Source organism: Flavobacterium sp., from assembly GCF_040379285.1.
Taxonomy (GTDB): Bacteria; Bacteroidota; Bacteroidia; order Flavobacteriales; family Flavobacteriaceae; genus Flavobacterium.
This window is the reverse complement of record NZ_JBEILJ010000012.1, coordinates 1-56,543: the sequence shown is the minus strand read 5'-3', so window position 1 is coordinate 56,543 and position 56,543 is coordinate 1. Positions and strand designations below refer to the sequence as shown.

At 40.6% G+C, this 56,543-nt stretch carries 52 protein-coding genes, 2 tRNA genes and 1 pseudogene; 25 read left to right on the top strand and 30 right to left on the bottom strand.

Annotated features, from left to right (window positions below; translation table 11 throughout):
* Window positions 1-122: 122 nt before the first annotated feature.
* The 4 genes and pseudogenes from ABWO12_RS04370 to ABWO12_RS04355 form a co-directional block, all read right to left on the bottom strand.
* Window positions 123-566 carry a sterol desaturase family protein gene (locus tag ABWO12_RS04370; RefSeq protein ID WP_353087550.1) on the bottom strand — a complete coding sequence of 148 codons (444 nt, stop codon included), beginning with the start codon at window positions 564-566 and terminating at the stop codon, window positions 123-125.
* 13 nt (window positions 567-579) lie between these two features.
* Window positions 580-1,419, bottom strand: coding sequence for a phytoene/squalene synthase family protein (locus ABWO12_RS04365; RefSeq protein ID WP_353087548.1), 840 nt, complete (start codon window positions 1,417-1,419; stop codon window positions 580-582).
* A 21-nt stretch (window positions 1,420-1,440) separates the two neighbouring features.
* A pseudogene (gene crtID, locus ABWO12_RS04360) lies at window positions 1,441-2,901 on the bottom strand (bifunctional phytoene desaturase/3,4-desaturase).
* 42 nt (window positions 2,902-2,943) lie between these two features.
* Complete coding sequence (locus ABWO12_RS04355) at window positions 2,944-3,840, bottom strand: MerR family transcriptional regulator (protein WP_353087546.1); 897 nt, start codon at window positions 3,838-3,840, stop codon at window positions 2,944-2,946.
* Window positions 3,841-3,988: 148 nt separating this feature from the next.
* Between ABWO12_RS04355 and ABWO12_RS04350 the strand changes: the two genes are divergently transcribed.
* The 3 genes from ABWO12_RS04350 to ABWO12_RS04340 all read left to right on the top strand — a co-directional run bounded on the left by ABWO12_RS04350 (window position 3,989) and on the right by ABWO12_RS04340 (window position 6,284).
* Window positions 3,989-4,687 carry a hypothetical protein gene (locus ABWO12_RS04350; RefSeq protein WP_353087544.1) on the top strand — a complete coding sequence of 233 codons (699 nt, stop codon included), beginning with the start codon at window positions 3,989-3,991 and terminating at the stop codon, window positions 4,685-4,687.
* A 177-nt stretch (window positions 4,688-4,864) separates the two neighbouring features.
* On the top strand, window positions 4,865-5,308 hold the full coding sequence (gene msrB / locus ABWO12_RS04345) for a peptide-methionine (R)-S-oxide reductase MsrB (RefSeq protein WP_353087542.1): 444 nt from the start codon (window positions 4,865-4,867) through the stop codon (window positions 5,306-5,308).
* Between the two features lie 121 nt (window positions 5,309-5,429).
* The gene (locus tag ABWO12_RS04340) at window positions 5,430-6,284 is read left to right on the top strand and encodes a hypothetical protein (protein ID WP_353087540.1); all 855 of its coding nucleotides are present in this window, start codon (window positions 5,430-5,432) and stop codon (window positions 6,282-6,284) included.
* A gap of 92 nt (window positions 6,285-6,376) precedes the next feature.
* Here ABWO12_RS04340 and ABWO12_RS04335 read toward each other — a convergent pair.
* Window positions 6,377-6,458: transfer RNA gene (locus tag ABWO12_RS04335), tRNA-Leu, on the bottom strand.
* Between the two features lie 49 nt (window positions 6,459-6,507).
* Window positions 6,508-6,580, bottom strand: a tRNA-Lys gene (locus tag ABWO12_RS04330).
* Window positions 6,581-6,706: 126 nt separating this feature from the next.
* On the opposite strand from ABWO12_RS04330, the gene ABWO12_RS04325 reads away from it, so the two are divergent.
* Window positions 6,707-7,237 carry a shikimate kinase gene (locus tag ABWO12_RS04325; protein ID WP_353087538.1) on the top strand — a complete coding sequence of 177 codons (531 nt, stop codon included), beginning with the start codon at window positions 6,707-6,709 and terminating at the stop codon, window positions 7,235-7,237.
* Here the strand turns inward: ABWO12_RS04325 and ABWO12_RS04320 are convergent.
* The 3 genes from ABWO12_RS04320 to ABWO12_RS04310 are packed head-to-tail and all read right to left on the bottom strand — an operon-like array spanning window position 7,217 to window position 8,681.
* Window positions 7,217-7,711, bottom strand: a complete 495-nt coding sequence (locus tag ABWO12_RS04320; RefSeq protein WP_353087536.1) for a phosphoribosyltransferase family protein — start codon at window positions 7,709-7,711, stop codon at window positions 7,217-7,219. The genes ABWO12_RS04325 and ABWO12_RS04320 overlap by 21 nt on opposite strands.
* Window positions 7,712-7,723: 12 nt before the next feature.
* The gene (locus ABWO12_RS04315) at window positions 7,724-8,311 is read right to left on the bottom strand and encodes a methyltransferase (protein WP_353087534.1); all 588 of its coding nucleotides are present in this window, start codon (window positions 8,309-8,311) and stop codon (window positions 7,724-7,726) included.
* A complete protein-coding gene (locus tag ABWO12_RS04310; RefSeq protein WP_353087532.1) occupies window positions 8,289-8,681 on the bottom strand; it encodes an RNA-binding S4 domain-containing protein in 393 nt (130 codons plus the stop codon). The genes ABWO12_RS04315 and ABWO12_RS04310 overlap by 23 nt, the downstream gene beginning before the upstream one ends.
* Window positions 8,682-8,762: 81 nt before the next feature.
* Here ABWO12_RS04310 and bamM point away from each other — a divergent pair, with 81 nt between their 5' ends.
* Complete coding sequence (gene bamM / locus ABWO12_RS04305; RefSeq protein WP_353087531.1) at window positions 8,763-9,776, top strand: BamM family beta-barrel-assembly machinery protein; 1,014 nt, start codon at window positions 8,763-8,765, stop codon at window positions 9,774-9,776.
* A 31-nt stretch (window positions 9,777-9,807) separates the two neighbouring features.
* On the opposite strand, the gene ABWO12_RS04300 is transcribed toward bamM, so the two are convergent.
* The 10 genes from ABWO12_RS04300 to ABWO12_RS04255 form a co-directional block, all read right to left on the bottom strand.
* Window positions 9,808-10,527 carry a DUF4369 domain-containing protein gene (locus ABWO12_RS04300; protein ID WP_353087529.1) on the bottom strand — a complete coding sequence of 240 codons (720 nt, stop codon included), beginning with the start codon at window positions 10,525-10,527 and terminating at the stop codon, window positions 9,808-9,810.
* A gap of 81 nt (window positions 10,528-10,608) precedes the next feature.
* A complete protein-coding gene (locus ABWO12_RS04295; RefSeq protein ID WP_353087527.1) occupies window positions 10,609-12,459 on the bottom strand; it encodes a M61 family metallopeptidase in 1,851 nt (616 codons plus the stop codon).
* Window positions 12,460-12,501: 42 nt separating this feature from the next.
* Window positions 12,502-13,437 (bottom strand): alpha/beta hydrolase, encoded by a 936-nt coding sequence (locus tag ABWO12_RS04290; protein WP_353087525.1) that lies wholly within the window; start codon window positions 13,435-13,437, stop codon window positions 12,502-12,504.
* Between the two features lie 44 nt (window positions 13,438-13,481).
* Window positions 13,482-13,763 carry a TIGR03643 family protein gene (locus ABWO12_RS04285; protein WP_353087552.1) on the bottom strand — a complete coding sequence of 94 codons (282 nt, stop codon included), beginning with the start codon at window positions 13,761-13,763 and terminating at the stop codon, window positions 13,482-13,484.
* 98 nt (window positions 13,764-13,861) lie between these two features.
* Complete coding sequence (locus ABWO12_RS04280) at window positions 13,862-14,695, bottom strand: sterol desaturase family protein (RefSeq protein WP_353087523.1); 834 nt, start codon at window positions 14,693-14,695, stop codon at window positions 13,862-13,864.
* A 5-nt stretch (window positions 14,696-14,700) separates the two neighbouring features.
* Window positions 14,701-15,303 (bottom strand): alpha-ketoglutarate-dependent dioxygenase AlkB family protein, encoded by a 603-nt coding sequence (locus ABWO12_RS04275; RefSeq protein WP_353087522.1) that lies wholly within the window; start codon window positions 15,301-15,303, stop codon window positions 14,701-14,703.
* 24 nt (window positions 15,304-15,327) lie between these two features.
* Window positions 15,328-15,702 (bottom strand): DoxX family protein, encoded by a 375-nt coding sequence (locus tag ABWO12_RS04270; protein WP_353087520.1) that lies wholly within the window; start codon window positions 15,700-15,702, stop codon window positions 15,328-15,330.
* Between the two features lie 85 nt (window positions 15,703-15,787).
* On the bottom strand, window positions 15,788-16,684 hold the full coding sequence (locus tag ABWO12_RS04265; RefSeq protein WP_353087518.1) for a DMT family transporter: 897 nt from the start codon (window positions 16,682-16,684) through the stop codon (window positions 15,788-15,790).
* A 64-nt stretch (window positions 16,685-16,748) separates the two neighbouring features.
* Window positions 16,749-17,915 (bottom strand): DUF1501 domain-containing protein, encoded by a 1,167-nt coding sequence (locus tag ABWO12_RS04260; protein ID WP_353087517.1) that lies wholly within the window; start codon window positions 17,913-17,915, stop codon window positions 16,749-16,751.
* A gap of 1 nt (window position 17,916) precedes the next feature.
* Window positions 17,917-19,311 carry a DUF1800 domain-containing protein gene (locus ABWO12_RS04255; RefSeq protein ID WP_353087515.1) on the bottom strand — a complete coding sequence of 465 codons (1,395 nt, stop codon included), beginning with the start codon at window positions 19,309-19,311 and terminating at the stop codon, window positions 17,917-17,919.
* Window positions 19,312-19,400: 89 nt separating this feature from the next.
* Here ABWO12_RS04255 and ABWO12_RS04250 point away from each other — a divergent pair, with 89 nt between their 5' ends.
* The 7 genes from ABWO12_RS04250 to ABWO12_RS04220 all read left to right on the top strand — a co-directional run bounded on the left by ABWO12_RS04250 (window position 19,401) and on the right by ABWO12_RS04220 (window position 24,957).
* Complete coding sequence (locus ABWO12_RS04250) at window positions 19,401-20,006, top strand: murein L,D-transpeptidase catalytic domain-containing protein (RefSeq protein ID WP_353087513.1); 606 nt, start codon at window positions 19,401-19,403, stop codon at window positions 20,004-20,006.
* A gap of 91 nt (window positions 20,007-20,097) precedes the next feature.
* Window positions 20,098-21,534 carry an NADP-dependent isocitrate dehydrogenase gene (locus tag ABWO12_RS04245; protein ID WP_353087511.1) on the top strand — a complete coding sequence of 479 codons (1,437 nt, stop codon included), beginning with the start codon at window positions 20,098-20,100 and terminating at the stop codon, window positions 21,532-21,534.
* Window positions 21,535-21,539: 5 nt separating this feature from the next.
* Window positions 21,540-21,785, top strand: a complete 246-nt coding sequence (locus tag ABWO12_RS04240) for a hypothetical protein (protein WP_353087509.1) — start codon at window positions 21,540-21,542, stop codon at window positions 21,783-21,785.
* Between the two features lie 131 nt (window positions 21,786-21,916).
* A complete protein-coding gene (locus tag ABWO12_RS04235) occupies window positions 21,917-22,189 on the top strand; it encodes a hypothetical protein (protein WP_353087507.1) in 273 nt (90 codons plus the stop codon).
* Window positions 22,189-23,031, top strand: a complete 843-nt coding sequence (locus tag ABWO12_RS04230; protein ID WP_353087505.1) for a DUF6671 family protein — start codon at window positions 22,189-22,191, stop codon at window positions 23,029-23,031. The genes ABWO12_RS04235 and ABWO12_RS04230 overlap by 1 nt, the downstream gene beginning before the upstream one ends.
* Before the next feature lie 3 nt (window positions 23,032-23,034).
* Window positions 23,035-23,994 carry an L-threonylcarbamoyladenylate synthase gene (locus ABWO12_RS04225; protein ID WP_353087503.1) on the top strand — a complete coding sequence of 320 codons (960 nt, stop codon included), beginning with the start codon at window positions 23,035-23,037 and terminating at the stop codon, window positions 23,992-23,994.
* Between the two features lie 3 nt (window positions 23,995-23,997).
* Window positions 23,998-24,957, top strand: coding sequence for a sodium-dependent bicarbonate transport family permease (locus ABWO12_RS04220; protein WP_353087502.1), 960 nt, complete (start codon window positions 23,998-24,000; stop codon window positions 24,955-24,957).
* 83 nt (window positions 24,958-25,040) lie between these two features.
* Here ABWO12_RS04220 and ABWO12_RS04215 read toward each other — a convergent pair whose 3' ends face one another.
* From ABWO12_RS04215 to htpG, 5 genes are all read right to left on the bottom strand, one after another.
* Complete coding sequence (locus ABWO12_RS04215; RefSeq protein WP_353087500.1) at window positions 25,041-25,850, bottom strand: hypothetical protein; 810 nt, start codon at window positions 25,848-25,850, stop codon at window positions 25,041-25,043.
* Between the two features lie 42 nt (window positions 25,851-25,892).
* Window positions 25,893-26,360, bottom strand: a complete 468-nt coding sequence (locus ABWO12_RS04210) for a hypothetical protein (protein ID WP_353087499.1) — start codon at window positions 26,358-26,360, stop codon at window positions 25,893-25,895.
* The gene (locus ABWO12_RS04205) at window positions 26,360-26,767 is read right to left on the bottom strand and encodes a DUF2721 domain-containing protein (protein ID WP_353087497.1); all 408 of its coding nucleotides are present in this window, start codon (window positions 26,765-26,767) and stop codon (window positions 26,360-26,362) included. The genes ABWO12_RS04210 and ABWO12_RS04205 overlap by 1 nt, the downstream gene beginning before the upstream one ends.
* A gap of 63 nt (window positions 26,768-26,830) precedes the next feature.
* Window positions 26,831-28,903 (bottom strand): prolyl oligopeptidase family serine peptidase, encoded by a 2,073-nt coding sequence (locus tag ABWO12_RS04200; RefSeq protein WP_353087495.1) that lies wholly within the window; start codon window positions 28,901-28,903, stop codon window positions 26,831-26,833.
* A 98-nt stretch (window positions 28,904-29,001) separates the two neighbouring features.
* Window positions 29,002-30,882 carry a molecular chaperone HtpG gene (gene htpG, locus ABWO12_RS04195; protein ID WP_353087494.1) on the bottom strand — a complete coding sequence of 627 codons (1,881 nt, stop codon included), beginning with the start codon at window positions 30,880-30,882 and terminating at the stop codon, window positions 29,002-29,004.
* A gap of 179 nt (window positions 30,883-31,061) precedes the next feature.
* On the opposite strand from htpG, the gene ABWO12_RS04190 reads away from it, so the two are divergent.
* The 5 genes from ABWO12_RS04190 to ABWO12_RS04170 all read left to right on the top strand — a co-directional run bounded on the left by ABWO12_RS04190 (window position 31,062) and on the right by ABWO12_RS04170 (window position 35,649).
* Window positions 31,062-31,532 (top strand): lipocalin family protein, encoded by a 471-nt coding sequence (locus ABWO12_RS04190; RefSeq protein ID WP_353087492.1) that lies wholly within the window; start codon window positions 31,062-31,064, stop codon window positions 31,530-31,532.
* A gap of 12 nt (window positions 31,533-31,544) precedes the next feature.
* Window positions 31,545-32,237: a YiaD family glycine zipper/OmpA-like lipoprotein gene (locus ABWO12_RS04185; RefSeq protein ID WP_353087490.1), complete on the top strand. Its 693-nt coding sequence runs from the start codon at window positions 31,545-31,547 to the stop codon at window positions 32,235-32,237.
* A gap of 119 nt (window positions 32,238-32,356) precedes the next feature.
* Entirely contained in the window at window positions 32,357-33,031 is a 675-nt protein-coding gene (locus ABWO12_RS04180) for a TetR/AcrR family transcriptional regulator (RefSeq protein ID WP_353087488.1), read from the top strand.
* A 3-nt stretch (window positions 33,032-33,034) separates the two neighbouring features.
* Window positions 33,035-34,345, top strand: a complete 1,311-nt coding sequence (locus ABWO12_RS04175) for an ABC1 kinase family protein (RefSeq protein WP_353087486.1) — start codon at window positions 33,035-33,037, stop codon at window positions 34,343-34,345.
* A gap of 383 nt (window positions 34,346-34,728) precedes the next feature.
* Complete coding sequence (locus tag ABWO12_RS04170; RefSeq protein ID WP_353087484.1) at window positions 34,729-35,649, top strand: ABC transporter ATP-binding protein; 921 nt, start codon at window positions 34,729-34,731, stop codon at window positions 35,647-35,649.
* Between the two features lie 7 nt (window positions 35,650-35,656).
* Here the strand turns inward: ABWO12_RS04170 and ABWO12_RS04165 are convergent, their stop codons facing one another.
* From ABWO12_RS04165 to ABWO12_RS04155, 3 genes are all read right to left on the bottom strand, one after another.
* Window positions 35,657-35,875 carry a helix-turn-helix domain-containing protein gene (locus tag ABWO12_RS04165; RefSeq protein WP_073363669.1) on the bottom strand — a complete coding sequence of 73 codons (219 nt, stop codon included), beginning with the start codon at window positions 35,873-35,875 and terminating at the stop codon, window positions 35,657-35,659.
* A 2-nt stretch (window positions 35,876-35,877) separates the two neighbouring features.
* On the bottom strand, window positions 35,878-36,420 hold the full coding sequence (locus tag ABWO12_RS04160) for a DUF2975 domain-containing protein (protein ID WP_353087482.1): 543 nt from the start codon (window positions 36,418-36,420) through the stop codon (window positions 35,878-35,880).
* Window positions 36,421-36,545: 125 nt separating this feature from the next.
* The gene (locus tag ABWO12_RS04155) at window positions 36,546-38,951 is read right to left on the bottom strand and encodes a S9 family peptidase (protein ID WP_353087480.1); all 2,406 of its coding nucleotides are present in this window, start codon (window positions 38,949-38,951) and stop codon (window positions 36,546-36,548) included.
* A 125-nt stretch (window positions 38,952-39,076) separates the two neighbouring features.
* On the opposite strand from ABWO12_RS04155, the gene ABWO12_RS04150 reads away from it, so the two are divergent.
* Window positions 39,077-40,336, top strand: a complete 1,260-nt coding sequence (locus ABWO12_RS04150) for a T9SS type A sorting domain-containing protein (RefSeq protein WP_353087478.1) — start codon at window positions 39,077-39,079, stop codon at window positions 40,334-40,336.
* Window positions 40,337-40,451: 115 nt separating this feature from the next.
* Window positions 40,452-41,459 (top strand): 3-oxoacyl-ACP synthase III family protein, encoded by a 1,008-nt coding sequence (locus ABWO12_RS04145; protein ID WP_353087477.1) that lies wholly within the window; start codon window positions 40,452-40,454, stop codon window positions 41,457-41,459.
* Between the two features lie 98 nt (window positions 41,460-41,557).
* On the opposite strand, the gene ABWO12_RS04140 is transcribed toward ABWO12_RS04145, so the two are convergent.
* On the bottom strand, window positions 41,558-46,132 hold the full coding sequence (locus tag ABWO12_RS04140) for an FIDD domain-containing protein (RefSeq protein ID WP_353087475.1): 4,575 nt from the start codon (window positions 46,130-46,132) through the stop codon (window positions 41,558-41,560).
* A 197-nt stretch (window positions 46,133-46,329) separates the two neighbouring features.
* On the opposite strand from ABWO12_RS04140, the gene argS reads away from it, so the two are divergent.
* The 6 genes from argS (at window position 46,330) to ABWO12_RS04110 (ending at window position 52,680) form a co-directional block, all read left to right on the top strand.
* A complete protein-coding gene (argS, locus tag ABWO12_RS04135) occupies window positions 46,330-48,102 on the top strand; it encodes an arginine--tRNA ligase (RefSeq protein WP_353087473.1) in 1,773 nt (590 codons plus the stop codon).
* 422 nt (window positions 48,103-48,524) lie between these two features.
* Window positions 48,525-49,226, top strand: coding sequence for a hypothetical protein (locus tag ABWO12_RS04130; protein ID WP_353087471.1), 702 nt, complete (start codon window positions 48,525-48,527; stop codon window positions 49,224-49,226).
* 40 nt (window positions 49,227-49,266) lie between these two features.
* A complete protein-coding gene (locus tag ABWO12_RS04125; protein WP_353087470.1) occupies window positions 49,267-49,725 on the top strand; it encodes a hypothetical protein in 459 nt (152 codons plus the stop codon).
* Between the two features lie 131 nt (window positions 49,726-49,856).
* Window positions 49,857-51,218 (top strand): signal recognition particle protein, encoded by a 1,362-nt coding sequence (ffh, locus tag ABWO12_RS04120; protein WP_353087468.1) that lies wholly within the window; start codon window positions 49,857-49,859, stop codon window positions 51,216-51,218.
* Window positions 51,219-51,304: 86 nt separating this feature from the next.
* The gene (gene folD / locus ABWO12_RS04115; RefSeq protein WP_353087467.1) at window positions 51,305-52,192 is read left to right on the top strand and encodes a bifunctional methylenetetrahydrofolate dehydrogenase/methenyltetrahydrofolate cyclohydrolase FolD; all 888 of its coding nucleotides are present in this window, start codon (window positions 51,305-51,307) and stop codon (window positions 52,190-52,192) included.
* Window positions 52,192-52,680, top strand: coding sequence for a GNAT family N-acetyltransferase (locus tag ABWO12_RS04110; RefSeq protein ID WP_353087466.1), 489 nt, complete (start codon window positions 52,192-52,194; stop codon window positions 52,678-52,680). Before folD ends, ABWO12_RS04110 begins: the two co-directional genes overlap by 1 nt.
* A 66-nt stretch (window positions 52,681-52,746) precedes the next feature.
* Here ABWO12_RS04110 and ABWO12_RS04105 read toward each other — a convergent pair whose 3' ends face one another.
* Entirely contained in the window at window positions 52,747-54,630 is a 1,884-nt protein-coding gene (locus ABWO12_RS04105) for a leucine-rich repeat domain-containing protein (protein WP_353087465.1), read from the bottom strand.
* Between the two features lie 4 nt (window positions 54,631-54,634).
* Window positions 54,635-54,898, bottom strand: a complete 264-nt coding sequence (locus ABWO12_RS04100; protein WP_353087464.1) for a hypothetical protein — start codon at window positions 54,896-54,898, stop codon at window positions 54,635-54,637.
* Window positions 54,899-56,543 lie beyond the last annotated feature (1,645 nt).

The following is a 56,543-nucleotide window of genomic DNA, read 5'->3' as shown; positions in this document are numbered from 1 at the left end:
TAAATTTGTTTATATTTCTTGTTTTTTAGAATTCAAAAAAAAAATTTTTTTGATAAATTATATCCATATTTAAAGGTGTTTCAAAAAAAAAAAACGCCTCAATGAAAGAGGCGTTTTGTGATTTAAGCTTTAAAATATTTCCATGGAACAACCAGCATTCCAAAACATTCTCCTTTTTCTTTTCCAATGTGTTTGTGATGCATTTTGTGCGCACGACGAACGGCTTTCGCATATCTGCCATTGGCATTTCTTAAAAGTTTAAATCTTTGATGAATAAAAATATCATGAACAAAGAAATAGGCAATTCCATAAGCTAAAATGCCGCCTCCGATGGCCAACCCAAAATCGAAAAAACCCTCGGACCAAGTAACGAAACAAGTAATACTAATGACAGCGTAAAAGATGAAAAATAAATCGTTGCGTTCGAACCAAGAATCATGGTCTTTTTTGTGGTGGTCTTTGTGGATAGACCATAAAAATCCGTGCATTACGTATTTGTGGGTAAACCACGCCATGAATTCCATCGTGAGAAATGTTGCAATAAAAAGTAAAATATATAACCACATGATGTTGAATCGTTTAAATAATATTTAATCTGTAATTAACGTAACACTTTGCCAAAAGTCCTGCTTTTTGATAATCAGGCACTCTGATTCTCGTCGTTTTGATTGCGACAGAGGGAGTCTTCTTTAATTTCGACAATAATTTTTTGTAATAGACGTAAGCGGTATAAACTCCAAATTTAGCTTCAATCGGTAGATTTCTAATGCCTTCAAATCCAGCTTCAAAATCGGCTTCAATTTCTTTGATGATTACTTCTTTTGACGCTTCGTCTAATTTGTTTAAATCGGTGTTAGGAAAATACGTCCGCTCCAATCCATCAAAATCTGCTTTCAGGTCACGGAGAAAATTCACTTTTTGAAAAGCAGATCCTAATCTCATAGCCGCATTTTTCAGAGACTCATATTGTGCAATATCGCCATTCACAAAAACTTTTAAGCACATGAGCCCAACCACATCGGCTGATCCATAGATATATTCTTCGTATTCTTTTTTGGAATGATACACTTTTTTCTCTAAATCTAATCGCATACTTTTCATAAAAGCACCAATCAATTCGTAAGGAATATTGTATTTATGAACAGTGTTTTGAAACGCGTTTAAAATCGGGTTCAGACTGATTTTGTGGTCTAACGATCGGTTTAAATCGGCTTCAAATAAATCAAAAAGCTCTTTTTTGTTGTAATCATGAAACGTATCTACAATTTCGTCAGCAAGTCTAACGAAACCATAAATGTTATAAATATCTTGGCGGATGGATGGTGAAAGCATTTTTACGGCACTTGAAAATGAAGTGGAATAGGATTTTGTTACAATCTTGCTGCTTTCGAATGAAATGAAGTCAAAAATAGATTTCATGGCCATAATTTTTTTAAACTATTAATTATATTTTTTGATGAGGTCGGCAACTAGTTTTCCCGAAATTAAAGAGGGAGGCACACCAGGTCCAGGCACGGTAAGCTGTCCGGTGAAGTATAAATTCTTCACTTTTTTGCTTTTTAGTTTGGGTCTTAAAGCCGCTGTCTGCAAGAGTGTGTTTGCCATCCCGTAAGCATTACCTTTGTAGGAATTGTATTCTTTCACAAAATCATTTACGCAAAAAGATGCCTTAAAAATAATACTTTTTTTCACACTTTGGTCTGTTAATTGCTCAAATCGTGAAATAATTTTTTCAAAGTAAGTTTCGCGAAGTTTTTCTGTGTCTTCGAGTCCCGGTGCAATAGGAATCAAGAAAAATCCGTTTTCGCATCCTTCTGGGGCAGTTCTTTGACTAGTGATTGAAGTAAAATTGGCATAAAAAAGTGGGTCTTTTGGCCATTTTGGCTGGTCGTAGATTTCTACTGCGTGCTCATCGAAACTTGTATCAAAAAACAAATTGTGATGCGCAACATTTTTTAATTTTTTATCAAAACCTACAAAAAAGAGTAGGGAAGAAGGAGCAAATGTTTTTTGTTTCCAATATTCTTCTGAATGTTGACGGAATTTTGTTGGCAACAAAGTTTCCGTATGGTGATAGTCTGCACCACTCAAAACCAAATCTGCTTCAATGTTCATACCATTGACAACCAATCCTTTGGCTTCGCCATTGGCAACGATAATTTCAGAAACTTCTTGGTTTGTTTTGATGGTAACCCCTAGCTCTATTGCAAGTTTTTCCATACCCAACACCACATCATACATGCCGTTTTCTGGCTGCCAAGTGCCTAATCCAAAGTCGGCATAATTCATAAAATTATAGAAAGACGGTGTGTCTGAAGGCTTTGCACCCAAAAACAACACAGGGAATTCTAAGATTTGCACTAACTTAGGGTTTTTAAATTCTTTACGCACATCTCTGCTGATGTTTGATAAAAATTCTCCAACTTTTAATGCAGTTTGAGGTGTTACAATTTCTAAAAGCTACTCGCCAGGACGATAAACTAAGTTCTTAATGGCAATATCATAGTTGCTTTTCGCTCTGTCCATGAATTTTTTCAACTTTACTCCGCTGCCTTTTTCAATGGATTCGAAAGTGGTGAGGATTTCGTCTAAATTATCGGCAATTCGCACAAAATCTTTGACACCAAAATAAACCAAATATGCTGGGGAAAGTTTCTTTATCTTATAATAATCGCTAGTATTTTTACCAAAGTCATTGAAAAAACGGTCAAAAACGTCGGGCATCCAATACCATGATGGACCAATATCAAAAGTGAATCCTTCTTTTACGAGTTGACGACATCGACCTCCAATGGTGCTGTTTTTTTCAAATATTGTAACGTCGTGTCCAGCTTTCGCTAGATAACAAGAAGCAGACAGTGCTGCAAAGCCTGAGCCTATAATTTTAATGTTTTTTTTCATAAAGTGAAAAACTGTTGTTCGTTGAAATGCTATTATTTTGGTTTAAAGATAGTTCACAACTTCTGGAATTGATTTAAAAATCTTGATATTTTTATGCATTTTTTCGTCGATATGCTCGGTCATTTTTCCTAACACCCAAAATTCGCTATTGTGCGTCATGATGACTTCTTCGTTGACCTTTTTTAGATAATCGTTAATCGCTTCTTTGTCAGGTTCAATAGTCATATACGTAACGAAAACTAAATTATCAAAATAGGTATGGATGTCTTTCAAACTGTCGATGGGCACACTTTCGCCCAAGAAAATCGTTTTATAACCATTAGAAATAATTTCATAATTTAAATACATCAGCCCTAGTTCATGAATTTCATTCATGGGCAGATATAAAATAAAAATCTTATCGGTTTTGGTAGGTTCCAATATTTGGACTTTTTCGGTATTGATGAGCAACTTTTGTTTGATCAAATAGGTGATAAAGTGTTCGTGTGCGGGCGTAATGGTGTCAGTTTGCCATAAAAAGCCAAGTTCTTGCATCAAGGGTATAAAGACTTCATAGAAAATCGATTTGAAAGATTTTTCAGAAAGTAAACTGTTATAGGTATTGAAGAATAAAGTTTGATCAAAGTTCATCATTGCCATTTTAAATGCATTAATGGCATGATTTTTCACACTTTTCTCAGAAATTATTTCTCTTACCATTTGAGGAATCCTTTCTGTTGGAAGTTTTGATATTTTCGAAATTTTATATCCGTAATTATGTAGTAAAGTAATATTGAGCAATTTTTGCAAACTGCTTAAATCATAGACTCTAATATTAGTGTCGGTTCTCATGGGTTCAAGCACATTATATCTTTTTTCCCATATTCGAATCGTATGTGCTTTTATCCCCGATAAATTCTCTAAGTCTTTGATACTAAATACACTTTTGATATTGTTCATCTTTTTTTGATTTTCTTTAAACAAAATTAGACATATTTTTGTATTATCGCATTTAAATTGGAAAAAAATAACTTTTTAGAAGCATTTTTTTTTCAGAATGTTAAAGATTTCAAAAAAGCAGATAAGCGTTTAATTTTATACTGTAAACATGTCACAAGTAACGGTGCTTCATTTTTTTAAGTTTTCTGGGTTTAAAAATTCATTTTGGGCTTTCAAAATGATGCAACAAGGACATTTTTCGTTGCGCAATGTCGAAGGTTTGGTTTTTTACAAACTCTTGGGCACGGGCGGTGGCGATGGTTATCAATGGCAACCTGATTTTTCAACCTATGCGTTGTTGACTGTTTTTTCAGATGATACCAATGCCAAGAAGTTTAATGATGCTTCTGGTGTTTTGCAAGATTATAAAAAGAGAGCCAAACAGTTTGCCACAATTTGGCTATCGCCGTTTGAAGTGCATGGGCAATGGTCTAAAAAGCAACCCTTCGAATTGCAAAATTTTGACGAAAATCGTCCTATTGCCATCATTACACGTGCACGGATAAAATGGCAATATTTATACAGATTTTGGAAATTAGTTCCTTCCGTGAGTCATTCTATCAACGACAAAGCCGGGCCTCTTTTTGGCAAAGGCATTGGCGAATGGCCTTTAATACAGCAAGCCACTTTTAGTATTTGGAAAGATAAACAAACGATGGTCGATTTTGCCTATCGAAGCAAATTGCATCAAAAGGCGATTCAAAACACCAGAAAATTAAACTGGTATAGCGAAGAAATGTTTGTGCGCTTCCATCCGATCAAAATAGAAGGCAATTTGTTAAGCCATCTTCCTGACTTTTCTTTTTAGCTAAATTTTTTTCATTTTGTTAAGAATAGTCTATTTTTGTAATAATTTATTGAAAACAAGTCCGTTATTAATTCGTTAAAATCATTTATCATGTTCAAAAAGTCAAAATTTGTGTTTGTATTTTTTTTGTTTTTAACCTTTTTCTTTTTTGGATTCAACAGTAAATTCAAGGACGAATTGCCTGTCCAAGAACCTAAAAAGACTTATTCGTTGAAAGTGGGTTCAATTGAAAAAGTTACAAAATCTGATGCACAATGGAAATCCACGCTATCAGCAAGCCAATATGATGTTTTGAGAAAAAAAGGCACTGAACGCGCTTTTTCAAATCCATTGTATAAAAACCATACTGCGGGCAACTATTTTTGTGCAGGATGCCAATTGCCACTCTTTACATCGACAGCTAAATTTGATTCAGGCACGGGGTGGCCAAGTTTTTTCAAACCCATCGAAAAGAATCGGGTAAAAGAAATTTCCGATCAAAGTCATGGGGTGAAAAGAACGGAAGTGGTTTGTGCAAGATGTGACGGACATTTAGGACATGTTTTCGACGATGGACCTGCGCCAAGCGGCTTGCGATATTGTATCAATGGCGATGCACTAATTTTTATTGCTTACCAGTAATTTAAGTTTTTTTTTACTTTTTAATTATTACAAAGCAACCTTTTTTGATGAATAGAATCTCACAAATAATAAACAAAACAAAAAAAATATAAAAAATCAATCCTTAAAACGAAATCACTTTATGAAAAAAATCAAATTGCTCTTGTTAGTAGTGTTTTCTTCAACACTTTCTTTTATTGCTTGTACTGACGATTCAAACAATGTTGCCGCACCTCAAACCACCGTAAGTCCGTCGTTGAGAATTGCGCTCAATAGCATGGTTAGTAGATTTATACCCGCTGCGAAGTTTGCACTCGCCACAAATGACGAAGTTAGTGATGATAATGTTGCTGAACTTTGTTTTGACTTTGTATATCCTATCACTTTGTCCTACAATGATGGCACGACAGTTACTGTCAATGCGTTGGATGAAATCATGGAGTTATTACAAAACGAAACAAATGATAGCTACCTGAATGGAATTGCATTTCCGTTTCAAATAGATTATTTTGCAGAAGGTGTGATCATCATCGTGGAAAGCGAAGCCGATTTTGAAGCATTGAATTTAAGTTGTGGCGACAGCTACTACGAAGATGGTGATATGATCGAAAATGAATGTTTTGAATTTCAATTTCCTTTTTCATTGTTGACTGCTAATAACGATGTAATCGAAATTACGAGTTTAGACGCGCTTTATAACTTATTTGATAATCAAGATCCAGAGGTAATCGACTTCGTTTATCCTTTGAATATTTTAGTCAACAATGAAGTTGTAGTAATCAACAATATGTTCGAATTTTCAGAAGTTTTGAATAATTGTTATGGTTCAAGCGAGCCAAGTCCAGGCGATGGTAACGACGATTTTGATTGTACTTGCACAACGGACTACAATCCTGTTTGCGTTGTTTTAGAAAATGGACAAATGATTACATTTACAAATGCATGTTTAGCAAATTGTGCCGGTTTTGACGATTCAACATTTGTGCCATGCGAATAGGATTTTTAGCTCAATGAGGCTAAAAATTTAAAAATTATACAAACAAAAAAAACGCAATTACTTAAAAATAAAGTAGTTGCGTTTTTATTTTGTGACCTCGATGGGATTCGAACCCATACGCCTTTCAGCACCACCCCCTCAAGATGGCAAGTCTACCAATTTCTCCACGAGGCCTTATCATCTAAAACAGTAAAGACGTTGCATCGCAACGTCTCTGAATTTGTGACCCGACTGGGGCTCGAACCCAGGACCCCAACATTAAAAGTGTTGTGCTCTACCAACTGAGCTATCGAGTCGTTCACATTTCATGAATGCGGGTGCAAATATAAGGCGATTTAATTAATTTTTCAAACCAATTTTATTATAAATTTACCTTTTTTTCAGTTCGTAACTTAAGGCCTTAATTGCTAAGGATTTAGTCTATGTTTAAAGTCATTTTAACAGGGTATATGGGGTCGGGTAAGTCCACCATTGGGGCGTTGTTGGCCCAACAATTGGGTTGTGCTTTTGTGGAGCTTGACTACGAAATTGAAGCAGCAGCAGGAATTTCAATACCTACTCTGTTTGCCGAAAAAGGGGAATTGGCTTTTCGAAAGTTAGAACATCACTCTTTTTCGCAATGGATGCAGTCCCCTGATTCTTTTGTCATGAGCACAGGGGGAGGAACACCTTGTTATTACAATCATCACGAGTGGTTGCAACGCGAGCAAGTTTACTCGGTATACCTTAAAGGCAGTGTTGCTACCTTAGCCCAGCGCTTACAATCGCAAAAAGCACAACGACCTCTTATTCAAAACCTACCTGAGGCCGAACTCGAAGAGTACATTGCCAAGCATTTGTTTGACCGCAATTACTATTATCTACAGTCGCGTTTCATTGTTACTATCGATGGTAAAACCCCCGAGGAAATCGTGATGGAGATTCGCCAGTGGTTAGCTCAAGAAGGCGTATGATTCTTTTTCCAAAACGACGGTCACATGTTCCTGTAAGGAAGTCGACAGAGAAATCCCCTTAAAGTCTACTTTTATCGGATAGTTTTTGTGATTACGATCAACAAGTACAACCGTTTTACATTTTTTTACAGGCACATTTAAAAAGTGTTTTACGCCATACATCAGCGTACTCCCCGAGTTTAAAACATCATCAACAACCACAATTCCTTTGTGTGCATACTGCTCAGGTGCCAAAGAAGTAGTGATGGGTTCTAAAGGGGCTTGTTTATTCATGTTCACCGCACACAATTCTACTTTCAATGGCGAAATCGACTCAAGAATGGCTCCCAATCGTTCGGCAAGGATATACCCGTTGGAGGCTATTCCCGCAAGTACGATATGTTCTTCTGCAACAAAGGTTTCATAAATTTGATAGGCAATACGCTTTAATGTATGCTCAATTTGTTGGTGGTCCAAAATGCGGTGCTCGTTCATGAGGCAGTTGTGTTATTTTTTGTTAAAGATAAAAAAGAGTTCGTTTCCCTGGCGGGGTGGAATCGAATTGTAGCACGTTTCCAGGGTTTGAATTGAAAACAAAGGTTCAAATCGTTCCAAATATTCTGTAATCGATCCCCCAAAAGGCGGTCCCGACTCAGTAAGCGGGAATTGAAATAAAAGTCCGACCAATTTGCCCCCCGATTTCAACAACCGATGTATGTGCGTCACATAATCACTGCGTAAGGAAGGCGAAAGCGCACAAAAAAAGGTTTGTTCTAAAATCAAATCATAGGAATCTTGATGCTCGAAAAAATCGGATTGCACCAGGCGAAAGCGCTCATTTTCAGCAAGGCGATTTCGAATAGCTTGCAACGGAGCTTCCGCATAATCCAATACGGTGATGTTCGTAAATCCGAGGGATAACGCATACTCTAATTCATACCCATGACCGGCTCCGGGAATGAGTAGTGCTTTATTTTTGTCTTCCACTTGTTCCAAATACGCTTTCAAGGGCGGTGAGGGAGCACCCATGTCCCAACCCGTATCGCCTTTTTCATAGCGTTCTTGCCAGTATTTATTCGTCATTATCTTCATCATCCCAAGAATCATTCGTCAGTTCATCCAAGTCGCGGCGGTCTTTTTTGGTAGGGCGACCTACTCCTGTTTTTCGGTAGTGTTCTTTGGAGAGTTTGAGCATTTCCAAATGGGCAAAAGCTTCAGCCGGTGTATCGTCTTTGCGATAAATGTCGGTAAGTTTGGCGCCTACACGATTTGGGGGTAGATCCAATACGCTGATTTGGTACTGAATTTGGTCTTTGCGAAACTGAATTCGGTCGCCGGGATACACTTCACGGGAGGCTTTGGCAACCTGCCCATTGACCTGAACTTGATTTTTTTTGCAAGCTTCCGTAGCTAAGTTGCGCGATTTATAGTAGCGCACACACCACAAGTATTTGTCAACTCTCATAAACAGGGTAAAAACTACGTTAAATAGTTTACAAAAATAAATCAATATTGTATCTTGCACGCCACAAATACAGTAATTTCTATGCGTTTTAAAATTTTTACGTTGTGGGCTTTTGCCTTGGTCATTATAAGCTCTTCATGTTCAAAAGAGAGTACGCCTACAATTCCAGTTCGCGATCGGGCCGAACAATATGCCACCGACATTGCAGCCATCGATGATTTTTTGGATACGCATTATATGGAAGTGAATCCGTCTACTTTTGACGTAGAGTTTTATGAGATCCCCGAAAATGGGACGCAAACTTCTATTCGAAATCAAACCCAATATCCCTTACGCGATACCTTGATTGCTCAAGATAATATCAGCTACAAATTGTATTTCATCAAGTTTCGTGAAGGAACACAGAAAAGGCCAACTCAAGTTGATTCAGTTCATGTGGCTTACAAAGGAATCGAGTTGAATTTAGACGTCTTTGATCAAGCGGTGACGCCCAATTGGTTTGCTTTAGAGTCATTAATTCCAGGATGGGGACATGTGTTTCCAAATTTCAAATCAGGGACTTATTCGGCTGTTCCTGGGCAACCCATTCAGTTTAATAATTATGGGGCTGGAGTGATGTTCCTGCCTTCTGGTTTAGGGTATTATAATAATGCAACTACCAACATTCCAGCGTATTCTCCCATTATTTTCTCTTTTAAATTGATTGAAGTACGTTATCGAGATCACGACCGCGATGGAATCTTGTCTCGTGATGAACGTGCTTTTCCATTAACCAATTGGAGCGACAATCCTAGAAATTATGATTCTGATGGTGATGGTCGAGCCAACATGGTTGATATTGATGATGATAATGATGCATATCTAACTAAGTTCGAAAGAAGTTATGTAGTCAATGGAGTTACCTACTATTATCCTTTTAATGGAGCTGCAGTAGATGACCCTATGACACCCAATGTAGACGAACGCCGTGGCATCCCTCGAAAATTTACAGGGCCTGTGGTTAATGGCGTGGCTACCCCCGTGGAAGAAGATTTTACTGCGCCCAATCGTTTGCGGCGACACTTAGATAATACAGTGACAAACGTCAACCCATAGATACAAAAAAAACGGCCATCGACCGTTTATTTTATTCTCCTAATTTTCGACGTTCCTCGGCATAGGTTCTCAGTTTTTTACCGTATTTCGTTTTACTGATTTTGGAACTCATCGATTTATCAATCGTATCCAAATACTTAAGCGAAACATCCGGAATTTCAGCCAAGGCAATATAAGGTGCTATTTCGTAATTACTATTGTTGACAATAAAGTTGGTCGTTATCAAATAGCGTCTTTTCAAGTTTTCATCCTGTTCCTTTTGAATACTGTCCAAACGGGGTAAATTATTGTCTTTCTTGGCGATTAACCCTAATTGAATTAATTCTAAATTCTTATCAATCAATCGCGACATCATAACCTTGTATTGGTCGTACAACTCCTGATTTTTCGAACCTTTTATCACAGCGTCTGCCGTAAAATAATCCAAAGTTGTTTCCACCGTCATCGCACCGGGTTCGGCGAAAAAAGGAAGGTTGTTGTCCACCGAATTGCTCACCCCTCGGTCAATGAATAAATAGAGCATTTCAGGATGTTTGAGGTCAATATGGGTCTTGAATTCAGAAGTTCCTTCAAACTTGATCGAATCTATGGGTACTAAGATTGAATCGTCTTTTATGCGCTGAATATACAGGGTTCCTTTTTTAAAACCTTTGATGGTTCCCGATAATTCCAATCCATCGATTGGTTTTTTTTCCTTGGTACAACTAATGAAAAGGGCTGATGCAAGTAAACAAATACTGATTTTTCGCATGATTTTATTTTTCGCAAAGATGAAAAAAAATCCTCAATTCGATAATCAAATTGAGGACTTTCGCAAAGGGTCTATTCAAGTTTATCCTTTTAGCCAGGATGTTTTTAATTGATTTTTGGAAGGATCAAGGGTCATATATCCTTCATTTTCGACATATGAAAATACTACTTTTCCATTTAATGTCAATGGTTTACCGCCGCGCGTTACGGTTAGGGTAACGGAATCATTTTCTTTCCATTTTTGAACGGCATCCATCAAAGGACCGATCGCATCCATCGTATACGATTTACCATCAATTCCCGTGATGATATCGTCGGCTTTCAATCCAATTTCCTGCATAAACGGCGATAAATCGGTATCATTACGCACAACGATTTCTTTGTTGCTATTGGCTGTAATACAAGGCGTGCGTTTTAAAAATAACACATTTTCAGGTTTTTTAATCTTTCCTTTACCAACGCCCATTTTGGCAAAATAGCTAGCATAATCAATTGGCGTGCTTCCCGATACATGGGTGCGAAGAAAAGTGCCTACTTCAGGATAGGTCATCGCCGTTACTTCGTCAAATAATTCGGCATCCAAAAACGGACGAGAAGGACCGTATTTTTCGGTTAGTTTTTGCATTAAGTCCAAAACACCTCGTGTCCCATTACTCTTTTCACGAATGATAATGTCGATACACATCCCGATCAACGCTCCTTTGCTGTATACATTTAAGTATTGGGATTTGTAGGGTTCGGTGAGCACATTCTGACTCATTTCGGTGAAGGGCATCGTATCATTCATTCGTTTGGCTTCGCTTATTTTATTGGCCATTCGTTTGTAAAAATCTTCTTCCGAGATAAGTCCTTGGTTGACTTGAAACAGGTTGGCAAAATATTCGGTAACCCCCTCATACATCCATAAGTGTTGTGACATTTTGGGGTTGTTGAAATCAAAATAGTGAATCTCATGCGAATGCACACCGAGTGGCGTTACGATATGAAAAAACTCATGCGAAACCACATCAATCAATTGTTTTCCAAGGGCCTCAGCGGGCATCATTTCGGGAAATACTACGGTGGTTGAGGTGTTGTGTTCTAAAGCTCCAAATCCACGCGCATCGGGTTTGTCGGTTTCCGATAAGTAGAGGAGAATGGTGTATTTTTTATTGTTGTTAACCGGACCCAAAAATTTCTTTTGTGCGCGAATCATCTTTTCGATAGCGGGTGATAAAACGGCAGCACTATGTTTGGCATTGGGGGAATATACGCTGAATAAAATGTCCATGCCATCTACCTGAAAAGAGGTGAAGTCTGGTTTTCCATACATAATGGGGTTGTCTACCAATTCGTTGTAGCGCTCGGCAAGGAATACATCAGATGTTGCCGAAGCATCGGTGTCAAGTAACGATGTAGCACCAAACATGCTGTCGGGATGGGTAATTTTTAACTCGTAGTTAATATCCTTTTTTTCCTCAAAATAACCCACAAAACCATGCTGGTTAATCATAAAATTTTTGCCTGCATTGATATTGGTTCCTGCTGGAGAAAAAATACCACCACCAAAACCACCACCGCGTTCGTTATCAAAGGTGTCATTTACGAGATAGGTTACTTTGGCCAATTTTTGCGACTCTTTGATTTGCCATGAATTGGTACTTAACGCCTGAACAGGAAGTTCTTTTCCTTGTGCGTCGTAGGCTTTAAACTGTTCAACCATTTTTCCATAATCATCTACCGAATAGGTTCCAGGGATAATTTTGGGCAGATGGTATACAATTTCGGTCTCGGTTAAGGTAGGCGGCGTCACACTGACTGCAACTTTATCCTCGGTAATGTTAACCAAATCAAGATGTACCACCACATTGTTTTTCTTGGCTACCGTAGGAGTCGAGGAGCCACAGCCAGCTAGCATCAGAGCGGCTACTAAGGAAAATAAAAATTGTTTCATCGAATACTATTTATGCCATTGGTAGGCTAAATCCTCGTTTTGTTACAATTTTTTTATAAAACCCATGATAACTTCCGTCAGTTGCGGTTCGATGGGCAACTTTCCGTCGGCATACGATTGCCGATTGGCTTTTTCATCGGGCGTATTTTTAAGCACATGATTCATGTTGGGAATGATGGCGTAGACTGCTTCTGGTTTGGCGGCTTTTAACAATGCTGCATCTTCCACGGGAACTTGTAAATCTTTATCGCCATTGATAATCAAAATTGGCATCCGCAGCTCACTGATAATGTTGGCTGGATTGTGAACAAACCACGAGCGCAAATAGGGAAGCACGTTAGGACGAAAAACGCTTTCCATACCCGGAATAGCGACATCACAAGACCATTTCCCCGTGTCTTTTAGCGCATCGAGACATTGACGCAATCCTTCTTTTTGTTCGGGATTGTTTCGGGTTAGTTGTTCAATCAAAATAGCATCAGCGGCACGACCGGCTCCAGCTAGTGAAACAAAGGCATCGGCTCCATAGGGCGCGGCCAACATACCTACCAATGAACCTTCACTATGCCCGATAAGTACGATTTTTGAGTATTTTTTTTGATTCAAAAAATACTGAAGTATGGCTTTTGCATCGGTGACTATATCATCAAATCGGAGTGCTTTTTCATCCATTGTTTTTTGAATGACTTGTGCGATGATACGTTTGTCATAACTAAAAAAAGAAATTCCTTTCTCGGCGAGACTTTGTCCTAAAAATTTATAACAATTGGTTAGCATCCCCGGCTGATTCCCATTGCGATTCGTCGGTCCCGATCCAGCGATCAAAATGACTAAGGTATTCGATGCGTCAGGAGTTGCAGGGACGATTAAAGTTCCTTTAAGTAAGGTGTTAATTTCAATTTCTTGCGCACTAAAGGTGCTTTGGGCTTGTATTAAAAAAGTGAACAAGCAGCATGCGAGGATAAACCGTGTTTTCATAGGATAAAATTACCTAACGAATGTAAAAAAAATATCCTGTTGGTTTAGCGTTTGGAGATTTTATTTCCGGTTATCTGCCGCTGTAGCGTGCATTTAAAACGATCAATTCCTTTCACACGACGTTGGGCATGTTTGGTGGCACGACCTTGTACACGCGCACGCCACATACGAAAGCTAGAGGGTTTCATTTCACGGCGCATGAGTGTGATTGTCTCCTGTTCAGACAACCCAAACTGATACGTAATGGCTTCAAAAGGTGTGCGGTCTTCCCAAGCCATTTCAATAATGCGGTCAATTTGCGCTTCGGTGAGTTCCTTGTATTGCATAGTCAAAATTCGCAATACCGTTCCACATGATGCTATGAACAAGCGTTAATTTTTAGGTAAAACGATGGCGTGGGTCGCTTTTTCAAGCAAAAAAAAGTCTATTCGGGTTTGTGGGTTGGTTTTCTGAGCGGTTGAAAAGGGATTTGCAGCAAATTAGAAAGCCTGTTGTGCTCATTCGGGTCTTGATGGGTATCAATCCCATAGACGATTTGCTCTCGATCGAGATGACGATAGGTGCCCAAAATTCGGTCCCATACAGAAAAAATATTGCCATAATTGCTATCGGTGTAGGGAAGCTGGTAATGGTGGTGAACTTTATGCATGTCGGGGGAGACCAAAAAGTAACTCATCCAACGGTCTAATTTTTTGGGGAAGCCAATGTTGGCATGGTTAAATTGGGTCATAACTACCGATAAGGATTGGTACAAAAAGACCAACCACATCGGGCAACCCACAATCAATACCCCTAGACAGGTAAAGGCAAAGCGAATCACACTTTCTCCAGGGTGGTGCCGGTTACCTGAAGTGGTATCCAAATACGTGTCGGTATGGTGTATTAGGTGAAAACGCCAAAGCGGATACCAACGGTGCTCGACAAAATGGGCTAAATAGGCCCCAAAAAAATCAAGCCCTAGTAAGCCCACAAGTAAAAACAGCCATGAAGGCATTTCGGGCAAAAGGTTGAGCAATCCAATTTCATGTTGAACGCTATAATCCGCTGAGCGAAGCAATACAAAGGCCAACGCAAAATTCACCACAATGGTTGTTCCCGTGAAAAAAAAGTTTATACTCGCATGCTGCCATTTGGAATAAGTAAAACGAATAAATGGTGTAGCACTTTCAAAGAGCCAAAAGAAGGCAATTCCACCGGCTAACAATGCGGCGCGGTGTGACGAAGGAATAGTGCTAAAATACGCTATAAAATTTTCCATAATCATTACTTCAAGGCACGAAAAGTGAGGTTAATCCTCGGACCAACGGGTCGTGCTGTTTTCGGAATTTGGTGTTTCCAATAATGTTGCGTTGTTCCTTGCATCAAGAGTAAACTACCTGCAGTTAGGGGGATTTTCAATTTTTCCTCCCGCAAGGTATTGTGTTGCAAATGAAAAGCGCGTTCGGCTCCAAAACTTACTGAGGCGATCACGGGATTTCGACCCAATTCTTTTTCATTATCGGCATGCCATCCGTTGCTGTCTTGTCCGTGGCGGTACAAATTGAGTAACACGGTGGTAAACTGGGTGTGGGCAATTAGCTCTACTTCTTCTTTTAAAAAAGTAAGTAAAGGCGTCCATGGATGGGGTTGCATGACCACATTAGCGTACGCATAGGGTTTTCCCTCATGTCCGTATAATGCCGTTAATCGCGGTTGTGGATGGGTTTTTCCAAAAACTGTAATGGGATCATTGCGCCAAGGCGTTTGGGTATACAATAAGTCAAAATATTCTTGCGCATTATCGCTAGCTATGAAGTTCGGATACAAACAGATGTCTGCATCGGGGACTGAAAAGTAAATTGGTTCGTGTAAATCAAATAGGGCCATAGCTATCCTTTGGTGCCCTCAAATTTACAAAAAGAGTTGTTCAAAATCGATATAACTAAATGCCCAATACATTAATACAAATTGCAACGGTAAACGAATATAAAGCAACCAAAGCGGTAGTCCCAAGCGCCCTTCAGAATAGGTGACCATATAGATATTGGCTGGAAAGATCAAAATCAATAGAAGGATAATAAAAGCTGCTGCGAGACTTGTAAATCCTGGAATGCACAAGGCAATACCCAACATAATTTCTAGGAAGCCCGTCATCTCATTGATGAATTTTTTATTGGTAAAAAAAGGGGGAATGATTTTGTAATACAAATTTGGTTTTCTAAAATGATTGATTCCAGCCACAATATACAATAGGGCCATAACATATAAATGCCAAGGTTGGGTCATGTTGGTTTTTTTTAGATTTGTCAAAATAATAAAATTTTAACAATTTTAGCAACTAATTTACCTAGAAAATTATGGTAGTAGTCTGTTAAGACTTCTTTTTAAATGAAATATTCATAAAAATGATGGCTAGAAGGATGAGTAGTATCCCCAGCCATTGCCGTCCTACCACATTTTCATCGAGAATAAAGAAGGCCATCAATACGGATACAGGTAATTCTAATGCCGAGACAATACTCCCGAGACCAATTCCGGTGATAGGAAATCCAGCATTCATCAATAATGGAGGAATGATGGTTCCAAAAAAGGCCAAAACGATACCCCATTTGAGAAAGATACCCCACTGAAAGGGTGTGTTTTGGGTAGCTAAAGCAAATCCAATTACAATCAAAGAGCCCCCAAGAAGCATAAACAAACTGCGTTGCGCCGATGAAATGGCCAACGCCACTCGATTGGCGGTAAACATAGTGGTAGTAAAAGAAGCAGCAGCCAACATTCCAAATAACACCCCGCGCCAATCCAAGGTAAATTCACTATTTATTATATTGGTCGCCCAAAGTGTTCCCAACAGTACCATCCCCACTGAAAGGGTTTTTTGTAGCGAAGGTTTCCGTTTTTCTAAAATCCATTCCAAAAGCACACCCATCCAAACAGTTTGCATTAATAATACAATGGCAATAGAAACATTGATGTATTTGACACAGAGATAATAAAAAACGCTGGTCATCCCCAACGAAGTTCCTGCCAGCATGAGGTGAAAAATGTTTTTTGGAGAGGCTTTTTCAACGGGTTTTTGGGATTTGTATTTTTGAAAGGCGTTGATGAGCACCATCCCTAAGATGCCATACCCAAATTGCGAAAGGGTAACTTCGGCCGTAGTATAGTGTTCTCGGTACGCTAATTTTACAAAAGTGGCCAGCATACCATAACTGGAGGCCCCTAAGCCTACCAAAAAAACACCTTTAAGTATCGATTTTCCTGTCATTTTTTAATTAAAAAAGCCGACAAAGATACTCGAATATATGGTATACCTACAAAAACATTTTTTCCTAGCGAAAGATTCCCGAGAGTGGGGCTTGGGTGATACCAATCGATGTGGGATGGTGCTGTAATTTTTGTTGCAATAAAGTCGCATACACCGATCGGAAGTCCGTTTCAAATTTTAAATCCCCTTGATCTAAGTCGTCAAGATTGGGATTGGTCCCTACAATTTTCCCTGTGGTGTGTCCCCCAATCACAAAAACGGGCGCTGCAGTACCATGGTCAGTCCCGTTGCCGTTGTCGCGCACCCGCCGACCAAACTCAGAAAATACCACCAAAGTCACTTGCGATAGCAATCCCGCCCGCTTGATTTCGGTATAAAAAGCAAACACCGCGTCATCCAATTCTTTGAGTTTATTTTGGTGAATAGTCTTTTGATTGTCGTGGGTATCATACCCATTTTGGGACGTGTAGTAGACATGGGTGTGTAAATTTCCTTTGATCAATCGCGCAATCCATTCCAGATTTTTTCCCAAAGCCGTCGTTGGATAACTTACCTCAGTTTGCGAAGCCGCTATGGCTCGCCGGATATCATCGGCACCTTCAACAACTGAGGAAGCAATTTTTCGCACAAAATCGAGTTGCGGATTGGTGGAGAGTTGAGTCGCTTCTCCAATAGCATTGCTTCGAAAACGAGCAGGATCCTTCACGGTAATACTGTTGGGTTCTTTACCGCGGAGGACTAAATTATCAATGCTATCAATATTGACTCCTCCTGTGGGTTGGGTTATAGTACATTGCAAATCCAAATACCGACCCAACCAACCTTCTGTGAGGTATTCTTGAGCTCCAGAAGCGGTTTGCCAAATTTCTTGACTGCGAAAATGGGATCGGTTGGGCGAAGGATAGCCCACATTTTGAATAACCGTTAAGTCGCCATTTTGCTGAATGGTATTCCAATTTTTCAACGCCGGATGCCATCCCATTCCGTTACTTTTCCCAATAATATCATTTTTGGCAATAGCGATATGGGGGCGTAAGTCATAATAGCCAGGATGGTCAAAAGGAATGTAGGTATTTAATCCATCGTTCCCTCCATTGAGTTGGATAAACACTACACATGAATCTTTTTGATTTTGAAGAGGTTGTGTTCCTAATGCGTGGAGAAAATCAGGAAGGACCAATATTCCTCCCGTAAAGGTTCCCGTAAGACTTAAAAAGTTTCTTCTATTCATCTTAAATGAGTTGAAATTCAGGGGATTTGACAAGCGTTAAAAACAATCGAATTACGGCTTCTTGAGCGTTGGGGTCTTTGGCGTTAAAATCATATTTGAGCACCGCGTCAACTTGTTTTTGAAGGTCTTCATCTACTTGAAACACCAAGCGTTGGGTCATTTTTTGTTTTATTTCACTGGCTGAGTCGTTGGGATTGAAGGCCACTTTTGGAGTGTATTCTTGTGCTGTTTTCGTTTTTGAAAGGGTTTCAGGTAGTTCTTTCAATACCCTGCGGTTCAGTTCTTTTCCACGGCAAAGCAAGTCGCAAGCATGTTGACGTTGTAAATAAATTTGAGACGTGAGCCAACTTTTTCCGCCTATCCATCCTTTTACATTGGGTTGATTGCATAAGTCCATACCCTGTTGTCGCAAGAAAAAAACAAGCAGGTTTTCATTGGGATTTGAAATGTGTAATTCGTCATGAAGTTGTAATATAAACTCCAACGGATTTTTAATCTTACTTCCCGCTGTGGGTTTGGCATATTCTTCCACCAATATCTTTTGAAGCAGCGGTTGTATTTCAAATTGAACACTTCGAAAATAATCGCCATAATACGTGACCAGCTCCTCAGGGGGAGAATCGTATATAAACCATTGCAATAGTTTTCGGGTAATTAAATAAGGAACGGCGGGTTGTTCAAAAATACGATCGACTAGATCTTCTACTTTGAACTGTCCCGTTTTTCCCAAATAAGTAATTGTATCGGGGTCTTCCAAGCGTTTACGGTACTGGGCTTTGTGTTCACCCAAATGTAAACCGGCGAGTGCTTTGGCTCCCATTTTTACATCATTTTCCGTGTAATGACCAATGCCTAACGTAAAAAGTTCGAGGAGTTCGCGACTAAGATTTTCATTGAGTGCGCCCCTTTGGTTATCTACATTGTCCAAATACCGCACCATGGCATTTGTTTGCAGCACGGCTTTAGTCAACGTTTTAAAATTCCCAAAAGCCATTTCCCGCAAAAGTTGATTGTGTTGGTAAATCCACCAATTCACCTTTACTTTTTGTTGGGTAGCTACAAAATGATTGTGCCAAAACAGCACCATTTTTTCCCGCAACGGAAAGGACGAGTTTTGTATTTCATTGATCCACCACGATTTTAAGGCGATACCATTTTGTATTTGTTTTTTGAGCATAGCTTTGGTATCGGGATCTTCGGTGTTTTTAATTTGTTGCCGAATTTGACGCAATTCAGCCAAAGACTTGGGTTCGGTGGCCAAAAAATCAGGTTGCTGTTGGGTAAAAGGCGCCTTAACTGATTTTTGGAGAAAATCGGCAATTCCAATTTTTTGGATGATTTCAGCCTGACGCGCGCTAAATCCCAAACGTAACGACCAAAGAATGGCGGGTTCCATAGTTAAGTTTTAAATGTTAGACTTTATTTAACAGTCAAGGTTTAAATAAAATGGGAAAAATGGTGTTATGAGATAAATAAACCAACCGTATGAAAGGCATCGTAATTTTTGTCGCCATTTTTTTGATGCAATGTGTAAAAAAAGAGGAAAATGAACCCATTCAGGCGAAGACTTCTTACGCTTCGTATCATCAAGAAGCCCTTTCGTTTTGTCAAAAGAAGGGTATGAGTACCCAATTCTATTATCTTTTAGACTTGCGAATTCCTTCGGGTAAGAATCGATTTTTTGTGTATGATTTTACCAAAGATACCATTACGCACGCCCAATTGGTCACCCACGGGAGTTGTGATGTATTTACACCCAATCCACAGCAATGGGAAAAAGCACAATTTGATACACGGGTCAACAGCCATTGCAGTATGGTAGGGAAATACAAAATAGGTCGTCGGGATACCAGTGCATGGGGGATCAAAATTAAATATTGGCTACACGGTCTCGAGTCCTCCAATGCTTCGGCTGTCGAGCGGGTGGTCGTATTGCATTCGTGGAATGCCGTTTCCGATACCGAAATCCATCCCGAGGTGAGTCCCTTGAGTTGGGGCTGTCCAGCAGTATCTAATTCTTTTATGCGAATTTTGGACGCCCAATTACAGGCCGGACCCAAACCAGTCTTGTTGTGGATTATCGGGAATTAAACATATAAAACAATTTATACATATTATTTAAAACATAAATAAAAATATATAAACTTTCTTTTTCACCTTTGCCACGTTAAACAAACTTATTATGACACGAATTACGATTGCAAAAGGTGACGGAATTGGTCCCGAAATTATGGATGCCACTTTGGCGGTATTAAAAGCAGCGGGTGCCGCTTTGGAGTATGATGAAATTGAAGTGGGAGAGAAAGTCTATCTATCTGGAAATACTTCAGGGATTGCAGCTTCTTCTTGGGATATCATCCGCCATAACAAAGTATTTTTGAAAGCTCCGATTACCACTCCACAAGGAGGAGGGTATAAGAGTTTGAATGTGACTACCCGTAAATTTTTGGGGCTCTATTCTAATGTTCGTCCATGTTTATCTTTAAGTCCTTATGTTGCGACCAAACACCCCCAAATGGACGTGGTTATTATTCGTGAAAATGAAGAAGATTTATACGCAGGTATCGAGCACCAGCAAACCGATGAGGTAATTCAATGTTTGAAATTGATTAGCCGTCCTGGTTGTGAGAAAATTGTTCGTTATGCCTTTGAATATGCGCGTGCTTTTGGACGCAAAAAAGTAACTTGTTTCACCAAAGACAACATTATGAAGCAAACCGACGGATTGTTTCACAAGGTTTTTGATGAAATTGCTGTAGAATATCCAGAAATTGAAAATGAGCACTGGATTATCGACATCGGAGCTGCTAAATTGGCCGATACGCCTGAGGCTTTTGATGTTATTGTAACCTTGAATTTATACGGTGACGTATTATCCGATGTTGCGGCACAAATCGCAGGTTCGGTAGGTATGGCAGGTTCGGCTAATATAGGGGAATCTTGTGCTATGTTTGAAGCCATTCACGGTTCAGCTCCACGTCGTGCAGGCCAAGATGTGGCAAACCCCTCGGGATTGTTGCAAGGCGCTATCATGATGTTGCAACATTTGGGTCAGAATGCTATAGCAGAAAAAATTCAAAATGCTTGGTTAAAAACCATTGAAGATGGTATTCATACTTATGATATTTTCAAAGAAGGCGTAAGTGCTCAAAAAGTAGGGACAAAAGCGTTTTCTGAAGCAATCATTGCGCGCTTGGGTCAGAAACCATCGGTATTGAAAGCTGTAGAATACCGTGATGGTGCACCGATGAACTTACCTTCATACAAGCGTCCTGCGCCACAAGTAAAAACACTTCATGGAGTAGACTTATTTGTACACTGGGCGGGAACCTCTGCCGATACGTTGGCCGAGTCGATTCAAAAATTAAACGACGGTGGACTTCAGTTAAGCATGATCACCAATCGTGGAATCAAAGTATGGCCTGAAGGATTTGCAGAAACATTTTGTACCGACCATTGGCGTTGTCGCTTCAAGATGAAAGACGGAAGCGAGTTGTCTAAAGCACACATTATCGTGTTGTTGCAGCAAGCTGAGGCACACGGTATTGATGTGGTGAAAACGGAAAACTTGTATCATTTTGACGGTACACCTGCTTACTCTTTAGGTCAAGGACAATAAGTGTTATGGAACTCCAATTAATCGACGGAAAGTTTGATCCCCAAGAAGCGATTGCTTTGTTACGGGAATTGGTAGACGTGAAAATCAAGTTTCACGAAAAGAAAATTGCCGTAAGTATGTCGGAAGAGGATATCAAGTTCCGTGAACAGCGGATCAAAGCTTTACAAACCGCAGCCCATGATATGACGGCTGCCTTGCGCGAACAATCAGGTTCGGTTCGTATTCACACTCATTTTGGTTTTGATGCGTAGTCTTTGGTATCTCATTCTCAGTGGCCTTTTGTTGGCAGCAGTCTCATGGTGGCTCCAAGATGTATTGTGGTCGTCATTGGCTGAAGCGGGGAGTGTATTAATTGGTTTGGTTTTATGTAAAAAAATAGCCCATGGATTTGACACAAGTGACCTTAATTGATGGGGTTTTTCAACCGGATGAAGCCCGTGAGCTATTGACCAAGTTGATTAATCACAAGATTCAGTATCATCAAGTGGATGCGTTTAGTAAAGATATCCGCAACATTGAAGATAGTGCCCACAGCACCCAGCGAATCAAAGCCTTAGAAGAAGCTTTGGTGACGATGCAGCAAACGGTAAAAGAAGCCGAAGCCCACCATAAGTGTATTGTCATCAAAAGTGATATCGCTTTATCTTTTGAATAATGAAATTATTTGCGGGACGAACGGTTGCTATTGCTACTGCCCATCACAAAGAGCATGTGATGGCTCCCATTCTTGAGCGGGAATTGGGAGTTTCCTGTACCGTTCCGACCGCGTTGAACACCGATAGTTTAGGCACTTTTTCCGGAGAAATTCCCCGGGTAAAGGATGTGATAAGTACCCTTCGTGACAAGTGCAACTTGGCTATGAAAAAGAACAAGTATGATCTTGTAGTTGCCAGCGAAGGGTCTTTCGGTGCTCATCCCTCTAGTCCATTTCTTCCCGCCAATTATGAAACGATTTTGCTCATCGATTTTCAAAACAACCGAGAATACACAGGGCGGTATTGGACAAGTGATACGAATTTTACAGGTGCTTACATAAAAGATGAAGAAGATTTAGAAGCATTTGCTACCCGAGTAGGTTTTCCCCAACACGCGGTTATAGTGCGAAAAGACGACCAATCGTATGCGCCTTTATACAAAGGTGTTCAAGAATACGATGTATTGGTACAGCATTTTCAAAGCTTGAAGCAGGAATTTGGAAGCTGTTATGTGGAAACCGACATGCGGGCCCATTTCAACCCAAAGCGGATGAATGCCATTGCGAAAGCGACTCAAAATTTAGTCGATACCCTGCTATCGCTTTGTCCGCAATGCCAAGCACCAGGATTTTCGATTCAACGCATGGAATCGGGTTTACCTTGTGGCTGGTGTAAACAACCAACGCGTTCGCCCTTGTATGCCCTTTATCATTGCGATACTTGTTCGTTTGAAGAAAAACGATATTATCCACTGCAAAAAGAAGTAGAGGATCCCCAATTTTGTGATTATTGTAACCCGTAACCCATGCACACACCCGACATTCAAATAGCTCAATTACTGCTTGAAAGTGGCAATGTAGTCGCAATTCCAACCGAGACGGTGTATGGTTTGGCTGCCAATATTTACAATCAAGAAGCCATTGAAAAAATTTATACGTTAAAAAAACGTCCGCGTACCAGTCCTTTGATTGTTCATGTCGATTCGGTGGCCCGTTGTGAAACCCTAGTGACACACCTTCCCGATAAAGCGAAGCAATTGATGGATCATTTTTGGCCAGGACCACTAACGGTATTGCTCCCCAAAAGTGCTCAAATTCCTGAGTGGATCACAGGCGAAAGCAATCGCGTAGGGATACGTATGCCGCAACACCCCTTAACTTTAGCGTTGATAAAAAACTGCGGCTTTCCGTTGGCGGCTCCGAGTGCCAATCCTTTTTCCAAAATCAGTCCCACCTCAGCCGAAATGGTTCGCCATTATTTTGAAGATCAAGAGGTTTTTGTGTTGGATGGGGGTCCGAGTCAAGCCGGATTGGAGTCCACCATTGTTGGTTTTGAAGACGACCAAGCCATCGTGTACCGTTTGGGAGCCCTCTCTTTGGAGGACTTGGAAGCGGTGATTGGTTCGGTTGACTATGCCGATAAACCCAACAAGGTATTTTTTACTCCCGGACGTTTCCCCAAACATTATGCCCCCAATACGCCCGTTATACTGACCGATACGCCTGAGGCTACCGCAAAACAATGGGTCGAGGAGCATGCTGGAAAAGCGGCAGTTTTGTCGCCTACATTCACTTTTGTACATGAGCGTTTGCACCCCATTCAATGGCCCGAAAGTGAGGCTTTGGATCGTGTTGCCTCTCACTTATACCGAACCCTTTTTGAATTGGATCAACAAGGATTTGATTGTTTAATTATTACCCCCTTTCCTGAGGAAGGCTTGGGGAAAACTATGAACGACCGTCTAAAACGTGCGGCGACAAAATAACCTATGGATTTACATCTACTTGCAGACAATTTGACCAATCCAGCCCTTTTGTTTTTCTTACTTGGGGTTTTAGCGGTACAATTGAAAAGTGACCTTCGAATTCCACAAAATTCGTCAAAGTTCATTTCGATTTACCTCTTATTTTCAATTGGATTTAAAGGAGGTCAAGAATTGTCACACAGTACGTTTAATGCTGAAATTATGGGCGCCGTTGCACTCGGATTGCTCACAGCAGTTGCGATTCCATTGTACACATTTTTTATCCTCAAACGCAACTTTTCGATTTATGATGCCGGTGCGATTGCCGCCGCTTATGGATCGGTGAGTGCGGTAACTTTTGTTACGGCCGGGAGTTTTTTGGAAATGCTCGATTATAAATTCAATGGGTATATGGTTGCTGTTATGGCGTTGATGGAGGCTCCGGCCATTGTGGTAGGTGTGATTTTGATCCGCTTTTTTACAACCGAACGCGAGGGACCCAAAATTGGAAGCATCATCAAGCACTCGCTCACTAACGGCAGTGTTTTGTTGATACTTGGGAGTTTGTGTATTGGGTATTTGGCCAATGAAGAGCAAGCCCAAGGAATTAAGCCCTTCACGAATGATTTGTTTAAAGGATTCTTAGCGGTATTTCTGCTCGATATGGGGATTAGTAGTGGTGAAAAGTTGAATGATTTTATCAAGCATGGAAAGTTTGCCTTATTGTTCTCGCTTTTTATCCCATTGATAAATGGCTGTGCAGTGGCATGGTTGTCGAATTATTTTGTTGCCGAAGCAGGGAATCGTTTTATGTTGGCGATTCTGGCTGCGAGTGCCTCATATATTGCCGTTCCCGCTGCGATGAAAATTGCCGTTCCCAAAGCCAATCCGGGCTTGTTTTTACCCATGGCACTAGCGGTAACGTTCCCTTTTAACATTACTATTGGCATGCCCGTTTTTCTTACAATTATTGAAAGTACTTAGATTTTTCTATACTTTGTTAGGTTGGTGAGCACTTGCACTGCTCAAAAATCCCGCTCAAAAGGCGGGATTTTTCATTGCTATCTTTATCTTCTTCGACCCGTTTGGGTTCGGTTTTTTCGAATAACCGTAGTCCCTCGAGGTGTTGTCGAGCGCACCACTCGCGTTCCTCTTCGGTTATTGACTACCGCGGTCGTATGTCGTCGATTGGGGCGATACACCCGATGCGCTACTACCACCGTTCGTGTAGGTACTCGACGATAAACCAAGCGATGTGGTGCAAAACGGGTTGTAAACACACTGTAGCTGACCACACGCCACGGACGCCATCCCTGAGGATATACGCGCCAACGCCAAGGCGAACGCCACACTACATAACCTGGGCTGTACATAAAACGAACAACTGGCCATAACCAAACATTGACTCCTATCGCTTTGGCATCGTAATGCATCCCATTCGGACCTTTACTTTTGATGGTTTCGGATACTTCTTGGGGTTCTACAATGGTGTTGGTTGCATACAGCGCTTCATCGCCTTCGATTTGTAGTTGTGCACTTTCAGGTCCTGTTTTTTCAATCCCAATAACGGCAACATCTTGTTTTTCTTGATCACTCAAATAAATGCTCAACACCAAGGCATGCGTATCCCCCTCCTGAAAGTCAGTAACGGTTATGTAATCTACTTGCCCATCAAGGTTTAAATCTAGGTTGTTGACCCCATTGTCTTCGGCATTGAGCGCTTGTTCGAAAGCTTCGATGGATTGGGATTTTTGGAAAAGGGCAAGCGCACCTTCCAGACTGAAATTTTCTCCAATAAATTCAGGATTTTCTTGCTCTTGTGCCTTACATACAGCAAGATTACAAAGCGTAACGGTAAAAAGAAGTAGGCGTTTCATCAGTTATTATTTTTGTATTGGATGTTTTTTTTGTGCAAAGGTTTAATCCACAATAAAATCGGCCGTGAGTTTTAATTTATAAAACAAATTCGAAAACTGAAGCGCTATATTGCGTTCGGCGAGCGCATTCAAACTCCCATGGTATTGCTTTTGCATGCGGAGATCCTCTATTTTTTCGTCAATATTTTTAAATAGCCAAGCACAATCCCTCCCGATATATTTTTGGTTTCTAGGATTAAATACATGCTGCGCTTTTACTTCCCCTGATTTAATAGTATCAAATGTAAAGTGTTGTTTTCGAGCGGCCTGTATTTGCTCGTTGTGTAGTAATTCCAATAATTTATCATAATTTATAACCTTACTCTTTTGGGCTGTTTCAAACGCTTTTAAATTCAAACGTAGCTCCCGAATAAGTTGGTCCTTGAGCACCCGATTGCTTTTTATGAGTCCGCTTAATTGCCCTAAAATTTGCGGAAGTTCGTGGATTAAATTAAGCCAATCTAACGCCATTATGCTTTGTTTTTGGTTTCTTCCAATAGATCTTTTAAGTGAACTCGAAGCGCGGTTACCGAAATACTAACTTCCCAGAAGGAGATTCCCAATGAAATCAATAAGCTCAGTAAACTTGCTCCAAAAAGATAAATTCCCGCCAGCATCCATTCGAGATACAAAAGTAACATAGCAAACACCGACAAGAACAGCGAGAGTACCCCAAAAAGCTGCATTGCCCGAATTAACGTGAGTCGTAGATTCAAGTTTTTTATTTCAATCAAAATACTCTTGTTGTGGTTTTCATCGTAATTTTTTTTCAAACTACGAACGATTTGCGCAATGGTTAGAAAGCGGTTGGTATAGGCTAACAAAATCAACGAGGTTGCTGAAAAAAGTAAAGCCGGCGTTTCAATCTGTAAATTCATAACAATCCCTCGCGTAAAGTTCGACAATTTTTAACGATAAAAAAAAGACCCGAAGGTACTTTTTTAGGATTTTAATTTTTTCAAAAGATAGGTGTATTGCAGGGCATTCCACCGGGCGCGTTGATCGTTGGTTGACGAGCCTCCATGTCCTCCTTCTGTATTTTCGTAATAGTAAATCGGATACCCCAGGTCAAGCATTTTGGCCGCCATTTTTCTGGCATGCCCTGGATGAACCCGATCATCGCGCGTGGAGGTCATAAAAAACACTTCAGGGTATTTCACACCACTTTTGACATTGTGATAAGGCGAATACTTTTGAATATAAGCCCATTCCTCTGGAATATCAGGATTTCCGTATTCTCCCATCCAGCTCGCTCCCGCCAATAGTTTGTTGTAGCGTTTCATATCCAGTAACGGCACCTGACATACCACGGCGTTATACAACTCAGGATGTTGTGTAAAAGCGACTCCCATGAGTAAACCGCCATTACTTCCTCCCATGATTCCTAGATGCTTGTTACTGGTAATTTTGCGTTTGATTACATCGCGACTAATAGCTGTAAAATCATCATAAATGAGTTGGCGTTTTTCTTTCAAACCAGCTTGATGCCAGGAAGGACCGTACTCGGCACCACCCCGAATATTGGCCAACACATAAATGCCGCCTTGTTCGAGCCACAACGTCCCCATGGTTCCGCTGTAAAAAGGTTGCATCGCCACTTCAAATCCGCCGTACCCGTACAATAAAGTTGGATTCTTTCCATTCAACACTAAATTTTTAGCGGATATCACAAAATAAGGAACGTTTTTTCCATCAGTTCCTTTGACAAAAAACTGTTCCACCTTGTATTTGTCGGCGGAGAAAAAAGCAGGTAGCCCCTGAACTTTCGTTGATTTCCGGTTTTTTACATTGTAAACAAAAAGCGTTGTGGGTTCGAGGAAATTCTCAAAACTATAGTAGAAATCATCGCTTTCCCGATTAGCACTGACAATCGATATGGTGCCATAAGCCGGAGCATCAACACGCGTTTGATACCATTTTTCTTTCCCCTTCGACAACAGATACAACTCGCTTTTTACATCGTTTAAAACGTTAATCAACAGCTGATTTTTGGTCATCGCTACCGATTCTAAACTTTGATTTGGTGTGGGTTTGAACAAAAGTTCTATTTGTTGCTTCTCTTCGAGCAAGGCTTTGAAATCCATCGCAATCAAACTTCCTTGGCTGTAGGTTTTAGTAGCAACTGTCCAATCCGATTTGAGTTCCACAATCGCTTTTCCAAATTTGATTCCAAGTAACGAAGCGTCATCAGGAATATTAAGTAGGAGGTTTTGTCCATTTTGATGAATGTACGATTTACGTGTGTAAAAGGAAAGACTTTTGTTAAGGAGTAGGTAGGGTGTTTCCCCATCGCGTAAAACAGATCCACTGTTGTAAACGTCAGACGGATCACCCGAAAGCAAGGTTTTGGCTTCCGAAAGTGGTGTGCCTCGTTTCCACCATTTCACGATTTTGGGATATCCTGATTCGGTCAATGAACCTGGACCAAAGTCGGTTGACACGATTAAATTATTTTCGTCCCAATATTGAATGCTACTTTTGGCTTCGGGTAAGAAAATACCGTAGGGCACAAACTGTTTGGTGCGCACATCAAATTCGCGCGTTTCATGGGCATCGCCGCCGCCATTGGAAAGATTAACCAAATACAATCCATTCCCGGGATATAAAGGTGTGGCGCCATGAAAAACCCATTTTTTTTGTTCTTTCTCCGATAAGGCATCCAAGTCCAATAGAATGTCCCAATTGGATTTCCCCGCATTGTAATCGGCCGTGGTCATTCGTCGCCAAATTCCACGCACATGGGTAGCATCTTGCCAAAAATTATACACATAATCGCCTGTTATCGAAGGGTATACAATGCGGTCTTTGGCATTTAATATCGTCAAGGCTTTTTGATACAAAGAAGCATACTCTTTCTCAGCTTCGAGTACAGCAAAGGTTTTCTGATTTTGGGTATTGACAAATTCAAGTGCTTTTTTTCCATCGATTTCCTCCAAATCGAGGTAGGGATCTTCCTGGGCAGTGATAGTTAGCGAAGCCATTGTCATCAGCAAAAGGATTATATTTTTTTTCATAAAAAATAGTATTATTGGGCTAAATATAGCCGAAGTCGTGCAATAAAAAAAGCTGTCTGCAAGAGCGACAGCTTTTTTAACGCTTTTTTTTGAGTTTTTTAGGCCAATTGTTCAAAACTACGTTTCACAAAAGCCGTTAGTTCTTCTCCTTTGAGGAGACCTTGGGCAATTTTAGCCAAATCCAAGGCTTGTTTGATGAGTTTTTCTTGGGTTTCCCCTTCGGTTTCCAACAAACGGGTCGCCAAGTCGGCATTGGTATTGACCACCACATTGTACATTTCAGGGAAATTGCCAAAGCCCATCATTCCACCTCCCGTTTGACTCATTTCTTTCATACGACGCATGAACTCGGGTTGGGTCAAAATGAAAGGAGCAGCGGTACTGTCCATGGCTTCCAGTTGCAAGGTATAGTTGGCTTTAGGGATGACATTCTCCAAAATTCCCTTCAACTTTTCTTGTTCCTCCTCCGAAAGTTTTGACGGTGTTGTGTCCTCTTTTTGAATCAATTTATCAATATGATCGGCATCTACGCGGGCAAAAGTCAGGTTCTCATTGTCGGTTTCCAATTTTTGAATCAAATGAGACACAATAGGCGAGTCCATTACGAGCACTTGATAGCCTTTTTCTTGGGCAATATCAATGTAACTGTGTTGTTGCTCTTTGTTGGAAGTATACAAAATCACCAATTTTCCATTTTTGTCGGTATGGGTGTCTTTGAGTGTCTCTTTCAATTCAGTCAACGTATAGTAGGCCTCATTCACAGTGGGGTAAAGGACAAAATCTCCTGCTTTTTCATAAAATTTAGGTTCGGTAAGCATCCCGTATTCCAATACGATTTTGATATCGTTCCATTTCTTTTCAAAGTCCTCGCGATTTTCAGTAAAAAGAGCTTTGAGTTTGTCGGAAACTTTACGGGTAATATAATTGGAAATCTTTTTCACATTACCATCGGCTTGTAAATAAGAGCGCGATACGTTTAACGGAATGTCTGGCGAGTCAATGACCCCTCGCAACATGCCCAAAAATTCAGGAACAATTCCTTCTACGTTATCGGTGACAAACACCTGATTTTGGTACAACTGGATTTTATCTTTTTGCATTTGAACTTCCTGCGACATTTTGGGGAAGTACAAAATTCCAGTAAGGTTGAAAGGATAATCTACATTTAAGTGGATGTGAAAAAGCGGGTCTTCAAATTGCATCGGGTACAATTCTCGGTAGAAATTTTGATAATCTTCGTCCTTCAAATCCGAAGGTTGTTTGGTCCATGCAGGAGAAGGATTGTTGATGATATTGTCTACCTCGATGTATTCTGTTTTATAATCGTCACCCGCATCCTCTGGCTTGGGTAAAGCTTCTTTACGTGTCCCGAATTTAATCGGAATCGGCATGAATTTGTTGTATTTACGCAACAATTCACTGATACGGTATTCTTCCAAAAATTCGGTGGAGTCTTCGGCAATGTGTAAAATGATTTCCGTGCCTCGTTCGGTTTTGTTGTAGGGTACCAAGGTAAACTCGGGACTACCGTCACATGTCCAGTGTGCTGCAGGTTCGTCTTTGTAGGATTTGGTGATGATTTCCACTTTTTCAGCAACCATAAATGACGAGTAAAAACCCAATCCAAAATGGCCGATGATTCCTGCATCTTTGGCAGATTCTTTGTATTTTTCTAAAAACTCTTCAGCGCCTGAAAACGCGACTTGGTTGATGTATTTTTCAACCTCTTCGGCGGTCATCCCCAATCCTTGGTCGATGATGTGTAATTTTTTACCATCTTTGTCAATTTTAATTTCAATCTGTGGCTTACCATACTCCAAGATAGCTTCTCCAATACCGGTAAGATGTTTTAATTTTAAAGTGGCATCGGTGGCATTGGACACCAATTCGCGTAAAAAGATTTCATGGTCGCTGTATAAAAACTTTTTTATAAGAGGGAAAATGTTCTCGACGGAAACATTGATTTTTCCTGTTGACATAGTACACAATTTTTTTGAGTTATACAATATACATTTTGATAATCAAAGAGAATACCAATTCCTGTTAAACTGACAAATTGTCGTAGTGTCCATTGTCATTAACGTTACGTTAAATTCTAACCAATTTTAAGGGGAGCGTTGTATTTTTGTAGTAGATTTTAAACCTTAAAAAGCAACCCATGAAAAAAATGATGTATGCCTTGGTGTTGTTGGTGCTGTTAAGTGCTTGCAAATCCAAAATGGCAACCAATACCCGATTAGACCACAAAACCGAAGTCGCCTTGAAAGGCAATTGGATGTTGACAAAAGTTTCTTATCCAGGAGCGGAGGTTATTAAGATTACTTCGTTTGACTTGGCGGATTCCCAATGCTTTGTGGGAAGCCAATGGCGGTTTATTTCCAACAACAACAAAGGCGAGTTTTCTTTAAACAATGCTTCGTGCATGGCATTCAATTCACCCATTACATGGTTTATTAACAAAGAAGGACAATTTGTAATGAAAATCCTTAACGAAACCAAAGCGCGCAAAGTTACGGAAGGCTATGTGCTTCAAGTGGGACCCATCACGGATGCGACTTTTGAACTAACCGATCGCGTTAATGTAGGCGGTAAAAATGTCAATGTAGTATATCAATTTTCAAGAAACTAAAACCTAAACACGATGAAAAAAGGAATGGCAATAGTAATGGTGGGACTTCTAACTTTAGGTCCCTTGGCTGGTTGTGAAGCGGTGAAAAATACAAACAAAACCCAACGTGGTGCGGCTATTGGTGCAGCAGCAGGTGCTGTTTTGGGAGGTGTCATCGGAAATAATGCAGGGAAAGGCGGGAATGGTGCTCTAGGCGCAGTGCTTGGTGGCGTTGTTGGTGGTGTTGCCGGTGGCGTTATTGGAAACAAAATGGACAAACAAGCCCGTGAAATCCAAACGGCTTTACCCGGTGCGCAAGTTGAGCGCGTAGGGGAAGGTATTAAATTGGTTTTGGGAGAAAATGCGGTCCGTTTTGATTTTAACAAAGCCACATTGACTGCGGCGGCACGAACTAATTTGGATAATTTAGTACCCGTTTTCAGGGAGTATGCCGATACCGATATTAAGATTTTTGGCTATACTGATTCTAAAGGTGCCGATGCTTACAACCTCGATTTGTCTGAAAAGCGAGCCTTGGCCGTTGAACGATATTTAGAATCCAAAGGCTTGAACATGTCGCGTTTTCAAATTGTTGGGATGGGTGAAGCCGATCCGATTGGAGATAACGAAACGGAAGCAGGTCGTGCTATGAATCGACGGGTTGAATTTTCGATTGTCGCCAATGAAAAAATGAAACAAGAAGCCCAACGCGAGGCGGGTCGCTAACTAAAAACAACGTTCGGTAGTCCCGGACGTTTTTTTTGCTTAAAAAATTAACAAAATATTTTGTTTAACAATTTGGTTGAAACATTAAACACTGCTTATCTTTACCAAAAAAATAGGACATGGAAACTACAACGCCCAAAAAAGGAAGAAAAAAGATCGTAGACGATCAATCCATTATTTCGTTGTTTATGGATTCGGTGTTGAAAAACGACGCTGAACCCAAGAATGTTTACCTATTTTGTCAAGAAGCGGGCATCAAGGAATCCGATTTTTATATTCATTTCGGTTCCATTGAGGCGCTGAAAGAAGCCATTTGGACGCAGTTTTTTGAGCATGCCGTGGCCACGATGCAAAAGGATGAAGCTTACAATGCTTTTGTAGACCGTGATAAATTATTAACGCTATACTTTACTTTGTTTGAATTGCTCTCCTTGAATAGAAGTTATGTTTTGTTTCAATTAGAGGGTCATAAACAAGGGCTCAAGAATTTGAAATCTTTACGTGGAATGCGAAACCATTTTAAAGATTTTATCTTTGATAATGTTCAGTTCACTCAGGATACCGCTTGGAATGAGAAATGGGCTAAAATTTCAAAATCAGTCTCGGCAGAAGCCGCCTGGTTGAATTTTTTAGTGATTCTTAAATTTTGGATTGAGGATACTTCCAAAGGGTTTGAGAAGACAGACATTTTGATTGAAAAAACCGTCAACACCGCTTTTGATTTGATGCAAACGCAACCGTTGGAGCGTGTGGTTGATTTGGGTAAATTTTTATGGAAAGAAAATCATAAGTAACCGATGAAGACCTTAGATAAAATTCCGACAGGCAAAATAGAACGCGCCGGTCAATTGGTCAAAACGGGTCTCAAAGTAGGTACCAATTATGTCGCTTACTATGGTGAAAAATTGGTGAATCCCAATGTGTCGCGTGATAAATTGAATGAGAATAATGCGGAGGATATTTATGACGGACTCAAAAATTTAAAAGGCAGTGCCTTGAAAGTAGCTCAAATGTTGAGCATGGACAAAAGCATTATGCCCCAGCAGTATGTGGATAAGTTTTCCCTATCGCAATTTAGCGTACCGCCACTATCTGCACCTTTAGTTAGAAAAACGTTCAAAAAATATCTCGGTCAATATCCGGAGAACTTATACGATACGTTCACTCCCGACGCCACTAATGCTGCGAGTATCGGTCAGGTACACAAAGCAACGAAAGATGGGAAAAATTTAGCTGTGAAAATACAATACCCGGGCGTAGCAGAGAGTATAAGTTCGGATTTGGCTTTGGTCAAACCCTTTGCCATTCGAATGTTTAATTTGAAAGGTAAAGATTCGGAAAAGTATTTTAAGGAAGTGGAAGACAAATTGTTGGAAGAGACCGACTACGATTTGGAACTTCGTCAAAGTATCGAGATGACGCAATTGTGTAGTCATATAGAACATTTGCGCTTCCCGAAATACTATAAAGAATATTCCTCGGCCAAGATTTTGACGATGGAATGGATCGATGGGTCGCATTTATCGGAATTTGCCAAACAGAATACCGATCGTGCTTTGGGTGATCGCATTGGGCAAGCATTGTGGGACTTTTATATGTTCCAAATGCATGCTCTGAAGCAAGTACACGCCGATCCACATCCCGGAAATTTTCTAGTGGATAAACAAGGAAACTTGGTGGCTATTGATTTTGGGTGTGTCAAAAAAGTTCCTATGGAATTTTATACTCCGTATTTTGAATTGGCCAATAAGGAAAGTATCAATAATCCAACGATTTTCAATCAAAAACTCTATGAGTTGGAGATTTTACGTCACGATGATACCCCACAAGAGATTGTTTATTTTACGAAAATTTTCCATGAGTTGTTGCAACTCTTTACACTACCCTTTCATGCCGATCATTTCGATTTTTCGGATGAAGATTTTTTCGGAAGAATTGCGGTGATGGGGGAGGAGTTTGCCAAAGATACGCAGTTGCGCAAAATGAATGGAAATCGCGGTTCGAAGCATTTTTTATACATCAACCGCACATTTTTTGGATTATACAACTTGTTACACGATATCAAAGCACGCGTAGACACACGCTACTTTGAAAAATACTTGCGATAGGAGCAAGTTACTGTTTGTTTATTTATTGGTTAGGTTGATAAGAGCAATACGTCTATGTATTGCTCTTATTGTTTTACCTAACTTGTTGTATTTCAAAATAACTTTTGCCCGAAAAACTATCGAGGGTTACCCCTGCTTGGTAGTTTTCTACATAGATTTCGACATAACACCCTACAGCCAAATTGACCAAACAGGTAACGGTTCGACTAACTGAACCATTGGCGATATGGTTTCCTGAGTTTTGTTGCTAAAGGACGCTGTTAACATATAAGCCAATAGAATAGAATTAGCCATTGCTTTGATTCTTATATTTTGTGTCTTTTTTAGACGTAAAATTGAAACGGGGTGTCGTTGAAGACTTTCTGTTTATTTACCTTTGTTCCATGCTTAAAGTTTCCTCTATTTCTTTTTCGTATCAAAATGAACCTACGCTGAAGACCATTGATTTTTCAATTCCACAAGGGAGTTGTCATGCGATTATTGGCGAAAGTGGTTGCGGAAAAAGTACACTTTTAAAAGCTATCTATGGATTGTATGATCTTGATGAAGGTCAAATTTTTTGGAATGAAATAGAAATTCTGGGGCCCAAATACCATTTGATTCCTGGGATGGAGTTTATGAAATATTTGGCCCAAGATTTTGATTTAATGCCCTATATTACTGTGGCTGAAAATGTGGGGAAGTATTTGTCCAATTTTTACCCCGATCAAAAACAAGAGCGCATATTTGAACTTTTAGACATTGTAGAAATGTCGGAATATGCCCATGTAAAAGCCAAATATTTAAGCGGTGGGCAAATGCAACGGGTCGCTTTGGCTCGTGTTTTGGCCAAAGAACCTGAGGTATTATTATTGGACGAACCCTTTAGTCATATTGATAATTTTCGCAAAAACAGTCTTCGTCGGAAATTATTTTATTACCTAAAAAAACAAGGCATCACGACCCTCATCGCTACCCACGATACCACCGATGTATTGTCGTATGCCGATTCGGTTTTGGTGATGAAAGACGGAAACGCCATCGCCCAAGGACCCCCCAAGGAATTGTACCATACCTCCGATTTGTATGTAGCTTCTCTTTTTGAGGAAGTATCGGTTTTGGATCGTGAAGGGCAAACCCATCACGTATACCCGCATCAAGTCCAAATTTCCTCAAAAGGGATCCCCGCTCAGGTAGAACAAAGCTATTTTAAGGGAAGTCATTATTTATTGGCGTTACGTATGGGTTCGGCATTGGTTTATGGTATTCATTTTGAACCCATTGCTGAAGGTTCCCATGTCTTTGTTCAAATAACGTCTCGATAACCGCAATTTATTCTGCTTTTTTATCAGGAGCATATTCCAAAATATCACCCGGCTGGCAGTCCAATACCTTACAAATGGCCTCCAAAGTTGAGAAACGAATAGCTTTGGCTTTTCCAGTTTTTAATATCGATACATTGGAAAGCGTCAAATCGACCCGCTCAGAAAGTTCGTTCAACGACATTTTTCGTTTCGCCATCATGACGTCTAAGTTTACAATAATTGCCATCGTTATATCGTAAGTTCGTTTTCTTGTTGCATTTCAATGCCGCGTTTTACGACAAGGGATAAAACCAAAAGTATAATGCCCAATAAGAGCCAAACATCGGCGCCACCCATGAACAAGGTTTCATTGTTGGGAAGTTCAATTTTCATCGCCGTTAGCTGTTTCAAATAACGCGTTCCCCAAGCAGCAAAAAGACTAATCCCAAGGGCAATATAGGCCATATTGGATAAAAGTTTTTGCAAATGGATAGTAAAAGGCTTTTCAAGATCAAAGCGTTTTTCGGTAAACAATTTTAATACACTATAAAATAAAAGCGCCTTGAGAACCGCCACAATAAGCATGTGAATCATCAAAACGACAAATTTACTGGGAGCTACTTCGACCAATTTGTCAAGAAAAAAATACTGAGCCGCATTGGGTTGATAACTCACCGCGTAAAGTACGTTAAATAATACCGTCCCCGCTTGAATGCATAAACCGATAAATACAATCCACGTGAGACCTTTAAAAATTTGTAAAAGGGTTTGTGTTGAAATTTTTATTTCCATGGGTTAGGGTTTTTAATTCGGGGTAAAAATAATAAAAATTTATTGAAAAACAATAAATAAATAGTTTTTAACATAAAAAAGCCCGAAAGATTAACTTCGGGCTTGTCGCTTTTATGTGGGGTGATTTAGTTCTTCAAGTGCTTTTCCAAGAATTGATCTTGCTCCCAAAGTAAATGAAAAATATTTTCCTTGGCAACATATCCGTGGGATTCTTTGGGGAGTAAAACCAGTCGTGCTGGTGCTCCCAAGCCTTTCAATGCCTGGAAATACCGTTCCGATTGCAAGGTAAATGTCCCCGGATTGTTGTCGGCATCGCCATGCACCAATAACAAAGGTGTCTTCATTTTTTCAGCATTCATAAAGGGCGACATGGTGTTGTACACGCCGGGAACATCCCAATAATTGCGTTGCTCACTTTGAAACCCAAAAGGCGTCAGTGTTCGGTTGTAGGCCCCGCTTCGCGCAATTCCACAAGCAAATAAATTGGAATGGGTTAGTAAATTCGCCGTCATAAATGCCCCGTACGAATGGCCTCCTACACCCACTTTTTTCGGATTGATATATCCCAATTCGTTAACGGCATTAATTGCAGCTTCGGCGTTGGCCACCAATTGCGGTATGAAAGTGTCGTTGGGTTCGGTGGTTCCTTCCCCAATAATCGGGAACGATGCATCATCAAGCACCGCATAGCCTCGGGTTACCCAATACACAAATGAACCATAGTTGGGAAACGTAAATTCGTTGGGATTCTTGTCACTTTGCCCAGCGGAATTTTTGTCTTTAAACTCGGCAGGATACGCCCAAATCAACAACGGTAGTTTTTCTTTTTTAGCCACTCGGTCATAATTGGCGGGCAAATACAAAGTACCTGAAAGTTCAACTCCATCATTGCGTTTGTATTTAATCACCTCTTTGTACACATTTTTAATGCTTTCAAAAGGATTCTTAAATTGGGTAATTGGGGTTAACTTCCCCGATTTTAAATTGCGGAAGAAATAATTGGGGAATTCGTTTTTCGATTGAATCATGACGAGTAATTCGCCTTTCTTGAAATCTTCAATCGAAAGTAATTCCTCTTTTTTGTCTTTCAATTTGGATTGATACAATCGCTTGGTTTTTAGTGTTTTCAGGCTAAATTCATCCACGAAAGGAAACTGCCCCTCTTTGGTGAATCCATCGCCCAAAAGGTATAAATTGTCGTTTTCAATGGCCAAAACATTTCGATTGTATACGTTGCGTTTCGTTTCAAAATTACCCGGATCGGCGTAAATGTCTTGTGAGTTTACATCCCATACAATTTTTGGGTTTGTATTGTTGATTGAAGGATTGACGAGGTAGGTTTTTTGATTTCGCGTGTCATACCAATCATCATACACAAAGGCCACCGTTTCATTCCCCCAAGTGATTCCTGCAAAACGTTGTTGGGTTCGCATAAACTCGCGCGGTGCCGCTGTAAATGGCGCTTCCCATACCCATAGTGCATCGCGGTGTGTTACCGTTTTTCCCGCATCACCCTCATCCAAAGCTTCCACATAAAACAAAGTCGCCGGTTGATCGGGTCGCCAAGTCATGTTTCGTTTTCCTTTGCGAACCGAAGAAAAACCTTTGGGCATGATTTCTGTTAAAGGGACTTCGTTTACTTGTTGCACCAAAGTGCCATCTGTTCGATACACCAAAGAGCGTTGTGGAAAACGACTCATGGGTACGATATACGAGTAAGGACGCTCAATTTGCGTAAGCATCAAATAGTTCCCATCAGGGGAAAAGCTCATACCTGCATAAATAGCAGCCGGTTTAAACAAGGTTTTTTTGCCATCAAGTTCAATCCAGTACAACTCCGATTGTACCAATGCGTCAAAATTGGCTTCGTCGGTTTTGTTTTTTAAAAGGTCTTGATACGTTCGGTTTTGCGACTTTTTACCTTCACTCACCGAAACCGTTGGGCCGGTAGGTAAGTCCTTTTTTTGGTCAACCAAGGCCGCACGTTGGGCTGGTAATTGCAAGACCAATAATTGTGAATTGTCGTTTTTCCAGAGGAAGGGCGAACCCAAATTGGCATTCAAAACGGGCTCTGTAAGGCGTTTGGCCGAAGCGGTTGCCACATCAATCACCCACAATTCAACGCCCGTAGTCGTCGTATGGGTGAAAGCTATTTTTTGTTGATCTGGCGACCAGGTGATAAAGGCAATCTTCGGATTTTCAGGCAATCCTTTGACTTGTATTTCTTGCGTATCTTTTACTTTCCGCAGCTTTAAATTGTTCACATAGTTGGTCGTACTCGCAATATTGGTGATGGGATTAATACGTAAACCAGCCAATCGCATTTCCTCTTGATTCAAGTCGTCGAGGGATTTGTAGGTATTTGGATACACAAGCAACATATAGTTTTTCTTGCTATCCATCGATACCAAAGGAGCGCGTTGGTAATCGGTCAAGGCCATAATTTCGGCAGGTGGTTTTTGGTACGTTACATTTTCCTGAGCCCAAGTGGTGGCCGTTATCAGGAATAAAAAGAAAACTTTTAACTTCATGGTTTTGGGTTTGTTGTTCGTCAATTTAAAAAAAATGTGTTCACGGAGTTAAAACTCTTATTTTTATTTGAATCGAACGACTAATAAAACGTTAATTTTTTTACTTTTGGTCAAATTCCAACCCGATGAAAACGATGCGATTGCTTCTTTTATGCTGTTATTTCCCTCTGTATGCACAGTTAACGTGGGCACCTCTTCCCAACATTACCGTGAATACTAACGGACAACGTTTTGATGATGTGTTTTTTTTAAATGAAACTACCGGTTGGGCTGCCAATGGGTATTATGCCGCGGTGTATAAAACAACGGATGGCGGTCAAAATTGGGTGTTGCAAACCAATAATGCTCTTTTGGGAAGTGATCACTATTTTCGAAATATCGAATTCATCGATGAAAATGTAGGGTTTCTAGGCACCTTAAATGGTAAGTTTTACCGCACATCGGATGGTGGTGTTACGTGGGATTTAGTCTCTATTTCGCCCAATCCACAAGCGATTTGCGGCCTTGATGCTCAAGGAGCAACGGTGTACGGCTGCGGAGCTTATTTTTCTCCTGCCTACATGATTAAGTCTACCGATAGCGGCCAAACCTGGCAATATACCGATATGGCAGCCTATGCCAATGCGTTGGTTGAAGTCCTTTTTTTGGATGCGCAAACAGGTTACGCCTGCGGAAATAATGCCGCTGGAGCATTAATCCTAAAAACCACCGATGGCGGACAATCCTGGTCGGTAGTGTACAACGGTTCGATTCCCGGCGAGTACGTTTGGAAGTTGCAAGTTTTACCCAATAATCCCAATCAAATTTTTGGCGCGGTGCAATCGTTTGGTCCTCAGACTGGAAAATTAATTACCTCTAGTGATGGAGGACAAACGTGGACAACCAAAACAGCCCCTGAAACGGGCATTCAGGCGGTGGGTTTCCTCGATGCCTATCACGGTTGGATGGGCGGCTACTCGGCAGGAATTTTTGAAACCACCGACGGAGGGGATACTTGGGTGAATACCAATGTAGGGGGCAATTTGAACCGCATTTTTATGGTGAATTCGACCTTAGCTTTTGCATGCGGCACCACTATTTATAAGCTGTCGGGGAATTTGAGCGCCACTACTTTTGATGAGCAAGGACGGTTGCCGTTGCAGGTTACCGTTGCTCCCAATCCCATTCGCGATAAATTGCAACTGACTATTGAATATTTGGGGACTGATCATTTGAACTTAGGATTGTATGATGCCCAAGGCAAATGGTTGAAAACCTTGATAGTTGATGAGATTCAACACCAAGGACCCAAAGCGTATCAATTTGATTTTCCCTATCCTTCGGGCGTATATTATATAAATCTGCATACCAATACGGGCCGGCAATCGGTAAAAATTGTAAAATAGACCAAGAATTTTAGGACTTCTATTTTGTCAAAAGCAATGTTTTTTGGGTGATATTCGGGTCAGTTTTTAACAATTCACTAAATTTGTGGACTTAATTTTGTAAAAAACGAAGTCTATGTATCGTTCTAAAATAAAAGGCCTAGGCTTTTATGTCCCCGATAATGTTGTCACCAACGATGATTTGTCCCAACGCATGGATACCAACGACGCTTGGATTCAGGAGCGTACAGGGATTCAAGAACGGCGTCATGTGATTCGTGGTGAAGATACGACCACCTCAATGGGGGTCAAGGCCGCCAAAATAGCCATTGAACGCGCTCAAATTTCAAAAGACGATATCGATTTTATCATTTTTGCGACCCTTAGTCCCGATTATTATTTTCCAGGACCGGGCGTGCTGGTGCAGCGAGATTTGGGACTAAAAACGGTGGGCGCACTGGATATCCGCAACCAATGTTCCGGATTTGTATATGCCCTTTCCATTGCCGATCAGTACATCAAAACAGGTATGTACCAAAACATCTTGATCATCGGTTCCGAATTGCACTCCCATGGGTTAGACATGACCACACGCGGACGTGGGGTTTCCGTCATTTTCGGCGATGGGGCAGGAGCGGCGATTATCAGTCGTGAAACCGATATGCAAAAAGGAATTCTTTCGACCCATTTACATGCTGAAGGACAACACGCCGAAGAATTGGCCTTGATTGCACCCGGAATGGGGCAACGTTGGGTGACCGATATTATTCGCGATAATGATCCTAATGACGAATCGTATTTCCCGTATATGAACGGTCAATTTGTCTTTAAAAATGCAGTAGTTCGGTTTACAGAGGTGATCAACGAAGGTTTGGAGGCCAATAATTTGCAGGTTTCCGACATCAATATGTTGATTCCACATCAAGCTAATTTGCGCATTGCACAGTTCATTCAACAAAAGTTCCGCTTGGAAGACACTCAAGTCTACAATAATATCATGAAGTATGGCAATACCACTGCTGCTTCCATTCCAATTGCTTTGACCGAAGCATGGGAGCAAGGAAAAATCAAAGAAGGTGATGTAGTCGTTTTGGCCGCCTTTGGAAGTGGCTTTACTTGGGGAAGTGCTATTATTCGATGGTAAAACCGTTTTTATTTGACACAAAAAAAAGCCCGACATTGCATCGGGCTTTTTCATGTACAAACAGAATTACTTTCCTTTTTATTTGGGGCAAAAAGGAGTTATCGTTTCAACGCAAAATGCGCTCTAAATTCTTTTTCTTGTCCATCTTTCTGGTAGGTTATGGAGAACCAATAATCATCAGATGGCATAAGGGCATTGTTGTAAGTACCATCCCATCCTGAACCCGAAGGTTTGATTTTTGTAAGTACTTTTCCATAACGGTCATAAATGTAGATATAAGCTACTTCTTGATCGCGTAGGTCGCGAATATTCCATGTTTCATTGGCACCATCACCGTTAGGAGTAAAGAAATGCGGGTAGTTCACCACAACAATTTGCGATACGGTTAAACCACAACCGTTTTTGTCGCGAACGGTCAATGTGTGGAATCCACTCATTACATTGTAGAATATTGGACTGTCTTGAAACTCACCGTTATTTAATTGGTACTCATATTCACCGCTGCCTTGCGCATTGACCGTCAATGTTTGCGAATCTGCAAAATCTTCACTCACAGTGTAGGTTACAATGGCCGGTTCTGAAGGCGTTACAGTAACCATTACTTCCTCTGATGCACATCCTGTGGCGTTGTTTGTGGCAATAACGCTATATACACCAGGAGCAAGAACGGTATACATGGCACCCGTTCCCACTTGATTGCCTGCTTCATTATACCAACGAATGGTGTGTGTTGTAGCCGATAATCCACTGTTTAATGAGTACGATTGAATAAGCTGATTGGTCGTAGTGTTGTAGCAAATGATACCATCTTGTGGAGTGGGTTCGGGTAGCTTATTGATAATGAATTGAAGCGCTCGAACCGCAAAACAATCGGGTGCTAATGTGTTGCTAACGCGAACATACACAAGGGTTGCAGCACTTTGCGTTAGGGAAGCCGTGTTGCTTTGTGCATCGATCAAAGAAGCGTGATAGGTGACTACAAATTCAGATCCGCTTTGGTTCCCTAAAACTGTAGTGTTGAATTGCGTTAAATCGAGGCTAAGAATACCATCGTTTGTTCCATCAGTATCACAAAAAGTTCGTTGTGCTACTGGAACCGCTTCAGCAGTTGGAGCTGGAACGATAGTTACCGTAAACGATGTTTCATCGGTACAGTTGGGAGTGTATCCCGATTGACCAAACACATAAATCGTTTGACTTTGCGTAACTACACTTCCCACAGCAATTTGTCCACCTGTACCGTTGGGTCCGATGAAATAGTTCCCCGTAGTTAAAGCAGGTAAAACATAGCTTGAACATGACACTACATTGTTCAATTGAGGAACATTATAAATCGTGACAGAAAAACTAGTTTCAGCAAAACAATTGGGTGTTGTGCCTGTTTCAGCATACACATACAAGGTTTGATTTGTGGTGATTACTGTACCAGCAGCTATTAAATCTCCACCTTTGTTAGGTTGTGTGTAATAGTTTCCAACCGTAATCGTCGGTAACGTATAGGATTCACAAACAAAAACGGATGGAATAGCCGGGATGACAGGGGTTTGATTCACCGTAACAACAAAACTACTTTCATTGGAACAATTGATGCGTTCTCCCGATTCCACATAGATATAAATCGTTTGTGAAGCCGTAATTACAGTTCCTGGCGCCAACTCTTGCCCTGTTCCGTGTTGTCCTCCGGTTTGGGTAAAATATTTATTGTTTCCAGGTAATGCAGGCAACACATAGGCATCACATACGGTAACATCATTCAACTCATGGGCATCAATAGTAAAGATTGTAATGATGAAACTAGTTTCACTAATACATCCATTGCTCTCGGCGTAAATATACAAGGTTTGAGAGGTTTGAATAACATCGCCCCCTTGCAATTGCGTACCCGTTCCATTAGGACCAGTGAAATAGTTTCCATGTTCCAAATTGGTAAGCACGTAAGCATGACAAGCATCAATATCAGAACGCGAATCAACTTCTGGGAATGGATTAATAGTTATAGGGAAACTTACGTCATTTACACATCCACCTTCACCATCAAGGTAAATATACATGGTGCGGCTCGTTGTTACTAAATCTCCTGCAAACATAATGTCTCCAGTTCCGCCAGGTCCCGTAAAGTAGTTCCCATAAGGAAGTTGTGGCAATTCATAGCTTCCACATCCTACCCCATTTTGGGGTGGATTCAGGGGAGGAAGGCTAATGGTAATTGTGAAATTGTAATTATCTGTACAGTTCGGTTGATTTTGGGTCACCGCATATACATAAATGGTTTGTGTGGTATTAATCACTGTTCCCACCGGAATTTGTGTTCCCGTACCCATCGGACCTGTATAATAGTTTCCAGCCTCCAAAGCAGGTAATGTAAATGAAACACATTCATTAACCGAAGTTGGGAAGTTCATGCCAATCACTACTTGAAAAGAAGACTGACTAGTACAGGTTCCATTGGTTGCATAGATAAATACCATTTGAGTACTTGTAAGTACCGTTCCAGGGGCTAATTGTGTTCCTTGTCCGCCTGGTTCGGTATAGTAAGCCCCAAATGACAAGGGAGGCAAGGTATACGACGAACAATCATAGACGTTATCCATCGATGGCACATCACCAAAAGGAATAATGGTGACATTAAATGGCATTTCAATTTGACAAAACGGCGGTTCAGGTGAAATAAAATAATAGTAAATAGTTTGGGATGTTGTAATTATCGTTCCTCCAGGCAGTAAGGTTCCTCCACCATTGGGTGCTGTATGATAATTTCCGCGTACCAAAGCTGGTAAGGTGTAACTGTTACAATGCTCCTCATCTGGAATCGATTCATCCGGACGTAAGATGGTAATCGTAAAAAACGTTTGATTCGGACATAAAGGAGGTGTTGGATTACTATTGAAAATGTAAATAGTGGAGTTTTGTGTAATCACATCACCAGGAAATAATTGCGTTCCTTGTCCATTGGCTTCAGTAAAATATTGTCCATTGGTTAACGCAGGAAGGGTATAATCATCACACGTAATTACATCTTCAAAATCATCAACGGGAGGAATTGGTAATACCACCATATTTACAGGGACAATCGCATAACAAGTAGGGTCGGTAAATACGAATACACGAACATAGCAAGTCCCTCCCAATGAGCTAATTATTCCATTTCCAACAACATTAGTGCTATTCGTAGCATCTGTTAAAGTACGGTAAACTCCAATTCCATAGATGTTTGGATTTTGACCCCCTAAAACTTGACTGGAAACAGCCTGGCGGATGTTAAAATTTACTGGATTTCCATCAGGACGCGCACACATTTGTACGGTATTTGGAGTATTAGCAACAGGAGGAGCAGTTAATAATAATTGGAATGATTTTACCATCCCACAACCGGTTACTGGACTTGTTACACGAACAAAAACCGTTTCATTACCAGCACTAACATAACTGGGGCCAATCGGATTTACATTGTTTTGCGCATCGGTTTGTGATGCAAAATAGGCAACGGTATGACCAGGGGCAATTCCGTTGGTAACTCGATTTGTATTGTAATTTAAATTAAAGGTGTAAGGGCTATTTCCTGCATTACACTTATATAAGTTGATCGGATTGGGGAAAACAAAGTTAGCATGATATTCAACTGTGATTTCATCTGTAACTTCTTGACAAGGGAAAGCAATATTGGTGTAAGTTAGCGCATACGTTCCTGGTTGAGTAACTGTTAAATTCGGTCCAGTTTGACCAGCAATTACAACACCATTACGACGCCATTGGAACGTGTATTGAGCGGGATTGAGTCCAGAAGTAATGACTGTTGATCCTCCTTGACAAACCGCAGTACCACTAGCAACGGTTCGATTTGGACCCAAAACATCTTGTCCGATATTGAAACTGTTGGAAGCTAAAAAAATGGCAGAATCCGAATTGAAGTCGCCGCGGTCTGCAATGACCAATTTAATTCTATAATTGCGTCCTGGGACTAAAGTAGCAGCTGCATTTAACACCGTAGTCTGACCGTTGTAATTGATGGGAGCCGAAGCAGCATTGTTTCCGCCATTAAAACTACCAAAGTATTGAGCGTTTACTGAGGGACACCCCGAATTGTATAAAAAGTCACGAATGGTTACTACCGAAATAGGGGTATTTGTATTTGGTACCACTGCCAAATTCTGTGTAGTTCCTGTTGTTAAATCTGTCAACAAAAACGCAAAGGCATCTGAAAATTGACACTGGAAATTTCCATATTCTTCAGAAGCAAATAAGAAATCAAAATCGAAATAAGGCGATAATGCCGAAAACTCAAATTCCAGAACCGTGGCATTAGTGGAATTCATCAAAATCCCAGAAGTAGCCAATATAGCTTCCAAGTCAGAGTCTCCCGTCCAAGTAACATTTCCTGAGTTTAATAGAACAGTATTTGGTCCTGCTGCTTCAACAGCACTACCCGTTGATAAGACAATACCGCTTTGCATTGGGAAATTTGGATTCGTATTCACAAAATATCCAATACCATTGACAGATCCAAAATTGGAGCCCGTGCGCCAAGAAATATTCTGTGTTGAAATACAAGGAGAATTGATCAAAATGTTATTGACCAATTGCGGTACGGTATACGTAGTCGCATCAACAGTGATGGGCTGTGATAAGCCTGCGACACTGACGCATAGTAGCAAAAGAGTTAATAGTTTTTTCATAGGGACTTGATTTTGACATAACAAATATGCTATAAATAATCGATAAAAAACAAAAAAAATCGATGAAATGTTTAATATAGTATATTTTGTAAGAAAATTAACATATAAAATATTTTTTTTACAACTCTATAGTAGTAAATATTAGATTTTAATTACTATTCTTTTTATGTGGTATATTTGCCACCAAAAAAATACCAATGACCATTCAACATCTTTTAACCGCACCCATTCAACAAGCCTTAGTGCTACATTTTGACCTTCCTCCTGAGAAAATTGAATTTCAGGAGACGCGCAAAGGGTTTGAAGGAGACATTACCGTAGTTATTTTTCCTTTTTTGAAACGTATCAAGTACAATCCCGTTCAAATCGGTACCCTTTTGGGGGAGTACTTGGTAGCCAATACGCAAGAGGTAACGGCTTTTAATGTAGTTTCTGGTTTTTTGAATTTGTCCATTGCCGATTCGTTTTATATCCAATCCTTTCAAGAAATACGTCAAGACGCTACTTTTGGTTTTTCTACCCCAAAAGAGGCTGAGGCCGTGATAGTCGAATATTCTTCTCCCAACACCAATAAACCTCTACACCTCGGTCATATTCGCAATAATTTATTAGGCTATGCCGTGGCCGAAATTTTAAAAGCATCGGGAAAAAAAGTCTATAAAACCCAAATTATCAACGATCGTGGTATCCACATTTGTAAGTCGATGGTTGCTTGGCAAAAATTTGGAAACGGTGAAACACCAGAAACAAAGGGTGTTAAAGGCGATAAGCTCGTGGGCAACTATTATGTCGCTTTCGATAAGGCCTATAAAACTGAAATTGAAGAGGCAGTGGCCCAAGGTATCGCTGAGGAGGAAGCCAAAAAAACAGCGCCTATCTTACTCGAAGCACAAGAAATGCTGCGTCAATGGGAAGCTGGCCATCCCGAAGTAGTCGCACTTTGGAATACCATGAATCAGTGGGTTTATGACGGTTTTAATACAACATATACCAATTTAGGCGTAGATTTTGATAGTTATTACTACGAAAGCAATACCTATTTGCTCGGGAAAGAAGTGGTGCAATTGGGTTTGGACAAAGGAATCTTCGAACGCGATCCCGATGGCTCTGTTTGGATTGATTTGACAGATGAAGGCCTAGATCGAAAAATTGTTTTGCGCTCTGATGGTACTGCCGTTTACATGACACAGGATATAGGAACGGCTATTCAACGCGTAAAGGATTATCCCGATGTGAAAGGGATGGTCTATACCGTTGGGAATGAACAGGATTATCATTTCAAAGTGTTGTTCTTAATCCTCAAAAAATTGGGCTTCGCTTGGGCCGAACACTTGTATCATTTGTCGTATGGAATGGTGGAATTACCTTCGGGAAAAATGAAGTCCCGCGAAGGAACTGTTGTTGACGCCGATGATTTGATGTACGATATGACCCAAACTGCGAGTAAAATTGCTGCTGAATTGGGTAAACTTGACGGATATTCTGAAGCCGAAAAGCAAGAGTTATATCGAATTATCGGTCTAGGGGCTTTGAAATATTATATTTTGAAAGTTGATCCCAAGAAGCAAATTCTATTCAATCCTGAAGAATCGGTTGATTTTAACGGCAATACAGGACCTTTCATTCAGTACACCTATGCGCGAATTCAGTCGATTTTACGAAAAGCCGATTTTGACTATAAAAACCCAGTTCTCGTTGCATTGCATCCCAAAGAAAAAGCGTTGTTGAAGCAGCTTTTCCAATTACCCGCTGTCATTCAAGATGCTGCGCGTAACCATAGTCCAGCCTTGGTGGCCAATTATACCTACGAATTGGTCAAAGAATACAATTCGTTTTATCAATCGGTATCTATTTTGGGCGAAGAAGAGGAAGATAAAAAAGTGTTTCGGGTACAACTCTCTGCCAAAGTCGCCGAAACAATTCAAAAAGCTTTTAAACTTCTGGGAATTCAGGTTCCCGAACGTATGTAAAAAAATCCGAAATGGATCGGATTTTTTTTATAACGAATAATGCACAAAAACAGTAACCTTTCGTGGAAATGAAAAGGAATCAATTTGCTCCAATGTTTTGCGCATTGGTGTTGATCCTGAAAAATTGGTTGTTACGATTTTGTGTTAGTCAAATTAATCACCGAAGCGCTTAGAGTTAGGGATAACCGCCTTGGTTTTTTAACTTATATTTTTTTTAAAGAGAATAAATGTTAAAAAAAATATTTTGGTAAGATGAATGGGTTGGAATTTGTTTTACAATATTTGACATAGATATTGTTTTATGGATTCAAAATACTGAATTTCAGCATATTGATTGATGTCTAATAATTTTTTTTACTTTAAATAATTACACCCAACGGGTTTTATTAATAAATCAAGTAACTCTTGAAAAAAGCATACTTATGAAAACAAGGTTTTATGAATTATTCACGATTTTAATTTTAGTTTTACTCGCTTCTTGTAGTAGTGATAATGAAGGGAAAAGTGACAATCTAGTCCTTAAAGCACGCAGTATTTACAACCAAGGAAAGGTAACTGCAGCGAGTCCAAATGCTATAGTGAGTCTTACTTCGTTCACTTTCAATTTTAAGGAAATCGAATTTGAATTTGCTGAGAATACCTCCAACGACGATGATGGTTTTTTTGATAGTGATGATGAGATCGAATTGAATGGTCCATTTGTAGTAAATGTTTTAAACAATACGATAGATATTGCGGCATTAAATGTTCCTGCAGGGGTTTATGAGGAAGTTGAATTCACGATGAGTCGCAACAAACAAGTCAACAGTCCTATGTACAATAAATCAGTACAAATTGAAGGAACAATCAACGGAACTCCCTTTGTTTTCTGGCATAATATTGAAGAAGATTTTGAGATTGATTATGAAGATGCAGCGCAAAACTTGATCATCGATAATACAACTTCTACGCTGTACCTCAATTTTGACCTTAATGCGGTAGTCAATAGTATCGACTTTAGTGTCGCGACCGATAACGATGGTGATGGGGTTATCGAAATTAATCCCAACGATCAAGATGGCAATCAAAGTTTGGCCAATTTAATCAAAGATCGTATCAAAGATACCATCGAATTAGACGACTAGCGAGTGGTCTACCAACAGGTAAACCTGACTATAAATAAATATGAAAAAACTAAAGATCCTTATGCTGCTGTACCTTGTTTTTTTGGTCAATGTAGCATCCATGTGTAGTAATGATGATAATCCATCTTCCTCTGTAAATCAAACCATGGTAATCAATACTGTCTCCTCAGGAACATGGCGCATTACCTTGTACAACGATTCGGGTACCATCAAAACTAATCAATTTACAGGATACAATTTTACCTTCGGTCCCTCCAATGTATTGACAGCGACGAATGGAACTCAAACGTACACTGGGGTTTGGTCGGTAACCGACTCCAACGGTAATGATGATAGTATGGATGATTTGGATTTTAATATAGCGTTCACGGCGCCAGCTAATTTCCTAGAACTCACCTACGATTGGGATATTCAATCCCGAACCGACACCAAAATTGAGCTCATTGATGTCAGCGGCGGTAACGGCGGAACCGATTATCTAACTTTTGAAAAAAATTAAGTAGATTACCTACTAATGAGTGTTTTTGTTAGAAACCATTCTCTTCTTTGAGGGTAGTTTTTTGTTTGTTTTCAGCTTGAATGGCATAGGGTTAATTTGTATCTTTGCCATCATTTTTTTAGCAGCAAACTATGTTTCAAAATTTAAGCGACAAACTCGATAAAGCCTTTCATATTTTAAAAGGACACGGTAAAATTACCGAGATCAACGTAGCCGAAACGCTCAAGGAAGTTCGACGTGCACTCCTTGATGCCGACGTGAACTTTAAAATCGCCAAAGACTTTACCACCCGAGTCAAAGAAAAAGCATTGGGACAAGACGTTTTAACGACCCTTCAACCGGGACAGTTAATGGTCAAAATTGTAAAAGATGAATTAACCGAATTAATGGGTGGTGAGGCTACCGGAATTAACTTATCGGGAGTTCCTACCGTGATTTTAATGTCGGGTTTACAAGGTTCGGGGAAAACCACGTTCTCTGGGAAGCTGGCCCACTATCTTAAAACGAAAAAAAATAAGAAGCCCTTATTGGTGGCTTGTGATATTTACCGTCCTGCAGCAATCAACCAGTTGCATGTTGTGGGGGAACAAATTGGTGTTGAAGTATACTCGGAACCCGAGAATAAAAACCCCGTAGAAATTGCTCAAAAAGCCATTCAACATGCCAAATCCAATGGGTACAACGTCGTAATCGTCGATACCGCAGGACGTTTGGCTATTGATGAGCAAATGATGAATGAGATTGCACAAGTTCATCAAGCCATCAAACCCCAAGAAACTCTTTTCGTCGTCGATGCGATGACGGGACAAGATGCGGTAAATACGGCCAAAGCCTTCAATGATCGCTTAGATTTTGACGGTGTAATCTTGACCAAACTCGATGGCGATACCCGAGGTGGTGCAGCGTTAACCATTAAATCGGTGGTCAACAAACCCATCAAGTTTATCGGTACCGGCGAAAAAATGGAAGCCCTCGATGTATTCTATCCTTCTCGGATGGCCGATCGTATTCTGGGAATGGGGGACGTGGTCTCCTTGGTAGAACGTGCCCAAGAACAATACAACGAAGAGGAGGCTCGAAAAATCCAAAAGAAAATTGCCAAAAACGAATTCGGTTTCGACGATTTCTTGGTGCAAATTCAACAGATCAAAAAAATGGGAAGCATGAAAGATTTAGTCGGAATGATTCCGGGTGCTGGTAAAGCCATGAAAGATGTTGAAATTGAAGATGATGCCTTCAAACATATCGAAGCCATAATTTATTCGATGACACCAAAAGAACGCAGCAAGCCCGCAATCATCGATATGAAACGCAAGACACGAATCGCTAAAGGATCGGGACGAAAAGTCGAAGAAGTCAATCAATTGCTCAAACAGTTTGAACAAATGAGTAAAATGATGAAAATGATGCAAGGTCCCGGAGGTAAAAATCTCATGCGCATGATGGGAGGGATGAAAGGAATGCCCGGAATGCCCGGCGGCGGAATGCGATAACACATAGGAAGGGTTTGGAGTTCGGAAACGAAACCAAACCCTTTGTCTTTATAACCAATACGAAACACTACTAAACCACAACACACATGATTATTTTAGACGGAAAAAAAGTTTCTGAAGACATTAAAAATGAAATCACTGCCGAAGTACAAAAGATGCGGGACAACAACGAAAAAGTACCCCATTTGGCTGCGATTATCGTTGGAAATGATGGCGCTAGTTTAACCTATGTCAATAGTAAAGTCAAGGCTTGTGATCGCGTTGGATTTGAATCAACCCTCATTCGTATGCCAAGTACCACGTCGGAAACCGAGTTGCTGAAAAAAATCAAGCAACTCAATGAAGACGAAGCGATCGACGGATTTATCGTTCAATTGCCATTACCCAAACAAATTGATACGCAACATATTTTGATGTCTATCGATCCCAGTAAAGACGTTGATGGATTCCACCCTGAGAACTTTGGTAAAATGGCCCTAGACATGACCACCTTCATACCCGCCACACCCTACGGAATCTTGGAATTGTTAGAACGATACGACGTGCAAACCAAAGGGAAACATACCGTAGTTATCGGGCGAAGTCATATTGTAGGTCGCCCTATGAGTATCTTGATGGGACGTAATCATTTTCCGGGTAATTCTACCGTAACTCTGACCCATAGCCACACTAAAAATATCAATCAAATTACTACCCAGGCCGATATCATTATTACGGCTTTGGGCGTTCCTAATTTTCTGAAAGCCGAAATGGTCAAAGATGATGTGGTAGTAATAGACGTTGGAATCACCCGAATTCCCGACGAATCTTCACCCAAAGGCTATCGCATTGTAGGCGATGTCGATTTTGAAAACGTTTCCAAAAAAGCTTCCTACATTACGCCTGTACCGGGTGGGGTGGGACCGATGACGATTGCCATGCTGTTAAAAAATACTTTGCTGGCACGGGAACAAAAACGGATGAAATTAGCTTAATGGTACGGCCCGCTTCCCCCGATGATTGTATTGTAATTCAGACGTTAGCACACGAAATCTGGCCAGAAGCCTATGCCTCCATTTTATCGCCAGCCCAACTCTCGTATATGTTGGAAGCGTTTTATGCGCTTGAAGCCTTGCGTCGGCAAATGGAAGCTGGACAACAGTTTCTACTGCTAGAGGAAGATCATCGAGCCCAAGGATTTGCGGCCTATCAACTGGATTATACGCCTGGAGTCACCCAATTGCATAAGTTATATGTTCGTACCGCACAACATCACAAAGGGTGGGGGAGTATTTTATTGGACGCCATCGAACAAAGCGCGCTCCATGCAGGGCAACATACATTACGACTCAATGTCAACCGATTCAACACAGCGCAATTTTTTTACCAAAAAAAAGGATTTCAAACCGTTGAAACGATCGATATTCCTATTGGCGAAGGATATTGGATGGAGGATTTTATTATGAAAAAAAAACTAGTGTAGTTAGTCGATCTTACAAAAACGCATCGTTGCTGTGGTTTCCCCTTCCAAACGCAATACGTACGTTCCCTAGACCAATGAAGTCGTATCAATTTCACGATTCACCACCGGAAGCACAGCCAATTGTCGTCCCGCAAAATCAAAAACCGTAGCTGTGGCAAACAGATCGTCATTTAAAAACAATACGCCCTTTGTTGGATTTGGGTAGTGGGTTAGCGAAGGTTGTAATGGGGTAGGGAGACTTAACGCTTGCACCGTAGTTGTATAAGTATTTGTAATGATAGGCGCATTGTAATCAAAATAAATCGCAGCGGTATTGCTAAATACATCTCCCAGCGTTAGGGTAGGTTGGGTTTTGATTTTAAATAACACGTAACCGTCATTCGAAGCATCCTCAAAAGGTAAATTGATGTTTTCAAATATAAAATCAACCGTTTGATTGGGATACACCCGCATTTCATAAGGATGGCTTGCATCGAGGGCAACAATATTACTCATGTTCAATTTTGAGGCATCAATCACATCATGAATGACTACATGGCGCGCATTCGCCGTTCCTAAGTTTTCAAACCGAATCAAATAATAAATGTAATCTCCCACTTTATCGGGTGTGATGCTCGTTCCCTCGAGACAAATTTTGTTATTGGGGTCCATCGAATTGACTGCAGTCTGCTTCAAGGTAAATGTATTGTCCATGGGCGCTACATCGGTAAAGCCGCTAACATGCGCAGTAAACTCCAATACCTCACCCGAAAGTAGCGGCGGATTATCCAACGGAGAATGCAGTGCAAGGGTAACGGTATAACTCAAACTTGTCCCCGGAGCAATGGCATCAAACGACCATCTAAGTTGGCCATTTACTTCGGTGTTGGCTACGGGAAAACTTGAAATTATCTGATTAACATGGGCATCATAATTCCAAACGACCATACCCGAAACAGCAGTAGTTCCTTTGTTTTTACATGTAATCTTATACCGACTTGAATACCCCGCAAAAGCCTCATCCAATGGGGTAATAAACACTTCTATATCGGCGTGATCGCCATTGGGAGTCACACAAAAATCAGTAGTGAAAGGGGATACGTTTGCAGGAAAATGAACTTGATCACTCGTGGGACCCACCGAAAAATAAGTGGGATTTTCCAAAACCGGGGCATACGAATAACTCCCCGCCTCGAGACCAATAGTATAGCTTCCCGTTGCGGAAGGCTGCACCCACTTCGTGCTGCCAGATGCAGTGATGGCCATTTTGTAAGGGGTAAAGGGAGCATCTGTAGGTTGACATCCGTCATTTTGTGTGTCCAATCGCAACGTGCCTTTCAAGGCGTACGACATTCCCCCAGGAACAAAGGTGCAATACGTGTTTACTTCACAGTTTGTGCTGCCCGAGTTGAGTGCCACTTGATACAGCACAGAGACGCGTTTCAAAGCAGATTCGTCAGTAAAAATGTAGCGGAGCTGCGGGGTGTTGTTCAAATTCAAACCACTTTCAAAACTGCCATTTTTCAAATTAGCTTGGGCAAGTAAGAGGTTGTGACTCACATCCAAAAATACTAAATTGCGATACGTTGACACGTCCAAATTCGTTAAAAAAGTATGCGAAAGCGTCAAATGCGAAAGCGAAGTAGCACCGTTTAAGGACAGCGAAGTCAGGGCGTTGTTCCGTAAATTCACCAAGGAGAGTGCTCCCAATCCAAAGCCAGAAACTTCGGTGAGTTGATTGTAGGAAGCGTCCAAAAATACGAGAGGGGCATTGGGAGCCAACGACAACGACTGCAACCCGGTATTGCGGCAATCCAACCATTGCAGGTGCAGCGCCGAAGCTAACGATAAATTTTCTAAGGGATTGTTACGGCATCCTAATTGGGTGAGTAAGCCCATCGACGCCTCCGGAATAGCGGTAATGGCATTGTCTTGGCAGTATAAAACCCGCAGTTGACTGAAGGATCCCAAGCCATCAAGCGAAAGAAATTTTGGTGGCTATGGGACTGTTGATGTTATTCACATCCAACTGATATACGGCCGCGACTTCATTGACTTCAAGGGCACCATCATGGTTTGTATCGATGGTTATAGCAACCCCGTTCTGATTTCTGGCAATGTTGTTTTGAGGAGAAGCTAGGAGTAATTTGGACTTAAAATTGACGCCAGGAATAACTGGGGTCTGTGCCCATACCACTACAGGAAGGAGTGTTAGAAAAGCAAGGAATCCTCTTTTCATCCGTAATAAAGGGGGGTATTCTTGATTCGAAGTGTATAAAAAGTAGTATTTATTTTTCAATTAAGCATTTATTTCGTTAAAAACGAAGGGAATAATTGATGTAATTCCTGATTTGTCGCCAAAATAATAAACCCCGAAAGGATCGGGGTTCACATTACACTGCAATTTATAAAGGTTGAATAAGGAACTATAATTAACCGATTCGGGTCCAGCCGCTCCCGCTTTCCTCAGCGAAGGAGATAGAATGTACGCGCAGTTGCGACTAAACCGAAGTAGAATCAGTAGTAAGAACAATACAGGGCGAATAAATAGATGAATAACACAGTACGAATGTACACAAAAGAAATGCTACACCAAGCGCTACTGAGTACACGCCCCAAACCCCCGATTAAAACCCTCTTTTCCCCGAGGATTGCAATTCGATAACTCATAACTCATAACTCATAACTCATAACTCATAATTCATAATTCATAATTTATAATTCATAATTTATAATTATGATAGCGTGCCCCTCCGGGTCGGGTCATCCGCTACAAGTCCGTTGCTTTCGTTCCTCCAGCATCCGGGCTTTCCGCTGCTACCCCTCACGCGGGCTTGCGTCTTTCATTTTGCGTTTTGCTTCGGTAGGGATTTTCCCAATGACGCGGATTTTCAATCGGTGCCAGCATAGGAAAGAATAAATAGCTACTTCGAATTAGGTGTAGTATGTTTATTTTGAGCAATACTAAGTGCCAATACAACCTTTTTCACGGATTGTTGATTCTCCTATCGAGGGCTAGATCATCCCCTAGTGTGATTTCTCCTATCGTCGAAATGACAACGGGTCGGTTGGAATTACTATTTTCTAAAGTAAATAGTATTAGGTTTTGAATTTGAGTGTTTTAGCACAGCTAAAACTTTATTTTCACGCCTTTTTTGTCATTTCGACGAAGGAGAAATCCCATAATCAAAGGCTACAACTGTCTTTCCTCTTGCTTCTTTGCTCTTTTTTCTAGACGAAAGTAAGTCGTAAGTCACATAGTCGTAAGTCAATTTAGCAGTCAGCAGTCAGTGTTCAGTCATTATTTAATTTGAAATTGTAATTCTCCCCCCTTTGGGGGCTGGGGGGCTAGCCATCAGCAATTAGCAATTAGTGTTCAGTCATTATTTAATTTGAAATTGTAATTCTCCCCCATTGGGGGCTGGGGGGCTAGCAATTAGCTTTCTTACATCCCCATGCGAAAGTAAGGCTAGCTATCTATATCAAATTACCGTCATTTCATTAATTAGGCTATTTATAGCCAGCAAACCCCGGTTTCACTGCCTTTTAACATTCATACTTTCCTCATACTTTATCCTAGCCTTTGACTAGCCTTTGACTAGCCTTTGCTTAGGCTTTGCTATTATGGAGTAGGGTAGCTATACCAAATTGTGTTTTCTTATAAAATAAACGCCACATTTCCAAATAAATATAAGGGTATTTTTCCTGTAAACCCAAGGTATTTTTCCCCTCAAAAAATGGGGTTTTTCCTTTTCAAAAAATTTTGTGGCATGGATTGTATGTTTTAGTTTTGAGTTGCAATTTGTTTTGACATTTCAGTAGATTATTTGGTATATGCCTTGGGATGATTTGTTGTAGACTTGTGAAAATTTAACAAAATGTAC

Excerpts from the sequence above, each read along its gene's own strand:
- ABWO12_RS04125 (WP_353087470.1), top strand. The coding sequence starts at position 49,267 with ATGAAAAAACTAAAGATCCTTATGCTGCTGTACCTTGTTTTTTTGGTC.
- ABWO12_RS04210 (WP_353087499.1), bottom strand. The coding sequence starts at position 26,360 with ATGGCGTTAGATTGGCTTAATTTAATCCACGAACTTCCGCAAATTTTA.
- ABWO12_RS04190 (WP_353087492.1), top strand. The coding sequence starts at position 31,062 with ATGAAAAAAATGATGTATGCCTTGGTGTTGTTGGTGCTGTTAAGTGCT.
- ABWO12_RS04110 (WP_353087466.1), top strand. The coding sequence starts at position 52,192 with ATGGTACGGCCCGCTTCCCCCGATGATTGTATTGTAATTCAGACGTTA.
- ABWO12_RS04315 (WP_353087534.1), bottom strand. The coding sequence starts at position 8,311 with ATGATGAAGATAATGACGAATAAATACTGGCAAGAACGCTATGAAAAA.
- ABWO12_RS04235 (WP_353087507.1), top strand. The coding sequence starts at position 21,917 with ATGGATTTGACACAAGTGACCTTAATTGATGGGGTTTTTCAACCGGAT.
- ABWO12_RS04225 (WP_353087503.1), top strand. The coding sequence starts at position 23,035 with ATGCACACACCCGACATTCAAATAGCTCAATTACTGCTTGAAAGTGGC.
- ABWO12_RS04350 (WP_353087544.1), top strand. The coding sequence starts at position 3,989 with ATGTCACAAGTAACGGTGCTTCATTTTTTTAAGTTTTCTGGGTTTAAA.
- ABWO12_RS04250 (WP_353087513.1), top strand. The coding sequence starts at position 19,401 with ATGAAAGGCATCGTAATTTTTGTCGCCATTTTTTTGATGCAATGTGTA.
- ABWO12_RS04340 (WP_353087540.1), top strand. The coding sequence starts at position 5,430 with ATGAAAAAAATCAAATTGCTCTTGTTAGTAGTGTTTTCTTCAACACTT.
- ABWO12_RS04130 (WP_353087471.1), top strand. The coding sequence starts at position 48,525 with ATGAAAACAAGGTTTTATGAATTATTCACGATTTTAATTTTAGTTTTA.
- ABWO12_RS04155 (WP_353087480.1), bottom strand. The coding sequence starts at position 38,951 with ATGAAGTTAAAAGTTTTCTTTTTATTCCTGATAACGGCCACCACTTGG.
- ABWO12_RS04255 (WP_353087515.1), bottom strand. The coding sequence starts at position 19,311 with ATGGAACCCGCCATTCTTTGGTCGTTACGTTTGGGATTTAGCGCGCGT.
- ABWO12_RS04205 (WP_353087497.1), bottom strand. The coding sequence starts at position 26,767 with ATGAATTTACAGATTGAAACGCCGGCTTTACTTTTTTCAGCAACCTCG.
- ABWO12_RS04230 (WP_353087505.1), top strand. The coding sequence starts at position 22,189 with ATGAAATTATTTGCGGGACGAACGGTTGCTATTGCTACTGCCCATCAC.
- ABWO12_RS04280 (WP_353087523.1), bottom strand. The coding sequence starts at position 14,695 with ATGGAAAATTTTATAGCGTATTTTAGCACTATTCCTTCGTCACACCGC.
- ABWO12_RS04370 (WP_353087550.1), bottom strand. The coding sequence starts at position 566 with ATGTGGTTATATATTTTACTTTTTATTGCAACATTTCTCACGATGGAA.
- ABWO12_RS04140 (WP_353087475.1), bottom strand. The coding sequence starts at position 46,132 with ATGAAAAAACTATTAACTCTTTTGCTACTATGCGTCAGTGTCGCAGGC.
- ABWO12_RS04300 (WP_353087529.1), bottom strand. The coding sequence starts at position 10,527 with ATGCGAAAAATCAGTATTTGTTTACTTGCATCAGCCCTTTTCATTAGT.
- ABWO12_RS04215 (WP_353087500.1), bottom strand. The coding sequence starts at position 25,850 with ATGAAACGCCTACTTCTTTTTACCGTTACGCTTTGTAATCTTGCTGTA.
- ABWO12_RS04365 (WP_353087548.1), bottom strand. The coding sequence starts at position 1,419 with ATGAAATCTATTTTTGACTTCATTTCATTCGAAAGCAGCAAGATTGTA.
- ABWO12_RS04310 (WP_353087532.1), bottom strand. The coding sequence starts at position 8,681 with ATGAGAGTTGACAAATACTTGTGGTGTGTGCGCTACTATAAATCGCGC.
- argS (WP_353087473.1), top strand. The coding sequence starts at position 46,330 with ATGACCATTCAACATCTTTTAACCGCACCCATTCAACAAGCCTTAGTG.
- ABWO12_RS04160 (WP_353087482.1), bottom strand. The coding sequence starts at position 36,420 with ATGGAAATAAAAATTTCAACACAAACCCTTTTACAAATTTTTAAAGGT.
- ABWO12_RS04265 (WP_353087518.1), bottom strand. The coding sequence starts at position 16,684 with ATGACAGGAAAATCGATACTTAAAGGTGTTTTTTTGGTAGGCTTAGGG.
- ABWO12_RS04270 (WP_353087520.1), bottom strand. The coding sequence starts at position 15,702 with ATGACCCAACCTTGGCATTTATATGTTATGGCCCTATTGTATATTGTG.
- ABWO12_RS04145 (WP_353087477.1), top strand. The coding sequence starts at position 40,452 with ATGTATCGTTCTAAAATAAAAGGCCTAGGCTTTTATGTCCCCGATAAT.
- ABWO12_RS04240 (WP_353087509.1), top strand. The coding sequence starts at position 21,540 with ATGGAACTCCAATTAATCGACGGAAAGTTTGATCCCCAAGAAGCGATT.
- folD (WP_353087467.1), top strand. The coding sequence starts at position 51,305 with ATGATTATTTTAGACGGAAAAAAAGTTTCTGAAGACATTAAAAATGAA.
- ABWO12_RS04170 (WP_353087484.1), top strand. The coding sequence starts at position 34,729 with ATGCTTAAAGTTTCCTCTATTTCTTTTTCGTATCAAAATGAACCTACG.
- ABWO12_RS04150 (WP_353087478.1), top strand. The coding sequence starts at position 39,077 with ATGAAAACGATGCGATTGCTTCTTTTATGCTGTTATTTCCCTCTGTAT.
- ABWO12_RS04245 (WP_353087511.1), top strand. The coding sequence starts at position 20,098 with ATGACACGAATTACGATTGCAAAAGGTGACGGAATTGGTCCCGAAATT.
- ABWO12_RS04180 (WP_353087488.1), top strand. The coding sequence starts at position 32,357 with ATGGAAACTACAACGCCCAAAAAAGGAAGAAAAAAGATCGTAGACGAT.
- ffh (WP_353087468.1), top strand. The coding sequence starts at position 49,857 with ATGTTTCAAAATTTAAGCGACAAACTCGATAAAGCCTTTCATATTTTA.
- ABWO12_RS04355 (WP_353087546.1), bottom strand. The coding sequence starts at position 3,840 with ATGAACAATATCAAAAGTGTATTTAGTATCAAAGACTTAGAGAATTTA.
- ABWO12_RS04290 (WP_353087525.1), bottom strand. The coding sequence starts at position 13,437 with ATGAAAACACGGTTTATCCTCGCATGCTGCTTGTTCACTTTTTTAATA.
- ABWO12_RS04185 (WP_353087490.1), top strand. The coding sequence starts at position 31,545 with ATGAAAAAAGGAATGGCAATAGTAATGGTGGGACTTCTAACTTTAGGT.
- bamM (WP_353087531.1), top strand. The coding sequence starts at position 8,763 with ATGCGTTTTAAAATTTTTACGTTGTGGGCTTTTGCCTTGGTCATTATA.
- ABWO12_RS04260 (WP_353087517.1), bottom strand. The coding sequence starts at position 17,915 with ATGAATAGAAGAAACTTTTTAAGTCTTACGGGAACCTTTACGGGAGGA.
- ABWO12_RS04165 (WP_073363669.1), bottom strand. The coding sequence starts at position 35,875 with ATGGCAATTATTGTAAACTTAGACGTCATGATGGCGAAACGAAAAATG.
- ABWO12_RS04220 (WP_353087502.1), top strand. The coding sequence starts at position 23,998 with ATGGATTTACATCTACTTGCAGACAATTTGACCAATCCAGCCCTTTTG.
- ABWO12_RS04285 (WP_353087552.1), bottom strand. The coding sequence starts at position 13,763 with ATGCAATACAAGGAACTCACCGAAGCGCAAATTGACCGCATTATTGAA.
- ABWO12_RS04275 (WP_353087522.1), bottom strand. The coding sequence starts at position 15,303 with ATGGCCCTATTTGATTTACACGAACCAATTTACTTTTCAGTCCCCGAT.
- ABWO12_RS04200 (WP_353087495.1), bottom strand. The coding sequence starts at position 28,903 with ATGAAAAAAAATATAATCCTTTTGCTGATGACAATGGCTTCGCTAACT.
- htpG (WP_353087494.1), bottom strand. The coding sequence starts at position 30,882 with ATGTCAACAGGAAAAATCAATGTTTCCGTCGAGAACATTTTCCCTCTT.
- ABWO12_RS04175 (WP_353087486.1), top strand. The coding sequence starts at position 33,035 with ATGAAGACCTTAGATAAAATTCCGACAGGCAAAATAGAACGCGCCGGT.
- ABWO12_RS04295 (WP_353087527.1), bottom strand. The coding sequence starts at position 12,459 with ATGAAACAATTTTTATTTTCCTTAGTAGCCGCTCTGATGCTAGCTGGC.
- ABWO12_RS04320 (WP_353087536.1), bottom strand. The coding sequence starts at position 7,711 with ATGAACGAGCACCGCATTTTGGACCACCAACAAATTGAGCATACATTA.
- ABWO12_RS04100 (WP_353087464.1), bottom strand. The coding sequence starts at position 54,898 with ATGAAAAGAGGATTCCTTGCTTTTCTAACACTCCTTCCTGTAGTGGTA.
- ABWO12_RS04325 (WP_353087538.1), top strand. The coding sequence starts at position 6,707 with ATGTTTAAAGTCATTTTAACAGGGTATATGGGGTCGGGTAAGTCCACC.